The sequence below is a fragment of the Marinobacter zhejiangensis genome, from assembly GCF_900114775.1.
GTDB lineage: Bacteria > Pseudomonadota > Gammaproteobacteria > Pseudomonadales > Oleiphilaceae > Marinobacter > Marinobacter zhejiangensis.
Window position 1 is genome coordinate 173,014 of record NZ_FOUE01000005.1, and the last position, 54,099, is coordinate 227,112.

Annotated in this window: 62 protein-coding genes and 1 other RNA gene (2 of these 63 cut by a window edge); 33 read left to right on the top strand and 30 right to left on the bottom strand. The window is 59.4% G+C overall.

Features of this window, described 5'->3' with window-relative positions:
- Positions 1-543: the 5' portion of a substrate-binding periplasmic protein gene (locus BMZ67_RS15730; RefSeq protein ID WP_092025337.1), read on the bottom strand. 384 nt of this gene lie to the left of the window's left edge; 543 of the gene's 927 nt are visible here — the first part of the coding sequence; it begins with the start codon at positions 541-543; its stop codon lies off the left edge, out of view.
- A 46-nt stretch (positions 544-589) separates the two neighbouring features.
- A complete protein-coding gene (gene pedF, locus BMZ67_RS15735; RefSeq protein WP_092025340.1) occupies positions 590-1,018 on the bottom strand; it encodes a cytochrome c-550 PedF in 429 nt (142 codons plus the stop codon).
- A 371-nt stretch (positions 1,019-1,389) separates the two neighbouring features.
- On the opposite strand from pedF, the gene BMZ67_RS15745 reads away from it, so the two are divergent.
- Positions 1,390-3,246: a methanol/ethanol family PQQ-dependent dehydrogenase gene (locus BMZ67_RS15745; RefSeq protein ID WP_175481948.1), complete on the top strand. Its 1,857-nt coding sequence runs from the start codon at positions 1,390-1,392 to the stop codon at positions 3,244-3,246.
- Between the two features lie 68 nt (positions 3,247-3,314).
- Positions 3,315-3,953 carry a pentapeptide repeat-containing protein gene (locus tag BMZ67_RS15750; protein ID WP_092025346.1) on the top strand — a complete coding sequence of 213 codons (639 nt, stop codon included), beginning with the start codon at positions 3,315-3,317 and terminating at the stop codon, positions 3,951-3,953.
- Between the two features lie 18 nt (positions 3,954-3,971).
- Here BMZ67_RS15750 and BMZ67_RS15755 read toward each other — a convergent pair whose 3' ends face one another.
- Together BMZ67_RS15755 and BMZ67_RS15760 are read right to left on the bottom strand one after the other, a co-directional pair.
- The gene (locus BMZ67_RS15755; RefSeq protein WP_092025349.1) at positions 3,972-4,616 is read right to left on the bottom strand and encodes a response regulator; all 645 of its coding nucleotides are present in this window, start codon (positions 4,614-4,616) and stop codon (positions 3,972-3,974) included.
- 43 nt (positions 4,617-4,659) lie between these two features.
- Entirely contained in the window at positions 4,660-5,865 is a 1,206-nt protein-coding gene (locus BMZ67_RS15760; RefSeq protein WP_092025577.1) for a sensor histidine kinase, read from the bottom strand.
- Positions 5,866-6,020: 155 nt separating this feature from the next.
- Between BMZ67_RS15760 and BMZ67_RS15765 the strand changes: the two genes are divergently transcribed.
- From BMZ67_RS15765 to BMZ67_RS15780, 4 genes are read left to right on the top strand one after another with little or no spacing between them, the layout of a single operon-like run.
- On the top strand, positions 6,021-7,226 hold the full coding sequence (locus BMZ67_RS15765; RefSeq protein WP_425434252.1) for an ABC transporter substrate-binding protein: 1,206 nt from the start codon (positions 6,021-6,023) through the stop codon (positions 7,224-7,226).
- A 52-nt stretch (positions 7,227-7,278) separates the two neighbouring features.
- Positions 7,279-8,247 (top strand): YVTN family beta-propeller repeat protein, encoded by a 969-nt coding sequence (locus BMZ67_RS15770; RefSeq protein ID WP_483869233.1) that lies wholly within the window; start codon positions 7,279-7,281, stop codon positions 8,245-8,247.
- The gene (locus BMZ67_RS15775; RefSeq protein ID WP_092025355.1) at positions 8,244-8,972 is read left to right on the top strand and encodes an ABC transporter ATP-binding protein; all 729 of its coding nucleotides are present in this window, start codon (positions 8,244-8,246) and stop codon (positions 8,970-8,972) included. The genes BMZ67_RS15770 and BMZ67_RS15775 overlap by 4 nt, the downstream gene beginning before the upstream one ends.
- On the top strand, positions 8,969-9,778 hold the full coding sequence (locus BMZ67_RS15780) for an ABC transporter permease (protein WP_092025358.1): 810 nt from the start codon (positions 8,969-8,971) through the stop codon (positions 9,776-9,778). The genes BMZ67_RS15775 and BMZ67_RS15780 overlap by 4 nt, the downstream gene beginning before the upstream one ends.
- On the opposite strand, the gene BMZ67_RS15785 is transcribed toward BMZ67_RS15780, so the two are convergent.
- The 3 genes from BMZ67_RS15785 to BMZ67_RS15795 form a co-directional block, all read right to left on the bottom strand.
- The gene (locus BMZ67_RS15785; protein WP_092025361.1) at positions 9,704-10,402 is read right to left on the bottom strand and encodes an ABC transporter ATP-binding protein; all 699 of its coding nucleotides are present in this window, start codon (positions 10,400-10,402) and stop codon (positions 9,704-9,706) included. The two genes, BMZ67_RS15780 and BMZ67_RS15785, sit on opposite strands and share 75 nt — an antisense overlap.
- Positions 10,395-11,099, bottom strand: a complete 705-nt coding sequence (locus tag BMZ67_RS15790) for an ABC transporter permease (RefSeq protein ID WP_092025583.1) — start codon at positions 11,097-11,099, stop codon at positions 10,395-10,397. The genes BMZ67_RS15785 and BMZ67_RS15790 overlap by 8 nt, the downstream gene beginning before the upstream one ends.
- A gap of 65 nt (positions 11,100-11,164) precedes the next feature.
- Positions 11,165-12,160 (bottom strand): ABC transporter substrate-binding protein, encoded by a 996-nt coding sequence (locus BMZ67_RS15795; protein ID WP_092025364.1) that lies wholly within the window; start codon positions 12,158-12,160, stop codon positions 11,165-11,167.
- Between the two features lie 140 nt (positions 12,161-12,300).
- Here BMZ67_RS15795 and BMZ67_RS15800 point away from each other — a divergent pair, with 140 nt between their 5' ends.
- Both BMZ67_RS15800 and BMZ67_RS15805 read left to right on the top strand, forming a co-directional pair.
- Positions 12,301-12,891 (top strand): rhodanese-like domain-containing protein, encoded by a 591-nt coding sequence (locus BMZ67_RS15800; RefSeq protein ID WP_092025367.1) that lies wholly within the window; start codon positions 12,301-12,303, stop codon positions 12,889-12,891.
- A gap of 106 nt (positions 12,892-12,997) precedes the next feature.
- On the top strand, positions 12,998-13,672 hold the full coding sequence (locus tag BMZ67_RS15805; protein WP_175481953.1) for a response regulator: 675 nt from the start codon (positions 12,998-13,000) through the stop codon (positions 13,670-13,672).
- A gap of 83 nt (positions 13,673-13,755) precedes the next feature.
- Here BMZ67_RS15805 and BMZ67_RS15810 read toward each other — a convergent pair whose 3' ends face one another.
- The 4 genes from BMZ67_RS15810 to BMZ67_RS15825 form a co-directional block, all read right to left on the bottom strand.
- Complete coding sequence (locus tag BMZ67_RS15810) at positions 13,756-16,350, bottom strand: hybrid sensor histidine kinase/response regulator (protein ID WP_092025586.1); 2,595 nt, start codon at positions 16,348-16,350, stop codon at positions 13,756-13,758.
- Positions 16,334-17,503 (bottom strand): nitric oxide-sensing protein NosP, encoded by a 1,170-nt coding sequence (gene nosP / locus BMZ67_RS15815; RefSeq protein WP_425434253.1) that lies wholly within the window; start codon positions 17,501-17,503, stop codon positions 16,334-16,336. The genes BMZ67_RS15810 and nosP overlap by 17 nt, the downstream gene beginning before the upstream one ends.
- 256 nt (positions 17,504-17,759) lie before the next feature.
- A complete protein-coding gene (locus tag BMZ67_RS15820; RefSeq protein ID WP_092025376.1) occupies positions 17,760-18,860 on the bottom strand; it encodes a porin in 1,101 nt (366 codons plus the stop codon).
- A gap of 268 nt (positions 18,861-19,128) precedes the next feature.
- On the bottom strand, positions 19,129-20,580 hold the full coding sequence (locus BMZ67_RS15825; RefSeq protein ID WP_342713593.1) for a WS/DGAT domain-containing protein: 1,452 nt from the start codon (positions 20,578-20,580) through the stop codon (positions 19,129-19,131).
- A gap of 223 nt (positions 20,581-20,803) precedes the next feature.
- Between BMZ67_RS15825 and BMZ67_RS15830 the strand changes: the two genes are divergently transcribed.
- Entirely contained in the window at positions 20,804-21,727 is a 924-nt protein-coding gene (locus tag BMZ67_RS15830) for an alpha/beta hydrolase (protein WP_092025382.1), read from the top strand.
- A gap of 97 nt (positions 21,728-21,824) precedes the next feature.
- Entirely contained in the window at positions 21,825-22,592 is a 768-nt protein-coding gene (locus tag BMZ67_RS15835) for a DUF8198 family protein (RefSeq protein WP_092025385.1), read from the top strand.
- Here the strand turns inward: BMZ67_RS15835 and BMZ67_RS15840 are convergent.
- Positions 22,571-22,852: a polyhydroxyalkanoic acid system family protein gene (locus tag BMZ67_RS15840; RefSeq protein WP_092025388.1), complete on the bottom strand. Its 282-nt coding sequence runs from the start codon at positions 22,850-22,852 to the stop codon at positions 22,571-22,573. The genes BMZ67_RS15835 and BMZ67_RS15840 overlap by 22 nt on opposite strands.
- 113 nt (positions 22,853-22,965) lie before the next feature.
- On the opposite strand from BMZ67_RS15840, the gene ubiE reads away from it, so the two are divergent.
- From ubiE to BMZ67_RS15885, 9 genes are all read left to right on the top strand, one after another.
- Positions 22,966-23,757, top strand: a complete 792-nt coding sequence (gene ubiE, locus BMZ67_RS15845; RefSeq protein WP_092025391.1) for a bifunctional demethylmenaquinone methyltransferase/2-methoxy-6-polyprenyl-1,4-benzoquinol methylase UbiE — start codon at positions 22,966-22,968, stop codon at positions 23,755-23,757.
- Positions 23,757-24,419: a ubiquinone biosynthesis accessory factor UbiJ gene (locus tag BMZ67_RS15850; protein ID WP_092025393.1), complete on the top strand. Its 663-nt coding sequence runs from the start codon at positions 23,757-23,759 to the stop codon at positions 24,417-24,419. Before ubiE ends, BMZ67_RS15850 begins: the two co-directional genes overlap by 1 nt.
- The gene (ubiB, locus tag BMZ67_RS15855; protein WP_092025396.1) at positions 24,416-26,059 is read left to right on the top strand and encodes a ubiquinone biosynthesis regulatory protein kinase UbiB; all 1,644 of its coding nucleotides are present in this window, start codon (positions 24,416-24,418) and stop codon (positions 26,057-26,059) included. Before BMZ67_RS15850 ends, ubiB begins: the two co-directional genes overlap by 4 nt.
- 30 nt (positions 26,060-26,089) lie before the next feature.
- Complete coding sequence (gene hisI / locus BMZ67_RS15860) at positions 26,090-26,518, top strand: phosphoribosyl-AMP cyclohydrolase (RefSeq protein WP_092025400.1); 429 nt, start codon at positions 26,090-26,092, stop codon at positions 26,516-26,518.
- A complete protein-coding gene (locus tag BMZ67_RS15865; RefSeq protein ID WP_092025403.1) occupies positions 26,519-26,848 on the top strand; it encodes a phosphoribosyl-ATP diphosphatase in 330 nt (109 codons plus the stop codon).
- Between the two features lie 87 nt (positions 26,849-26,935).
- A complete protein-coding gene (gene tatA / locus BMZ67_RS15870) occupies positions 26,936-27,172 on the top strand; it encodes a Sec-independent protein translocase subunit TatA (RefSeq protein WP_092025405.1) in 237 nt (78 codons plus the stop codon).
- 11 nt (positions 27,173-27,183) lie between these two features.
- Complete coding sequence (gene tatB / locus BMZ67_RS15875) at positions 27,184-27,621, top strand: Sec-independent protein translocase protein TatB (protein ID WP_092025408.1); 438 nt, start codon at positions 27,184-27,186, stop codon at positions 27,619-27,621.
- Positions 27,618-28,418, top strand: a complete 801-nt coding sequence (gene tatC, locus BMZ67_RS15880) for a twin-arginine translocase subunit TatC (protein ID WP_092025411.1) — start codon at positions 27,618-27,620, stop codon at positions 28,416-28,418. Before tatB ends, tatC begins: the two co-directional genes overlap by 4 nt.
- Positions 28,415-29,137 (top strand): 16S rRNA (uracil(1498)-N(3))-methyltransferase, encoded by a 723-nt coding sequence (locus BMZ67_RS15885; protein WP_092025414.1) that lies wholly within the window; start codon positions 28,415-28,417, stop codon positions 29,135-29,137. The genes tatC and BMZ67_RS15885 overlap by 4 nt, the downstream gene beginning before the upstream one ends.
- Positions 29,138-29,153: 16 nt before the next feature.
- Here BMZ67_RS15885 and BMZ67_RS15890 read toward each other — a convergent pair whose 3' ends face one another.
- Both BMZ67_RS15890 and dsbD read right to left on the bottom strand, forming a co-directional pair.
- A complete protein-coding gene (locus tag BMZ67_RS15890) occupies positions 29,154-30,083 on the bottom strand; it encodes a DUF808 domain-containing protein (RefSeq protein WP_092025417.1) in 930 nt (309 codons plus the stop codon).
- 58 nt (positions 30,084-30,141) lie between these two features.
- The gene (gene dsbD, locus BMZ67_RS15895) at positions 30,142-31,947 is read right to left on the bottom strand and encodes a protein-disulfide reductase DsbD (RefSeq protein ID WP_092025420.1); all 1,806 of its coding nucleotides are present in this window, start codon (positions 31,945-31,947) and stop codon (positions 30,142-30,144) included.
- A 121-nt stretch (positions 31,948-32,068) separates the two neighbouring features.
- Between dsbD and BMZ67_RS15900 the strand changes: the two genes are divergently transcribed.
- The 4 genes from BMZ67_RS15900 (at position 32,069) to BMZ67_RS15915 (ending at position 35,245) form a co-directional block, all read left to right on the top strand.
- On the top strand, positions 32,069-32,587 hold the full coding sequence (locus tag BMZ67_RS15900) for a TlpA family protein disulfide reductase (RefSeq protein ID WP_092025422.1): 519 nt from the start codon (positions 32,069-32,071) through the stop codon (positions 32,585-32,587).
- Positions 32,588-32,638: 51 nt separating this feature from the next.
- Positions 32,639-32,893 (top strand): DUF4266 domain-containing protein, encoded by a 255-nt coding sequence (locus BMZ67_RS15905; protein ID WP_175481949.1) that lies wholly within the window; start codon positions 32,639-32,641, stop codon positions 32,891-32,893.
- Positions 32,884-34,227: a DUF3570 domain-containing protein gene (locus tag BMZ67_RS15910; RefSeq protein ID WP_092025426.1), complete on the top strand. Its 1,344-nt coding sequence runs from the start codon at positions 32,884-32,886 to the stop codon at positions 34,225-34,227. Before BMZ67_RS15905 ends, BMZ67_RS15910 begins: the two co-directional genes overlap by 10 nt.
- Before the next feature lie 64 nt (positions 34,228-34,291).
- A complete protein-coding gene (locus BMZ67_RS15915) occupies positions 34,292-35,245 on the top strand; it encodes an FAD:protein FMN transferase (RefSeq protein WP_092025429.1) in 954 nt (317 codons plus the stop codon).
- A gap of 12 nt (positions 35,246-35,257) precedes the next feature.
- Here the strand turns inward: BMZ67_RS15915 and BMZ67_RS15920 are convergent, their stop codons facing one another.
- From BMZ67_RS15920 to BMZ67_RS15935, 4 genes are read right to left on the bottom strand one after another with little or no spacing between them, the layout of a single operon-like run.
- The gene (locus BMZ67_RS15920) at positions 35,258-36,487 is read right to left on the bottom strand and encodes a UbiH/UbiF/VisC/COQ6 family ubiquinone biosynthesis hydroxylase (RefSeq protein ID WP_092025432.1); all 1,230 of its coding nucleotides are present in this window, start codon (positions 36,485-36,487) and stop codon (positions 35,258-35,260) included.
- A complete protein-coding gene (gene ubiH / locus BMZ67_RS15925) occupies positions 36,480-37,757 on the bottom strand; it encodes a 2-octaprenyl-6-methoxyphenyl hydroxylase (RefSeq protein WP_092025434.1) in 1,278 nt (425 codons plus the stop codon). Before ubiH ends, BMZ67_RS15920 begins: the two co-directional genes overlap by 8 nt.
- Positions 37,758-37,759: 2 nt before the next feature.
- A complete protein-coding gene (pepP, locus tag BMZ67_RS15930; protein ID WP_092025437.1) occupies positions 37,760-39,079 on the bottom strand; it encodes a Xaa-Pro aminopeptidase in 1,320 nt (439 codons plus the stop codon).
- Positions 39,080-39,108: 29 nt separating this feature from the next.
- Positions 39,109-39,699 (bottom strand): UPF0149 family protein, encoded by a 591-nt coding sequence (locus BMZ67_RS15935; protein WP_092025439.1) that lies wholly within the window; start codon positions 39,697-39,699, stop codon positions 39,109-39,111.
- Between the two features lie 164 nt (positions 39,700-39,863).
- Between BMZ67_RS15935 and BMZ67_RS15940 the strand changes: the two genes are divergently transcribed.
- On the top strand, positions 39,864-40,409 hold the full coding sequence (locus tag BMZ67_RS15940) for a ZrgA family zinc uptake protein (protein WP_092025442.1): 546 nt from the start codon (positions 39,864-39,866) through the stop codon (positions 40,407-40,409).
- On the opposite strand, the gene BMZ67_RS15945 is transcribed toward BMZ67_RS15940, so the two are convergent.
- The gene (locus BMZ67_RS15945; protein WP_342713594.1) at positions 40,406-40,909 is read right to left on the bottom strand and encodes a DUF3299 domain-containing protein; all 504 of its coding nucleotides are present in this window, start codon (positions 40,907-40,909) and stop codon (positions 40,406-40,408) included. The two genes, BMZ67_RS15940 and BMZ67_RS15945, sit on opposite strands and share 4 nt — an antisense overlap.
- Positions 40,910-40,968: 59 nt before the next feature.
- On the opposite strand from BMZ67_RS15945, the gene BMZ67_RS15950 reads away from it, so the two are divergent.
- From BMZ67_RS15950 to BMZ67_RS15975, 6 genes are all read left to right on the top strand, one after another.
- Positions 40,969-41,682, top strand: coding sequence for an ATP-binding cassette domain-containing protein (locus BMZ67_RS15950; RefSeq protein WP_092025448.1), 714 nt, complete (start codon positions 40,969-40,971; stop codon positions 41,680-41,682).
- Positions 41,679-42,953 (top strand): ABC transporter permease, encoded by a 1,275-nt coding sequence (locus BMZ67_RS15955; RefSeq protein WP_092025452.1) that lies wholly within the window; start codon positions 41,679-41,681, stop codon positions 42,951-42,953. The genes BMZ67_RS15950 and BMZ67_RS15955 overlap by 4 nt, the downstream gene beginning before the upstream one ends.
- 74 nt (positions 42,954-43,027) lie before the next feature.
- Complete coding sequence (locus BMZ67_RS15960) at positions 43,028-43,234, top strand: TIGR02449 family protein (protein ID WP_092025455.1); 207 nt, start codon at positions 43,028-43,030, stop codon at positions 43,232-43,234.
- Positions 43,234-43,527: a cell division protein ZapA gene (locus tag BMZ67_RS15965; RefSeq protein WP_092025457.1), complete on the top strand. Its 294-nt coding sequence runs from the start codon at positions 43,234-43,236 to the stop codon at positions 43,525-43,527. The genes BMZ67_RS15960 and BMZ67_RS15965 overlap by 1 nt, the downstream gene beginning before the upstream one ends.
- A gap of 54 nt (positions 43,528-43,581) precedes the next feature.
- A non-coding RNA gene (ssrS, locus tag BMZ67_RS15970) (6S RNA) lies at positions 43,582-43,761 on the top strand.
- 6 nt (positions 43,762-43,767) lie between these two features.
- Positions 43,768-44,397: a 5-formyltetrahydrofolate cyclo-ligase gene (locus tag BMZ67_RS15975; RefSeq protein WP_092025459.1), complete on the top strand. Its 630-nt coding sequence runs from the start codon at positions 43,768-43,770 to the stop codon at positions 44,395-44,397.
- A gap of 42 nt (positions 44,398-44,439) precedes the next feature.
- Here the strand turns inward: BMZ67_RS15975 and BMZ67_RS18620 are convergent, their stop codons facing one another.
- A complete protein-coding gene (locus BMZ67_RS18620; RefSeq protein WP_175481950.1) occupies positions 44,440-44,583 on the bottom strand; it encodes a hypothetical protein in 144 nt (47 codons plus the stop codon).
- A 153-nt stretch (positions 44,584-44,736) separates the two neighbouring features.
- Entirely contained in the window at positions 44,737-46,269 is a 1,533-nt protein-coding gene (ilvA, locus tag BMZ67_RS15980) for a threonine ammonia-lyase, biosynthetic (protein ID WP_092025462.1), read from the bottom strand.
- A gap of 173 nt (positions 46,270-46,442) precedes the next feature.
- Here ilvA and rpiA point away from each other — a divergent pair, with 173 nt between their 5' ends.
- The 3 genes from rpiA to ppa all read left to right on the top strand — a co-directional run bounded on the left by rpiA (position 46,443) and on the right by ppa (position 48,986).
- On the top strand, positions 46,443-47,123 hold the full coding sequence (gene rpiA, locus BMZ67_RS15985) for a ribose-5-phosphate isomerase RpiA (RefSeq protein ID WP_092025465.1): 681 nt from the start codon (positions 46,443-46,445) through the stop codon (positions 47,121-47,123).
- 84 nt (positions 47,124-47,207) lie between these two features.
- Positions 47,208-48,347, top strand: a complete 1,140-nt coding sequence (locus tag BMZ67_RS15990) for an acyl-CoA dehydrogenase family protein (protein WP_092025467.1) — start codon at positions 47,208-47,210, stop codon at positions 48,345-48,347.
- Between the two features lie 111 nt (positions 48,348-48,458).
- Positions 48,459-48,986, top strand: coding sequence for an inorganic diphosphatase (gene ppa / locus BMZ67_RS15995; RefSeq protein ID WP_092025470.1), 528 nt, complete (start codon positions 48,459-48,461; stop codon positions 48,984-48,986).
- Positions 48,987-49,091: 105 nt separating this feature from the next.
- Here the strand turns inward: ppa and rplQ are convergent, their stop codons facing one another.
- The 9 genes from rplQ to rpmD form a co-directional block, all read right to left on the bottom strand.
- Positions 49,092-49,490: a 50S ribosomal protein L17 gene (rplQ, locus tag BMZ67_RS16000; RefSeq protein WP_092025472.1), complete on the bottom strand. Its 399-nt coding sequence runs from the start codon at positions 49,488-49,490 to the stop codon at positions 49,092-49,094.
- Between the two features lie 35 nt (positions 49,491-49,525).
- Positions 49,526-50,530 (bottom strand): DNA-directed RNA polymerase subunit alpha, encoded by a 1,005-nt coding sequence (locus tag BMZ67_RS16005; RefSeq protein WP_092025475.1) that lies wholly within the window; start codon positions 50,528-50,530, stop codon positions 49,526-49,528.
- Between the two features lie 35 nt (positions 50,531-50,565).
- The gene (gene rpsD, locus BMZ67_RS16010; RefSeq protein WP_092025478.1) at positions 50,566-51,186 is read right to left on the bottom strand and encodes a 30S ribosomal protein S4; all 621 of its coding nucleotides are present in this window, start codon (positions 51,184-51,186) and stop codon (positions 50,566-50,568) included.
- A gap of 18 nt (positions 51,187-51,204) precedes the next feature.
- Positions 51,205-51,594, bottom strand: coding sequence for a 30S ribosomal protein S11 (rpsK, locus tag BMZ67_RS16015; RefSeq protein ID WP_007153992.1), 390 nt, complete (start codon positions 51,592-51,594; stop codon positions 51,205-51,207).
- 13 nt (positions 51,595-51,607) lie between these two features.
- The gene (rpsM, locus tag BMZ67_RS16020) at positions 51,608-51,964 is read right to left on the bottom strand and encodes a 30S ribosomal protein S13 (RefSeq protein WP_092025481.1); all 357 of its coding nucleotides are present in this window, start codon (positions 51,962-51,964) and stop codon (positions 51,608-51,610) included.
- Between the two features lie 139 nt (positions 51,965-52,103).
- Positions 52,104-52,217, bottom strand: coding sequence for a 50S ribosomal protein L36 (gene rpmJ / locus BMZ67_RS16025; RefSeq protein ID WP_008174902.1), 114 nt, complete (start codon positions 52,215-52,217; stop codon positions 52,104-52,106).
- Positions 52,218-52,247: 30 nt separating this feature from the next.
- Entirely contained in the window at positions 52,248-53,570 is a 1,323-nt protein-coding gene (gene secY / locus BMZ67_RS16030) for a preprotein translocase subunit SecY (RefSeq protein ID WP_092025484.1), read from the bottom strand.
- Between the two features lie 17 nt (positions 53,571-53,587).
- A complete protein-coding gene (gene rplO, locus BMZ67_RS16035) occupies positions 53,588-54,022 on the bottom strand; it encodes a 50S ribosomal protein L15 (RefSeq protein WP_092025487.1) in 435 nt (144 codons plus the stop codon).
- Position 54,023: 1 nt separating this feature from the next.
- Positions 54,024-54,099: the end of a 50S ribosomal protein L30 gene (gene rpmD, locus BMZ67_RS16040; protein WP_092025490.1), read on the bottom strand. Its footprint extends 113 nt past the window's final position; only the last 76 of its 189 coding nucleotides appear in the window; the start codon falls outside the window, past its right edge; the stop codon is at positions 54,024-54,026.

Below are 54,099 nucleotides of genomic sequence, written 5' to 3' on the forward strand. Positions count from 1 at the left end.
ATCGGGAAGGGTATCCACCTGCACGCCGATGTGGTGGTACTGGAACACCGCCATAGTCGGGACAGACTCCAGTTGCGTCGAATCAAACGCAATCTGCCACTGTTCGCGCTGGTAGGGACCAAACATGACCACTTGATCGTTAATGACTTCGCCAGTGGAGTCACGCATGTAGGCGAAGGTTTTGTCGTAGGGTACCCGCAGCATCACATCGGCGATGCGAGTCTTGGCCAGATAGTGGCCCTTCCAGACGTTGTTGCGCAGGTCGTCTTCCAGGGTTTCATCCGGCACAATCCAGTGAACCCGGAACTCGACGCCCATGGCCGCCGCTATCTGGCGCCCCAGCTCCACATCCACCCCCGCCGGCTCATCATCCTGCAGGTAAGAATATGGCGGGAAGTTCTGGTACACACCGACATTCAGGTAGCCGGATTCCAGGATCGCATCGTAGGTGCGATCCGGCGGACCAAGCTGCTCGTTCTGTGCCAGCAGTGGTCCACTGAACAGGACCATAACCAGCAAGAACAGGTAACGGGAATTCCACATAACACGTCCTCCTGGGCCACGGCCCTGACTTTGCCCTAAGGCCGGATTACTCCGGCTGGGGCAGTGACTCAAGGTAGGTGCGGATGGACCAGATAGAAGTCTGGTTCAGACTGTTCTTGAACGACGGCATGCCCCGCTCAGTGCCATTCATCACCCGACCGATGAAATATTCGTCATCCCATTCGCTCAGGAGGCGCAGGTCCGGCGTCAGACCACCGGACATGGCTTCGATACCATGACAGCCAGCACAGTTGCCCGCATACCCACTCTTGCCGACATTGATAGCCTCGGCGTTCAGCTCTCCATGCTCGTTCCCGTCACGGAACGGATTCTCCAGCAGTGCTTCACGCCCCAGATCAGGCAGGGAGCCATTGTCCACCGGTTGCGGTGTCACGTTGCCATGCCCGGAAGCCAGACCGGCTCCACTCACCAGAGCTGCGGCAACCAGGGCCTTGAGTGAAGTTGAAACTGCCATAACGAATACCTCTACTTGAAACTGTCTCTACCGGCAAGGGAAACAAACGGACTTACCAGCGACCTGCATCCAGTCTAAGAATCCCGCCACCGCAACCGAATTCCACTTTGGAGGCTTAGTCGTAGTTCCTTAGTAGTAGCCTCGGAGTCCCCACGCCAAAGCAGCACAACCAACAACCCCGGGCGAATACCTGCAGCAATTCAAGGCGCTGCAGCCACCAAAGGAACTTTTCCCGGTTTTTAGCGGCATTTTCCCGGTTTTCCCGTGCCAATTTCCGTCGCAAGCCGCTCGTCTCAGCACCAATATTCAAGCCGGATCGCGCAACCAATCTGCGCATTTCACAGCAGCAACCCAAACCAAGGGGAAACACAATGAGAACAAACACAGCAACGCGCCCCCTGATCCGGGCGATGGGACTGGCCCTGACCATGACCTCCAGCGCGGCTCTGACAACCAATGCCCTCGCCAGCGAAGTGACTTGGGAGGACATCCTGAACGACGCGGAAACCACCGAAAATGTCCTGATGTACGGCATTGGCCCCAAAGCCCAGCGCTACAGCCCAATGACCACCGTCAACACCACCAACGTCGAGCGCCTGGTGCCCGCCTACTCGTTCTCCTTTGGTGACGAAAAGCAACGCGGCCAGGAATCCCAAGCCCTGGTGCACGACGGCATGGTCTACGTCACCGGCTCATACTCACGCCTGTTTGCACTGGATGCCCGCACCGGGGAAATGGTCTGGGAATACAGCCACCGACTGCCGAGCGATATCCGCCCCTGTTGCGATGTGGTTAACCGGGGCGCCGCCATTTTTGGCAACAAGGTGTTCTTTGGCACCCTGGATGCGGGCATCGTCGCGCTCGACAAAGACACCGGCGAGGTTATCTGGCGAGAGAAGTTTGAGGACCATACCGCCGGCTACACCATGACCGGAGCCCCTACCCTGATCAAAGATCAGGAAACCGGGAAAGTGCTGCTGATCCACGGTTCATCTGGAGACGAGTTTGGCGTGGTCGGCAAGCTCTACGCCCGCGACCCCGACACCGGCGAGGAAATCTGGATGCGGCCGTTTGTCGAAGGTCATTATGGCCGCCTCCATGGCGAGCGCAGTACACCAACCGGTGACCCGGATGCCCCCAGCTGGCCCGACGACCCCAACAGCGAAACCGGCAAGGTTGAGGCCTGGAGTCATGGCGGTGGCGCACCCTGGCAGAGTGCGAGTTTCGACGTCGAGACCAACACCATCATCGTTGGTGCCGGTAACCCGGCCCCCTGGAACACCTGGGAGCGCACGTCCGAAGGCGGTGACCCCCACGACTACGACAACCTCTATACCTCTGGCCAGGTAGCCGTCGATCCCAGTACCGGTGAGGTGAAGTGGTTCTACCAGCACACCCCGAACGATGCCTGGGATTTCTCCGGCAACAACGAGCTGGTGCTGTTCGAATACAGCGAAGACGGTGACACCGTCAAAGCAACCGCCCACGCCGATCGCAACGGTTTCTTCTACGTGGTGGACCGTGAGACCGGTGAGTTCCAGAAAGGCTTCCCGTTCGTAGACGGCATCACCTGGGCTACCGGTATTGACCCCGACACCGGCCGCCCCATGGAGGTTGATGGCCAGCGCCCGCCGGCACCGGAGCCTGGCGAAACCCGTGGCGAGTCCATTGAAGTATCTCCCCCCTTCCTTGGCGGCAAGAACTGGAACCCGATGGCCTACAACCAGGAGACCGGCCTGTTCTACATCCCGGCCAACCACTGGATGGAGGACTACTGGACCGAAGAGGTGACCTACAACCGGGGCGCGGCTTATCTGGGCCAGGGGTTCCGGATCAAGCGTCTGTTCGATGATCACGTCGGCACCTTGCGGGCCATGAATCCGTTGACCGGCGAGATTGTCTGGGAGCACAAAGAAGAGATGCCGCTGTGGGCTGGCGTGCTGACCACCCGGGGCGGCCTGGTCTTCACCGGCACTGGGGATGGCTACTTCAAGGCGTTCCACGCTGAGACCGGCGAAGAACTGTGGTCGTTCCAGACCGGTTCCGGAATCATTTCCTCCCCCATTACGTGGGAAATGGATGGCGAGCAGTACATCGGTGTGGTGTCTGGCTATGGCGGGGCCGTTCCCCTGTGGGGCGGCGACATGGCAGAGCTGACCCGGGTTATCTCCCAAGGCGGTTCATTCTGGGCCTTCAAACTGCCATCGTGGATGGAAGCCAGCCGCTGATCTCCAGCGTCCGACCATGGCCCGGCATAAGCCGGGCCTTTTCCCGTGCAGATGCGAGAACCTCCGTGATGAAATCCATCGTTACCCTGATCCTCGGGCTGACTCTTCCAGCCAGCCACTTGGCTGACGAATTTCCGATAACCATCAATGGTTGCCTGCTGGCACCGGACACCGTATGCCCTGGCGCCGACCTTCGTAACGCCGACCTGAGCAACCTTGATCTCCGCGGGGCCGACCTGAGCCAGGCCGACTTCAGCGGCGCAAACCTGAGCCACACCAACCTGCAGGGCGCCAACCTGAACGGCGCCAGACTTCAGCAAATCACTGGACTCAGGCTCAACCTGACCCGAGCATCTGTGCGCGGCGCCGACTTTCAGCGAGCCAGCCTAAAAGGAATGCAAGGCAGCTACCTGTTCGCCCAGGGCGCGGACTTCAGCGGTTCCGACCTGGCTGGAGCCAACCTGGATTTCAGTCGCTTCTCCGGTGCCCGGCTGGTCAACGCGAACCTGACCGCCGCCAGCATCGAAATTGCCTGGCTGCCGAAAGCGGATCTCAACGGCGCCACACTCATCGGCGCCAACCTGCAGGAAGCCAAGCTCGGGGCCGCCAATCTCGCCAACGCCGATCTGACCAATGCGCGTATCCACTACGCCACGTTTGAGGGGACCTATATGGAGGGCTGCCAGGCCTGCCCGTTCGACTGGTGACCCGGCGGAATCACTGCCTCAGGTACTGGATTGCCCAAAGCGGACAAGACCGGCATCCACCGCCAGATGAACGAGTTCAATGGACGAAGAGACCTGGAGTTTGCTCTTGAGCATCGCCAGGTGATTGGACACGGTCTTGTTGCTGATGCACAGGCGACGGGCGATCCCGGCAATCGCTTCGCCCCGGGTAAACATCAGCAACACTTCCATTTCCCGCTGGGTCATGTCCCGCAAGCGGTGATCCAGCGGACCTTCCTCATTCATCGCCAGCCGGGTGGCGATGGCATGTTCAATGTAGGGCTGTCCCTGGGCCAGCCGTTGCACCGCCCCCACCAACTCTTCCGGCGCGCAGTTCTTGGACACAAACCCCAGCGCACCCACATCCAGCGCCTGACGCACCATCGGCAGCTCGTCGTGCATGGTAAAGAACAAAATCCGCGCCTTGGGCCAACGCTGGCGAAGCCGCCGGGCCACTTCCAACCCCGAGATATCGGGTAACCCCATATCTAGCACCACCACATCCTGCGCACACTCTGCGTAAGTGGTGAGGGCCGCCTGGCCACATTCCGCCTGCGTAACCTCAGCCCCCGGCAACAACCCACTCAGCAAATGGGCAATGCCCTGGCGCACCACCAGGTGGTCATCCACCAGAAGAATTTTCATAGCACACTCCCATCAGGTGAGACATTTGAGGACGACCGATACCTTACAGCGGCACGGTCAGATCAATACGTGTTCCCTGACCAACATCGCTGCGGATTTCCATGGTGGCCCCCAACGTACGGGCTCGCTCCCGCATGGATCGCAACCCCAGCCCGGGGCTGACACTGGCCTGGCAGAAGCCACAGCCATTATCCGTGACCTGCAGACGCAGGCCGTCGTGGCCAGTCATCAGGGTCAGCTTTGCGAGGGTCGCGTTGGCATGCCGCGATACGTTGTTCAACGACTCCTGCAGCCAACGGTACAGATTGGTTTGCGCTTCGCCAGTCAGCTCCGGCAGGTCCTGGTCAACGGACAACTGACAGCGCACGCCGCTCAGCCGCTGCCACCGTTCCACCAGGTGCTGGACCCCACTCACCAGCCCCAGCTGCTCCATCACCAGCGGGTGCAGGTCTTGCAGCAACAACCGGAAATGTCCCTGCACCGTTTCACAATGCTCAGCAAGCAGTCGGGCCTGCGCTATCTGGGACGGGTTCAGGGTCGGGTCGTAGACCCAGCCCTGGGCCAGGGCACGAATACCGGTCAGGTACTGCCCAAGGTCGTCATGGAGGATACGGGCAATGTGGGCCCGCTCGTTGTCCCGCAGTTGCAGCAATTCGTTGAGCAACCGAGACACCGTCTGCTGCTCTGCCTCCAGCGCCGCCGCCATATCGTTGAACCGCTCCACCAGGCGATCCAGCTCACTGATACTCTGTGGTGGAAGGCGAGCCGACAACTGACCATGGGCCAGGGTGTCCATGGCTGTCGCGAGGGTATTCAATGGGGCGGTGCCGCGACGCACCGCCACAAACAGTGCCAGGAAACACAGCCCCATGCCGGTGCCGTAGGCCAGGCTGATCAGCAGAAAGTTTTCCCAAATCTCTTCCACCTCATCGGACGGATCGGCACGCCAGCCATTGATCACCACTGCCGTACCCGGCTCTGCGCCGGTCACAGCCAGGGTGAACAACCCCCGCACGCCGCTTTGCCGGGGAGCTGGCGGTTCGACGGCAGGCCTGAGGTGTCGCAACCCCGCAACAAGACCGCCCGCCAGGGCGCCCGGTGCCGGAATCACCCGGGCAACCTGCTCTGCCGATCGTTGCTCACGGGCAATATCCGCCCGCGCCTGCTGCAGGTAGAACACCGCGCCGACCACATAGATCGTGACAAAGACCGCCAGCAGCACCAGCGCAAGGCGTACATACGCACTCATTGGGGAACTCCGAAAGGTAGCGCTTTCCATGCTAACGACCGTAGGCCTGACCGGAATACTCCTTTAGTACCGCCATAATCGTACTTTCTACATATTCCCGAGTCTGTTGCGGATCTTCTAAGCTCAGGAAAAGAAAATAGAAAAGGCCTTCATTCATGCCATACCCTGTTGACCGGCTGAGCACGCCAGCCCTGCGCCTACTGACCACCTTCGCCCTCGTCATGCTGCCCTGGCTGTCAGCCCAGGCTGCCAATGACGCTCTGGACGTTCGCATCGGCTATATCCAGTGGGTGCCGGACCGGGGCCCGGTGCTGTCCAACGTCATTCCCGAGCCAGAAGATGCTGGCTTGCAGGGCGCGCAACTGGCCATCGCCGACAACAACACCACCGGCCGCTTTCTGAATCAGCATTACCAGCTGGAGTCCGACATTGCCGCCTCCCCGGAAGATGCCCTGGCAGCCATGGACCGCATGCTCGCTGAAGGCCTGACGCTTTTCGTGGTCCGCGCGCCCGCTGACACGCTGTTGGCCCTGACCGAAAAGGCCGGTGACCAGGCCCTGGTGTTCAACGCCGGCGCCCAGGACAACGTACTGCGCCAGCAGGAATGCCCGACGCAGCTACTTCATACCATTCCCAGCTACGCGATGATCACCGACGCCCTGGCCCAGTGGCTCAATCAACGGCGCTGGCGCGATGTGCTGCTGATCACCGGAACCACCGACGAAGACCAGCAGTGGGCTGCCAGCTTCCGCCGTGCAGCCCAGCGTTTTGGCGTGACCATTGTGGCGGATAAGCCCTGGACGTTTGAGGCTGACCTGCGGCGAACCGCTTCCCGTGAACTGCCCCTGTTCACCCAGACCGACGACGAATATGACGCTGTAGTGGTCGCCGATGTGCGCGGCGATTTTGGCGAATATGTGCCCTTTAACACCTGGCTCCCCCGCCCGGTCGTAGGCACCCAGGGCATGACCCCGTTGACCTGGCACCAGGTGGTCGAGAGCTGGGGCGCGGCACAGCTGCATAGCCGTTTCAACGAACAGGCGGAGCGCCACATGAACAGCGAAGACTATGCCGCCTGGGCGGCGGTACGTTCCATTGGCACCGCAGTGACCCAGCTCAGCGACAGTGATGCCAGCGACATTCGTGCCTTCCTGTTCTCTGACAAATTCCAGCTGGCCGCGTTCAAAGGACGCAAGCTCAGCTACCGGGGCTGGAACGGCCAGCTTCGCCAGCCGATCCCGCTGGTCCACCCCCGGGGGCTGGTGGCTACAGCACCGATCGAAGGCTTTATTCACCCGAACACTGAAATGGACACTCTGGGATTCGACGAGCCGGAAAGCACTTGCGACATCCAGCCCTGACCAACCCCAGAGACAGCGATAGACAACGACAACAAGGAGCACGAAGATGAAACTGCCATTTACAACCGCCGCCCTGGCCGCCATGATCGGGCTGTCTGCCCCTGCGGCCGCCAGCCTGGCCTATGTATCGAACGAAAAGGACAACACCATTTCGGTGATCGATACCAACACCCAGGAAGTCATCGATACCATTGACGTTGGCCAGCGCCCCCGCGGCATCCTGCTGTCAAAGGACTTCACCCGGCTGTATATCTGTGCCAGTGACGACGACACCGTACAGGTGATGGACCTGGCCACCCGCCGCATCATCGACACCCTGCCCTCCGGCGAAGACCCAGAGCAGTTCTCCCTTCATCCCAACAACCGCCACCTGTACATCGCCAATGAGGACGATGCCATCGTGACCGTGGTGGACGTTGAAACCAAAGACGTACTCGCGCAGATCGACGTCGGTGTCGAACCGGAAGGCATGGCGGTCAGCCCTGATGGTCGTTGGGCCGTCAACACCAGCGAAACCTCCAGCATGCTGCACTGGATTGACACCACCGACTTTGAGATCAAGCGGAACATGGTTGTCGGCCAGCGTCCCCGCCATGTCGAGTTCAGCCGCGACAGCAAGATCGCCTGGGCATCGGCAGAGATCGGCGGCACCGTTCACATCATCGACGTGGATAACCTCGAAGAGATCAAGCAGCTGACGTTCCAGATTCGCGGAGTTAACCAGGATAAGGTGCAACCGGTGGGCATCGAACTCACCTCCGATGGCCGCTACGCCTTCGTGGCACTGGGGCCCGCCAACCACGTTGCGGTGGTCGATGCACAAACTTACGAGGTACTGGACTACCTGCTGGTGGGCAGCCGGGTCTGGCAGCTGGACCTGAACGCGGATGAAAGCCAGCTCTATACCACTAACGGCGTGTCTGGGGATGTCTCGGTGATTGATGTCGAGTCGCTGAAGGTGCTCAAGTCCATCCCGGTAGGACGCTACCCCTGGGGCGTCGTGATCGACCCGAACTCATGACCCTGGAAGCCAGCAGTGTCAGCTTCCGCTACGGGCGGGAGCCGGTTCTCAGCGACGTCAGCTTTACCCTGACGGAGGGCCGGTTTCACGCCCTGCTCGGACCCAACGGCGCCGGCAAGTCGACCCTGTTCGGCTTGCTGACCCGGCTGCTGGCCCTACAGCAAGGTGATATCCGGCTCGGCGGCGTGTCGCTGAAGAAGCAGCCCGCCGCCGCCATGCGCCAGATCGGGGTGGTTTTCCAACAGAACGCCCTCGATCTGGACCTCACCGTGCAACAGAACCTGATGTACCACGCTGGCCTTCATGGCCTGTCCAGGAAAACGGCGCGCAATCGCTGTGCCCAAGAGCTGGAGCGGTTTAAACTCAGTGCCAGGGCCAAAGACCCGGTACGCCAACTCAATGGCGGCCACCGTCGCCGGGTTGAGATCGCCCGCGCCCTGCTCCACCAGCCTGCCGTCCTGCTTCTGGACGAACCCAGCGTCGGCCTCGACGTTCCCAGCCGGGAGACCCTGAACGCCCACGTCCGCCAACTGTGCCACGACGATGGCCTGACGGTGCTGTGGGCCACTCACCTGATTGAAGAGGTCCAGCCTGACGATCAGATCCTGGTGTTACACCGGGGCCACCTGCTGGCCGACAGCAACGGCCATGAGCTGTGCCAGAACACCGGCACATCATCGCTGGCCGACGCATTCCGGGCCCTGACGGGAGAAGACGTGTCATGAGGCTACGAGATTACTGGTATTGTTTCCTTGCCATCCAGGCTCGGGAATGGCTGCGGTTCTGGCAGCAACGAACACGGTTTGCCAGCGCCCTGGTGCGCCCGCTGCTGTGGCTATTAGTGTTCGCCGCTGGCTTCCGGGCGGTGCTGGGGGTATCGATCATCCCCCCTTACCAGACCTACATTACTTACGAGACCTACATTGCCCCGGGTCTGTGCGCCATGATCATCCTGTTCAACAGCATGCAGGGTGCGCTCTCCATGGTGTATGACCGGGAACTGGGCAGTATGCGGGTGCTGTTGATGAGTCCGCTGCCGCGCCCCTTCCTGCTGGTGACCAAGCTGCTGGCGATGGGGGTGGTATCCGTGGGCCAGGTCTATGTGTTCCTGTTGATCGCTCGCCTGATCGACGTCGAACCACCCGCTCTGGGCTACCTGGCGGTGCTGCCCGCGCTGGCACTGACTGCGCTGATGCTGGGGGCGCTGGGGTTGTTGATCGCAACCTGGATCAAACAGCTGGAAAACTTTGCCGGGGTGATGAATTTCGTGATCTTCCCAATGTTTTTCCTGTCGTCCGCCCTTTATCCGTTGTGGAAAATGCAGGAAGCGAGTCCATGGCTGTATTGGGTCTGCCAGTTCAATCCCTTTACCCATGCGGTCGAAACCATTCGCTTCGCGCTCTACCTGCAGTGGAATACCGAAGCCTTCGCCATAACGGCCATCATAACCGTTGTGCTAAGCGCCCTCGCCACCGCGGGCTTCCGCCCACAGCGGACCCGCATTCTGGGAGTCCGGACCGGCGGCCGTTGAACGGCGGCCGGCAGACTCCCCGCCGCCTTCAACCCGCAACCTGGCGGGCGCACCCTCAAGCCACCAACGCTGCGCCGCCAATGAGGCCGCATCAGCTTCGTCGTGGGTGACACAGACCATCGCCATCGCCGGATTCTGGTCCAGCAGCCCGGTGATCAACGCCTGCAGCTCTCCCGCACGCTCAGCGTCCAGCGAGGCAAAAGGCTCGTCCAGCAACAACAGATCTGGCGCCACCGCCAGACAACGGGCCAAGGCGGCACGGCGAGCCATCCCGAGGGACAGCTGGTCGGGGTAGTGATTGCCATACCCGGTCAGACCCACCTGGCTAAGCAGCCGGGCAGCCTCTTCCCGTTTGGCGCCAACCAAGACCAGGTTCTGGTAAAGGGTGCGCCAGGGCAGCAGCCTGGGCTCCTGGAACAGGTAGCCCACCCGTAAGTCACTGCCTTGCGTGAACGCAGACGGCAAAACCACCGGGTCGAGGCCGGCCAGGATATTCAGCAGCGTGGTTTTGCCCACGCCGGAAGGTCCCAGCAGGCAGACCCGGTCGCCCCGTTCTATGCGAAGGTGGATGGCACCAAGCACCGGCTGCCGGAAGCCCCTGCCGTCAAATGACAGTTCAAGCATGAGTCACCTCCGGATGACGCCAACGATGGGCCCGGCGCTCAAGCGGCTGCAGCACCAGCAGCTCAATCAACTGCACCACCATGATAAAGGCCAGACTGTAAGCGAGGATCGCCGACACATCGAACACCTGAAAAGCCATGTGAAGCTGGAAGCCAATACCGTCGGAGCGACCCAACAGCTCGACCACCAGCACAATTTTCCAGATCAGCGCCAGACCGCCCCGGGCCGACGCCATCAGGTAGGGAAAGAGTTGCGGAAGCCACAGGTCCCATAGCCGCTGCGGCCAGCCAAAGCGATAGACGGTAGCCATCTGCTCCAGTTTTCGATCGAGACTGCGAGCCCCCTCACGAACCGTCACAGCGACATTCGGCACCTTGTTGATCACCACTGCAAGAATGGCGGCGGGCTCAACCAGACCCATCCAGACATACAACAGAATAATGGTGACCAGGGCCGGCAGATTCAGCATCAACACCAGGACCGGGTCCAGCACCGCATTGACCGTGGCCCAGCGCCCCATACAGAAGCCGAGGGCCACGCCCAGCACCATGGCCAGCACGAAACTGAGTATCACCCGGTAAAGGGTAACCCCGAGGTGGTGCCAGAGTTGGCCGGAGCTGGCCTGCTCCACCAGTGTCTGAAGGACCGCCGCAGGGGACGGCAGCAGACTGCTGTCCAGCAAGTGCGACAGCAGCATCCATACAGCCACGAGAACCGGCAAGGCGATCCAGGCCGCCCAGCCTGCCGGACGGGCCTGCGCGGTCACGGACCCTCCCGGTAGAACAGCGACGGCGGCATTATCCGCTCACGGTCGGCCCCGGTCAGCGCAAGCAACTGACGCAGGCTGGCAATACGGCGGTCATCAAGGGGCCCGGGCGTACCGGCAATGAACCCGTTTCGCAGCGCTTGGTAGACCCGGTCATCCGGTGCCCGCATCAGCGCACGCACGCCGTCCCAGGCAGCCGGATCGGCCGCCAGCTCGGCCTTGGCCTGACGGATGGCGCTGGCAAACCGTGCCAGCAGGTCACGGTGCTCAGCACTCCAGTCAGCCCTGAACACATACCCGAGCACCGGCAGGTTCTGTTCCAGCGACAGTTCCGCCAGCAGACTGGCCAGAGGCATCACCGAGCGCCCCGCACCTTCCGCCTGCAGGCGGGCCGCAAAGTGCCAGTAGGTGACCACCGCATCCAGGCGGCCCCGCTTGAGTGCTTCGCTCAGCAACGGCGGCGCACCATACTGAATCTGGTTGCTGGCGGCGAGATCAATACCCTGGTCCGCAGCTACCCGCTGCATCAGGATCCAGCCCTTGCTGTCAGGGCCACCGGCAACGCCAATCCGCTTACCCACCAGATCACCAAAGCCAACGATGTCCGAGTCCGGCGCGACCACCAGCTCGCCGATGCGGGTGGAAAACGGCACGAAGACCAGGTGGGCATCGGATTCATACCGGGACTGCACCCACAGCAGGTCAGCCACCGCACCATCAACCGACGCGCCGGTCAGGGCGAGCCGCGAGGCTGGCAGGTTGGCCACTGGCCGCAATTCGAGCAGAAACCCTTGGTCACGATCCAGCCCCCGGCGCTGCACATGCGCCAGCTCCCAGTGTGCGGTGCCGTACTGGAGCACACTGAGACTCAAGGTGGGCAGCCCCTCCGCAGCGGCGGACGAGGAACAAAGGCCAATCAGTAAGGCAAAGAACAGCCCAACAGAGGTATGCTTGTACGGCAGCAACCGTAAGGAGTAGAAGTATCTGAACATGACTTCACAATACGAACCCGCCCTTACTGCAAGAATTGTACTTTAGTGCATCTTTTTTGCTGCGATGGTCTCATTCAACCGAACTCATCCTTGGCGTGTAATGGCAACATGACACAAAAATAACTAGAGGTACGCGCAATATGATCAGGCACCTGGTCGGCATTGCTTGCCTGTCTGTCGGGCTCTCGGGATTTGCCGATTCATCCCCCTCGCCCCAGTCCGATCCACAAGCGGCCCTGTTTTCGAGCGATGGCTACCGTATCGACCGCTACCGCAGCCCGACCCCGGCCAAGGCCATGGGCGCCCAGACGGTCTCTACCGACGACATGCTGGCGCTGTTGCAGAACGAACCTACGCTGGTGGTCATTGATGTGATCAACCTGGAGTACCGGGCCGATCGCTTCCTGCTCACCGAGCCCCACCAGTCGCTTCCGTCCGCTACCTGGCTGCCCAACACCGGTCGCGGAAACCTTGATAGCCACTGGAACTCTTACCTGATCGACAACGCCCTCAGGCTGACCCATCACAATCGCAACCACCCCGTGGTCGTGCTGTGCAAGTCCGACTGCTGGCTTTCCTGGAATGCGACCAAGCGCCTGTCTGAAGCAGGGTTCACCAAACTGTATTGGTACAAGGATGGTGTCGACAGCTGGGCCAATGCCGGCCTACCGATGCAACCGGCAACCCCGGTCGCCCCCGAATTCCCATCTGACCCTGTAAGCGAGTCCTGAGGTGACCACCATGCTGGATGAGAGCGTAAGCGCCAACGACGCGAAAAAAAGCTATGATGAGGGGGAGTTACCCTCAGATACCAATGAGCAACGGGAAAGCGAGGCCATGGAGTCGTCGTACAAGATTCTGATTGCGGATGACCACCCCCTGTTCCGCGAAGCCATTAGCAATGTCATCGCCTCTGGCTTTGCCGGCAGTGAAATCATTGAAACTGAAGATCTCGACAGCGCCCTGGCCATTACCCAGGAGCAGGACGACCTTGATCTCATCCTGCTCGACCTGAACATGCCGGGCATGCACGGTCTTAATGGCCTGATCTCCCTGCGCAACGAAGCCCCCACCATACCGGTGGTGATCGTTTCAGCGGAAGAAGACAAGCAGATTGTCCTGCAGGCCATCACCTACGGTGCAGTCGGGTTCATCACCAAGTCGTCGCCCCGCGAGCAGATGACCGAAGCCATTACCCAGATTCTCAACGGCAATGTCTACCTGCCTTCGGACATTATCCGCACCGGCAACGAATCCCAGCGTCGCAACCGCCGCGACGACAATCCCATTTCACCGGAACTGCTCAACTCGCTGACCCGCCGTCAGCTGTTGGTACTGGAGCGCATGTCCCGGGGCGAGTCCAACAAGCAGATCGCCTACAACCTCAACATCGCCGAAACCACGGTTAAAGCCCACGTCTCCGCTATTCTTCGCAAACTGGGTGTACACAACCGGGTCCAGGCCATCCTTTCTGCCGGTGATGTCGATTTCAGCCAATACCTGAAACGCTGAACCCCAAGGCGCCCGGCCAGACCGGGACCAGCCCACGGCAAGGACGCCGTAGCCCTTCCCCGCCCAATTGAATAGCCCTACTCTCACTGCAGAATATGGTTCAGCGCCGCCCGGAGTTTCAGCGGCTTCACCGGTTTGTTCATCAGCAGGTAGCCGCGGTCGCGGATGTCCTGTTTCAGTTCGTTGGTGTAGTTGGCGGTAATCATGATCACCGGCACGCGTTCCTGGCGACGGGCATTGATCGCGGCCACCACATCCACCCCGATCTCATCGTTGTCGAGGTGGTAGTCCGCCAGGATCACATCGACCCGGTCGGTTGCGACCTGAACCTGGGCGTCCAGGTCCGCCAGCGACACCGCCGTCAGCACATCACAACCCCAGCCTTGCAACAGGGTTTGCATGCCCTGGCAGATCGCCAGGTCGTTGTCGATGACCCAGATACGGGCGCCATCCATATCCTGGGCCGGCATCGGAAACACCGTTTCTTCCTTGGTCGCGTTGCTATCCAGCCGCCCCAGCGGAACCCGCACACTGAACACCGAGCCACGCCCTTCAATTGAATCCACGGTAATCTCATGCCCCAGGATTCGGGCAATCTTGTCCACGATCGCCAGACCCAGGCCCAACCCTTTGTCGCCAGAGCGGGCGGCCGACTGAACGCGTTTGAATTCCTGGAAGATCTCGGTGAGCTTGTCCTCCGGGATGCCAGGGCCGGTGTCCCATACCTGCAGCAGGACATGGTCACGCTGGCGTCGACATCCCAGCAGGATACGACCACTGCCGGTATAGCGGATGGCGTTGGTGAGAAAGTTCCGAAGAATCCGTGCCAGCAGCTGGGAGTCCGTACGAACCACCGCGGAGGACGGCACAAAATCCAGGCTCAACCCCTCGGCATCCGCCATCTGACGGAATTCACGGGCCAGGTTGTTGAGTAAATCCCGCAGGTCGAATGCAGTGACATCCGCCTTGATCACACCCGCATCGAGTTTGGAGATATCGACCAGGGTACCCAGCAGGTTTTCCACATCGTCCAGGGAGGTACTGACCGAACGCACCAGGTTTTCCGCCTTGGGACCAAACGCATGTTCCTGAAGGGCACTGGTGAACAGTCGGGCAGCATTCAGCGGCTGCAAGAGGTCATGACTGACCGCCGCCAGGAATTTGGTCTTGGACAGGTTCGCCCGTTCGGCTTCCAGTTTGGCGTCCCGCAGGCGGGCTTCCACCGCCGCCCGCTCATTGATTTCCTGCCGCAGCTGGTTATTGAGCCCGGTCAATGCGGAGGTACGCTCCTTAACCCGTCGCTCCAGGTTATCGTAAGCCTGCTCCAGCGCCATTGCGGTGCGGCGACGGTCGGTAATGTCACGAATCATGACGAAGAATCCCACCACGTCGCCACGAACGTCCCGGTTGGGCACGTAGGAGCGCAACATGTAGTGGCGAGACCCGCGAACATCGTCCTCTTCCAACTCGAAGGTGACACTCTCGCCGGCCAACGCCTGGCGCACCTGAGGCATCAGACGGTGGTAAAGCTCCGGCTCATGCACCTGGTCCAGCGGCATATCCAGCAGCGAGGAACGTCCACGACCGTACCAGGCCTCGTAGACCTTGTTGCAGAACTGCACGGTGAGATCCGCCCCCACATAAGCGATCAGCGCTGGCACATGGTCGGTCACCACCCGGATCCAACGCTCACTTTCTTCCAGGGTTTCGGCGTACTGGTAGCGCTCGGTAATGTCGGTGTAGGTATTAACGAAGCCACCGTCCGGCATCGGGTGGGTTTTGACCTCCACCACAGTACCGTCGATGCGCCGGTGAACCTGTTCCAGGTACTGCGAACTGCCTCGACGGGCACTGCCGGGGTGTAACAGAGGCACGGCGGCACCAGCCATCAAGGCCTTGAGATTGCAGTCGGTGGTGATCTGATCCGAGGCCAGCCCGGTCAGATTGAGGAAGCGGTCGTTCCAGATTTCCGGGCGCCCATCGGGATTCACCAACACCACGCCCTGGGACAGATTATCCACCGTCGCCTGCAGCAGCCGCGACTTGTCCGCCAGCGCCTTCTCCCGCCGCGCGGTTTCGCTGTTCTTGACGTCGGTAATGTCGGAATACAGCACCACCAACCCGCCTTCACGGGTCGTGCGCTCCGTCATCTGCACCCAGCGACCGTTTGACAGCTGGAACACCCCGCCTTCAGCCGCCGAACCGTTGTATTCCTCAACAATCAGTCCGGTGGTCACCGCCTTGGCCCGAACCTCATCCACCGACTCCCCAGGCTGGATATCCTCGCCGGTCATTCGCCAGTAGCTGTTGAAACGGCTGTTGCTGAGAACCAAACGCTGGTCCTGGTCGAACAGCACAAAGCCATCGGCGATGCTCTCAATGGCATCCTCCAGGCGCTGGCGAGCGGTCTCTGCCTCATCCCGGGTCCGGTTCAGCGCCTTGTTGCTGACCTTGAGTTCGTCCATGGCCTGGTTGAGGGCGTCGGTGCGCTCACGCACCTGTTCGGCAAGAATGACGGAGTGTTCAAAGGCCGCGTAAGGGTCCGGCTTATGGTCCACACCGGACTCTACCCGCTGGATCAGGGCATCACGAATCTTCCGCAGGCGCTCGTTTTCCGCCTCTAGCTGGGCAATCCGCTGCTGGTAAGCCAGCGCGGAACCCTCAGTGCTGTCCCGCAACGACTTCAGGCTGGCCAATGACCACCCCCGTGAAGGTCTGATTGATGTGCATGCCGTCAAACTGCTCGCCGTAGGAATTGAAGCCAATCACCCGATGCTCGCGCAGGAACCGCGACACCTCCTGGTCGATCCCCGTCAGTTCCGCCTCCAGGCGGCGCAGGAAACAGTCACAGCCGATCGTCACCAGTGGAGGCCCAACCACCTTCTCGGCCTTTTCGAGCTGCTGCCGCAGGCTTTCCTGCAGCGACCCCGGCTCCATCGTGGTCATCACGATGCCGGTTTCAACCGCACAGTAGAAAGTCAGGCTGCCATCTGCGTTCACCCGCTGAACCGAGCGAATGAAGTAGTGGCCGCCGATACGCACCGCCATCGGGTGCAGGGCAAAGGTTTCCCGGCTGAGGTCGGCAACGGCCACGCCAACGGTGCGGGCATAGACCTCAGCCGCCGGCTCCGCGTTCAGTTCATACACGGTACGGCTGTCACTGTCTGAGCGGGTAACAATGAGCTTTTCGCTGCGCGCGGTCATGTGGTGGGTGGAGAACACCCGAAAATCCAGTGGCGTATTCACCAGCAGAACCGTGGCAGCGTTGCTGTAGAACCGGCCCCGGTAGAACACATGGGTGTCATTGAGTCGCTCGTCATCCCCTGCGGAACCGCCGAATTGGGGAATGGTTCCCAGAGCCGCATTCAGGGTGGACAGCACCAGCTCTTCGCGGCTGGACAGACCATCCAGCAGGGTAATGGCAAAGGTGTTGCCACGAATCGGTGCCAGGTCGGCATCACGACAGGTCGCCAGCAGCTCATCAATACAACGCTGGGCGTCCTGCAGGGTAAAATTATCAAGCTGTTGAATCAGGGCGGTATCAATCGCAAAGTAGCGGCGATCAAAACCAATCGCGGTGATGCAGCCACGACCGTACCCCTCCGGCGTGATTTCACCCGCCGAGGTACAGCCACTGACCTGAATACCGGAAAACTCCCGCTCCAGCGCCTGACCAAGACGGGCCAGGTCATACTCGGCGGAGCAGAAGAACAACACACATCCCAGGTCGGGATGTTGCAACTGGCTGGCCAAAGCGGTGGCCGCTACAGCCGGGTCTCGATCACCGGAACTGGCAACACGGACGGCCGGAAAAGTGATCGCTGGCATCATGGACGCAGATTCCGTTTTCAACAGGTCTACTGCCGATTTTACGGGCTCTGCCGACACAGCCAATTCGACTTCAGTACTTTTTATGGGCGCTCCAAATCCGTCGTAACTCATTGATATAAAGCCCCCAGACTTAATAACCCGGTGATACGCAGTGCCATCCTGAGAACCAGAACAGCACTTTAGTCGCAGACCGGTCGTCCAGACCGGCCCGGACCAGGAGCAGGCGCCAGACACCTGACGCCTTAACAAGTAACGCTTAGAACATCACGATGGCACCCAGCGCCAGGGTATCCGCCTCGGCTTGGGTCGCGCCGCTGGAGCGGGCAGTCTGCTCAAACATGTTGTATTCAGCCGCCAGCTTCAGGTTGCTGTTTACGTCATGGAAGAAAGCAACGGAGGTGTTCTCAGTTTCGAAATCCAGGATCTCGGCATCGGTTTCACCGTAAGACACCACCAGACGGTTGGCGCCGAAGGTGTAGGAACCCTGAACCAGGTAACCGTCGGCATCGTCCTCGGTCAGCGCGCCATCGGAGATCAACACCGGGTTGTCGCCCTTGGAGGTAAAGCCGGATGCGGTCAGCGACAGGCCAGCAACCGCAGCACGCAGACCATAGCCAACACCGCTGGAGTCTACGGTGGTGGTGGCGTTTTCAGACGACTGGGAACGACCGTTAACCCAACCAGTCAGGGCAACCCCACCCAGGTCGGCACTGTAAGTCACCTCAGCTTCAAAGCGAGGAGCGGACTGCTCAGACTGGGCGCCCGGCGTGGTGTCCGCTGGCTCCAGGATACCGGCAGCCACTTTCAGGCCACCCATGTCCGGGGAACGGTAAGTGATCTGGGCAGACGGGTTCGGGTAAGGATAGCCAGAGCGGATGTTGCCGAAAGACACCCCTGTTGGCGCACCCGGAGAGCCGAAGCCCATCAGGATTTCGTCCAGGAAGATGTTGGAACGGGCGTACAGACCGAAGTCCTTACCAATCAGCACCTGACCAAAAGAGCCGTCAACGGTGGCGTACAATTGACGTACGTCGATCGCGGTGTCAGTCGGTGACTGCAGGCTGTCGTTGATGGTGGACCAGAACGAAGAACGACCACCCATGGTGAGGTCGCCCACTTCCTTGCTGAAGTTAAACCCGATGGTGTTGGGCAGGAAGCCCATCTTGACGTCGGAACTCTGGGTATCCGCCGCCTTGTCATCACGGTTTACATAGAAAGCGTTGAAATAGCCGTCGACGGAGAACGAGGTACCCTCGTTGTTATATACCTCAACAGCAGCATTTGCGGTCGCGCTGAGACCGGTTGCCGCAACCAGTGCAACAGCCAGCCCTGACTTTCTGAAGTTGTTATTTTTCATACTTCCCCCAAATTGGTTTTGTCCGGGATTCAGCGCCTGCCATTCAGATCAGCAGCACGCCGGGCCTTTAGGAGCCGAACTCCATCATCGAACAGCCCGGAAAACCGGAACATCCACCAAGAGGGCTGGTTTTATGGGTAATTGGGAGGCAGTGGAATCAGGACTTTGGGATTACGACCCGGCCGCGGGCCGCCAGGCATAGCCGGGGCGCCCGTCAGGGTTTCGCGGATAGCGGGGATCAGCAGCAGGGAACAGTCAATAGCACGGATCAGAGCTGGAACCGGTCAAGTTCATCGAGGCAGCGGGAAAGGAAGTCCTCAGGGTCCGGCAGGATGGCTTCATCGGCAACGATGCCGAACTGCACCTGGCCGGCGTAACTGATCACACTGATGCCCAAGCCGATGTTGCCGGCCTGGGGCACCCAGAACATTTGTTCGCGGATGCGGCAACCAGCAAGGAAGCGGTGCTCGCGCAGGCCGGGTACGTTGGAGACCACCGCGCTGGCCTTGCGGTACATCATTCCGGCAACCGTCTGCAGGACACCTTGCGGCAGCAGTGACGCGGTTCCAGCCAGGGCCCAGGAAATACCCGGTTGCCAGCTCTTTTTCAGCCGCCGGGTTTCATGCTTCACCCGGAACAGCCGTTCGAGCGAGGTGTCACCGTCCACCGGCAATGGAACAAACACGGTGCCAAAGAAATTGCCCAGGGCTCCAGCATCCGGGCAGATACCTTCCGGCATTCGATCGCGGATGTTGACCGGGACCGCCGCATGCATGACCGACTCATCCAGCAAATCCCCCTCGGCCTCGAGGCAGCCCCGCACCGCTGCGGCCACGCAACTGAGCAACACATCATTGATGGTGCAGCCCGTGCGTTCCGCCACCGAACGGAAGCGATCTAAGGCCACCGGTTGCGACCAACCGCAGTTACGCCGCCCTAACAGCGGACGTTTCAGCTGCGACGGCGTGTCCTCTTGTTCAATCAGGAACTGACTTAATTCGTTGACCAGGCGCAGCCCCTGGTGGGTGAGGCGCTCCAGTGACGATGTCCCAGCCTTTCCGGAACTGTCGCCATCCGCGCTCCCCGCATTGCTGACCAACGCATCCAGCCAGGCTCCTGCAGAACGTTTCCAACGGCCAAGGTCCGCCTGTTCCCGGGCACCATAGAGTGCCGGCGCCTGCTGGGGCGAACTCGGGCAGGTCTGTTCGAAGATACCAAGCAGGGACAGCCCATCGGCATAGCAATGGTGAATTCGCAGCAGTAAGGCCGAGCCACCGTCTGCGTCCGGCACCAGCCAGAACTTCCACCGTGGCCGGTAATCCGGCAGGGGGTGGTTCAGCCGGGCCGACACCCACTGGCGCAATGCAGACTCAGAAAAAGCCCCCGGTACGATCTCCAGATGGTGATCCAGGGTGAAGGTCGGATCCGGTTCCCACCACCAGCCCGGTGGTCGCTGGACCGGCATAAAGCGAAAGCGCTCCCAGGCCAGCCAGTAGTGCTCAAGGAAGTCCCGCAACCGCCCGGGCGTGAGGTCGTCCACCCGCATCATGACGGTAATGGTCATGGGGTTCTCGGGGCGCTCCAGCGCCAGCCAGGCCGAATCAGCAGGCAATAGAAGATGCGATTCTTCGTGACTCAACGACTGGCAACTCCGGTAGTTGTTGTTAGATGGGAACCCGGCATTGTGCCAGACAACCGGAAAGGGCTCCAACACTCTCATGGTTGCCGCTTTGTTACAAAAAATTACATTTGAGCCACGGTCCACCTCTATACTCGAAATCAAGGATGTATAAAGGTTTAGGGGAGCTCAATTGGCTCTCGACGAACAAAAAATCGGTAATCTGCGCCAATACGTCCACTGTGAGTTAGCGATAAAACAGCCGTATCTGCTTACAACACCACAATGAAAAACGTGCAGAAACACTTGCTGTAGGGGAACGGTTATGAAAGCGAGCCACGTTCGCAAACTGATTAAACCGATCGAAAGCGCGTATTCGGAGATGTTTTCCGGCCGTGTTTACCGGGTCGGTAAAGGCGCAGTATCGGTACGAAACCACAGCGGCAAAGCCGAACAAACCGTCATCGGCGTTCACGGGTTCCTGGAAAATCATTGCTACTTCACCCAGGCCTACGAAGCACCCAGCACCGAACTCATCCTGCTCACCTGTAGCAACTACCATATTCCGGTCAATGGGGTAACGCCCGAAACACCCGATTGGGAAGTCCCCATCAAGTTCCTCGAAGCCACCATCGAATACGACGCCTGTATTCTGGTGCAGGCGCTGAGCAACCTGCCTTCCACCGACAACATCCGTATCCATGGCCACTCCCGTGGTGGAGCGGTCATTCTGGAAGCGGTGCGTCAGCGACCAGAACTGTTTGAGAACGTTGAGGTGGTTCTGGAAGCACCGGTGTTGCCCCAAGGCAAACTTCACGCCCTGGTGACAACCCTGCTGGAGCCTGTCAGTCACGGCATGTGGCCCTGGCTGATCCGCCTGATCAACACCGCGCCCTCATCCGCCTATGGCCAGACGTTCTTTGGCAAGATGAATCCCCGCAAGAAGGTGTTGCTGAGCAAGCTGTTCTCAGCCACCAAGGACCACCTGACCATTGTCCGCAATATTGAAGACATCATGGAATGGATGGCGCGAACCGACACCAGCGTGTACAGCCATGTGCGTCACGGCACCTTCCTGATCCCCCAGGTTGACCGTATCCTCGACCGCACGGCGATGCTCAACAGTGCCCGCCAGAGCCCGACAACGATGCGCATCATCGAAACCGAGGCCCCCAGCCACTTCATCACCCTCGACAGCGACCAGTGGGTTCCCGGGTTTGAAACGCTGCCGGCCGCGGCCCAGTTCTAACCCCTGACAGACCCAGCTGCTCTCCGGTACACTGGGTAAGCGCCAGGAGCCTCAGGACGAGGCTCCAACCGATGCCCTACCGGAGACCTCCCGTTACATGTACCGCGATCGTCTGATCCAGACCCCCGTCCATAGCGAAAACGCCCGACGTCTCCAGCAACAACTTCTGGCTTACCACGACTTCCGCCAAGGCATGGCCCAGCATCCCCAGAACCCTGCGCTGGCAGTCCTGGGTGACTGGCAGGCTGAGCGACTTAAGAGCACCCATCAGGACCTCTACCAACAACCGGATTACCACCAGGGCCTGCACTTCCTGCTGACCGACCTGTATGCACCCGCCAGCCTCAACCAACGGGACGACAGCATCGACCGGGTGTTTCCGAAGATGGTGAAGTGGCTGCCGGATCACCTGCTGGCAACCCTTGCCGGCCTGGTGGAACTGAACCTGGTCACCCAGACCCTGGACCTGGGTCTGGTCGAAACCCTGGCTCGCCTGAGCTACCCGGTCGACGACTTGCAGGCGTGGCAGTACTGTGAGGCTTACCGTCTGGCTGACCAACATCAGCAACGCCGGCGGCAGATTGAGCTGATTGCCGAGGTCGGGGGACAACTGGATCGTTACGTTCGCAACCGGACTCTGGGGTGGCTGCTATCGATGAGCCGGTCCGCAGCGGACATGGCTGGTCTGGGAGATCTGCACGACTTCCTGCATCGTGGCTACAGCGCCTTTCACGCGATGGAGAACGTCGAGCAGTTGATCACACAACTGGTAACCCGGGAAAACCAGGTGCTGGAACAGATTCTTGCCGCTGCCCCAGCCCCATTTGAACTGAATGCCGAGCCTCAACCCTGCTTGGTGAGCTGATCAAGCTGGCTCTGAATCTCCTGCTCGATCCGTGATTTGAATGGACGCAGCAGCAGCCCCAGTTCGAGGTGCACGTGAATTTCGCCGGGATTGAAGTTTAGAAACCCCTTCACACCACTGCGCTTGAATCGCAGTACGTCCCCTTCCCACTGATAGTTCACGTCGAACTCCCTGGACAGATCCTTGGCCAGGGTTTCCGCTGCCTGACGGGCATGGTCTTGATCAAGCGCGTGCGTATGTCGGACTTCAATAACGGACATGGAGGTAGTTACTCTCTAAAAATTGGGATTTTGATAGTTTAAGGGGGCAAGAAACTTGTAGCCACCCCCCTAACCGTTAGAATACGGGGTTCAGATTCTGACAGGACCTTGCCATGAGCCAACACCAGCCGTCTTCAAACCAGGAAAACACCGGCACCACTCCGGACGACAGCACCCACTTTGGGTACCGGACTGTTGAAAGATCCCAGAAGGCGGGCCAGGTTGCCGAGGTGTTCCATTCGGTGGCAGGCAAGTACGACCTGATGAACGATCTCATGTCCATGGGCATTCACCGTCTTTGGAAGCGCTTCACCATTGAACTGAGCGGTGTGCGCCCCGGCCAGCGGGTACTGGACATCGCCGGTGGCACTGGCGACCTCACCATGAAATTTTCAGACCTGGTGGGTCCCCAGGGGCAGGTTGTCCTGGCGGATATCAACGCTTCAATGTTGCAGGTCGGACGCAGCCGTCTGACAGACCGGGGCTACGCCGGCAACATCGAATACGTCCAGGCCGACGCCGAGCACCTGCCGTTCCCGGACAACCATTTCAATGCTGTCAGCATCGCCTTCGGGCTCCGCAACGTCACCGACAAAGACCAGGCCCTCCGTGACATGGCGCGGGTACTGAAGCCCGGCGGTAAGCTGATGGTGCTGGAATTTTCCAAGCCCACCAACCCACTGTTGAGCAAGGTCTACGACTCCTACTCGTTCAACGCCCTACCGTTGATGGGCCAGCTGATTGCCGGGGATTCCGCCAGCTACCAGTACTTGGCCGAGTCCATCCGTATGCATCCGGATCAGGATACCCTCAAGGGCATGATGGAGAACGCCGGCCTGGTGAACTGCAAATACCACAACATGACGGGGGGCATCGTTGCCCTGCACGTGGGAATCAAGCCCTGATGTTAGCGGGACCAACGCTGCGGGCCGCGTTCACCGGAGCCATTGAAACCGCCCTCAACCAGGCCCTGGCCTTGGACCCGGGCGGCCGTGATGCCTTGCTGAAATCACTGGCGGCGACCGTGCAGTTCCGAATCACCGCGCCCCTGCCGATCACGCTGACACTGCAGGCGGTAGGCGAACAGGTCCGGGTTGGCAGTGAAACCGCCGAAGCCCCCGCACTGGACATCGCCGGGCGTCCCCTGGCCTTTGCCTCCCTGGCGCTGGGCGACGACCAGGTATTCCAGCAGGAGCGGCTGCAGGTGACCGGCGACATGGGACTGGCACACCAGTTCCAGCGTGCTGTTGGCCAATTGAACCCAGATTGGGAAGCCGCCCTGGCTCAACACATCGGCGATGTCCCGGCCCACTTTCTCGGTCGTCGCTTGCGTAACGCCGTGGCTTGGAGCCGTCAGGCCTCCGCGTCACTCAATGCCAATATCGAAGAATACATCCACGAGGAAAGCGGCACCCTCCCTGGCCGGCGAGAGCTGGAGGCCACCTTCTCGGATATTGATGAACTCAGCCTGCGTACTGAGCGGCTGAGCGCCCGTCTGGAACAACTGGAAGCCAAGGTACTTGGCCCAGCGCCCGCACCGGACCCATCCACACCGGAGTCACAGTGACACGCCTGCAACGCCTGTTTCGCATTGCCTGGGTGTTCTGCCGTTATCGGCTGGACACCTTTTTGCCGTTGGCAGAACTCCCGCCTGCCCTGAGGCTGTTCTTCCTGCTCGCCCCCTGGCACCTGTTTCCCATGCCGAAGCTCAGCCGCGGCGACCGTTTGCGACTGGCTCTGGAGCAGCTGGGCCCGGTTTTCGTCAAGTTTGGCCAGATCCTCTCAACCCGCCGGGATCTGCTGCCGGACGACATGGCCGAGTCGCTCCGCCAGCTTCAGGATCGGGTCCCCCCCTTCCCCGGCGACCAGGCCCAGGCACTGATTGAACGGTCCCTCGGCGCGCCGGTCAGTGAGTGCTTCGCAGAATTCAGCCAACAGCCGATGGCCTCCGCATCGGTAGCCCAGGTACACGCCGCAACCCTGCACAGCGGTCAGCAGGTGGTGGTCAAGGTCGTCCGCCCAGGCATCGAAAAGGTCATCCGTCAGGATCTCGCCCTGATGTACCTGATGGCCGGTTTGCTGGAGCGCTACTGGTCCGAAGGACCACGCCTTCACCCGGTCGAGGTGGTTGCGGACTACGACGCCACCATCCACGACGAACTCGACCTGCAACGGGAGGCTGCCAATGCCAGCCAACTGCGGCGAAATTTCGAGGGCTCCAGCCTGATCTACATCCCCACCATCGACTGGACCTTTACCCGCAAGAACGTGCTGGTCATGGAGCGTATCCACGGCATTCCCGTCGCCGACGTCGAGGCCTTGCAGGCGGCGGGGGTAAACCTCAAGGTACTGGCGGAAAAAGGCGTCGAGATTTTCTTCACCCAGGTGTTCCGCGACAGCTTCTTCCACGCAGACATGCACCCGGGCAATATTTTCGTGGACGCCAGCAATCCCCAGGATCCGAAATACATTGCCATCGACTTTGGCATTGTCGGCACCCTGGCACCGGACGACCAGAGCTACCTGGCCCGCAACCTGCTCGCGTTCTTCCGCCGGGACTACCGCCAGGTCGCCCAATTGCACATTCAGTCTGGCTGGGTTCCCCCCGAAACCCGGGTCAACGAATTTGAGGCCGCGATCCGCACCGTTTGTGAGCCTATTTTCGAGCGCCCCTTGAAAGACATCTCGTTCGGCCACTTCCTGCTGCGGCTGTTCCAGACCGCCCGCCGGTTCAACATGGAGGTTCAGCCACAATTGGTGTTGCTGCAGAAAACCCTGCTGAACGTCGAAGGCCTGGGCCGCCAGCTGTACCCGGACCTGGACCTGTGGAGTACTGCCCAACCGTTCCTGGAAAGCTGGATGCGTAAGCGCATTGGCCCCAGTGGACTGGTCAAAAGCCTGCAATCTCACCTGCCGGCCTGGCTTGAGCAGTCACCCGAGATGCCGCAGCTGGTACATGATGCCCTGCTGCAGATTCGCAGTGGCAACCCGACAAGGCGCGACAATAGCGATACACTGGCTTTGATTGAAGCTGCCCAGAGCCACCAGGACCGCCGCTGGCGCCGAATTTTGCTCGCTACCGTTCTGGTCGCCGTGGCCGTTATCGGCCTGGAACACGACCTGGTGGAAGTCGCCCGTGAGCTGCCGCCCTACGGTTGGGGTCTGCTGGCCGCAGCCGCCTGGCTGGTGGCCCGAGGTAGCCGCTAGGCGGCAAGTAAACGACAGGAATTCATAGAAATGAAAGAAACTTTACCTAATGTCGACAGCCCGGAGTGGGTGAACGCCATCAAGTTCAATGACGATGGCCTGGTCCCTGCCATCGCCCAGGACGCCACAACCGGTGACATCCTGATGATGGCCTGGATGAACCCCGAAGCGCTCACCCTGACTGCACAGGAAGGGGTCGCCATATACTGGTCCCGTTCCCGGGGTAAGCTGTGGCGCAAAGGTGAGTCCTCCGGACACCAGCAACGGGTTGCTGAAATCCGCTTTGACTGTGATGCCGACGTGATTCTGCTGAAGGTGGAACAGCAAGGTGGCATCGCCTGTCATACCGGTCGTCGCAGCTGCTTTTACCGCAAGCTGGTGGATGGCGAATGGGTGACGGTTGACCCGGTGATCAAGGACCCCGACGCCATTTATGGCAAGCCAGAGGGAGAATCATGAATGAGTGACGTACTGGCTAAACTGGCACAAGTGCTCGAAGCCCGCAAACAGGCGGATCCGGACAGTTCTTATGTCGCCAGCCTCCACGCCAAGGGTCTGAACAAGATCCTTGAGAAAGTGGGCGAGGAATGCACCGAAACCCTGCTGGCCGCCAAAGATGCGGAAACCAGCGGCGACACCAGTGACGTGATCTACGAAACCGCAGACCTGTGGTTTCACAGCCTGGTCATGTTGTCGCGGCTCGGGTTGGGACCGGAAGACGTGCTGAACGAACTGGCCCGCCGGTTCGACCTGTCCGGGCTGGAAGAAAAGGCTAACCGGGAAGGGTAACCTGCCAAAGGCAAATGCATTTTCAGTTACCCCCACCACTAGCGTACAATCAATCGATATAGTGAGTTAAAACACGAGGGCCCCAATATGGGTATCAGTATCTGGCAATTACTCATCGTACTCGGCATCGTCGTCTTGTTGTTCGGAACCAAGAAACTGCGCAACATCGGTTCTGATCTCGGAGGTGCTATCCGGGGCTTCAAGAAATCGATGAACGACGATGAAGCACCCTCCAACGACCCCAAAGCGGTTGAGGAGAAGTCTGACGCTCAGGTTTACCAAACCAGCGCCGAAGACAAGACTGAACAGAAGCCCCATAGCTGAGCCTGGGCTGAATGTTCGACATCGGCTTCCTTGAACTGCTGATTTGCGGCGTTATTGCCCTGCTTGTGCTGGGGCCAGAGCGCCTGCCTTCGGCTGCCCGCACCGCGGGCCGCTGGGTCGGCAATGCCCGCCGCCTGATGAATCAGTTCTCGACCGAGCTGGACCGACAGATCAAAGCCGAGGAGCTGCGCGAGCAGCTCCGTAAAGCAGGTGATGTTGGTCTGGACGATGTCGAGAAGACCGTCCGTGATGCCCTGGACGAAGCCAAGAAGTACGAACACCTGGTGGTCTCAGACCCGAGCCGGCAGTCCCCCAGACCAGCACCGGCAACGCCCGGCATCCGTAAGGACACCACCGCCCAGTCAACCCCACCGTCTACAGACCAGCCCACTGATTCCGAGTCAGCACAAGCCAACGACAAGGACAGCCCACCGGAAACCCGTTCATGAGTTCGACGCCCGCCGGCCAGATACCCCCGGATCACACAGAAGCGCAGGAAATGACCCTGATTGAGCACCTGCTGGAACTGCGTAACCGGCTGCTCAGGATCGTATTGGCGGTGGTTATCTGCTTCGCGGCCATCTACCCGTTTGCCAATGACCTGTACCTGCTGGTCTCTGAGCCTCTGCGCGAGCTGCTGCCAGTCGGTCAGACCATGATTGCCACTGACATTACCTCCCCCTTTTTCGCGCCGCTGAAGCTTGCGCTGGTGCTGTCGGTGTTTGCCGCCATCCCATACATTCTCTACCAGATCTGGAGCTTTATCGCCCCAGGCCTGTACGCTCATGAAAAACGCCTGGCGTTCCCCCTGCTGGCGTCTTCAGTGGTGCTGTTCTACCTCGGTGCGGCCTTCGCCTATTTCGTGGTCTTCCCCCTGGTGTTTGGCTTCTTCACCTCTATTGGCCCGGAGGGGGTCGTGGAGCTCCCCGACATCAGCAGCTACCTGAACTTTGTGCTGAAGATGTTCTTCGCCTTCGGGGTCGCGTTTGAAATCCCCATTGCCACCATCCTGCTGATTCTCACCGGCGCGACCACTCCGGCAGACCTTGCCGCCAAGCGGCCTTATATTGTGGTGGTCTGCTTTATCGTGGGCATGCTGCTGACCCCTCCCGACGTCATTTCCCAGACCCTGCTGGCGTTGCCGATGTGGCTGCTGTTTGAGGTGGGGATCATTTTTGGCCGGCTCGCCCAGCGCCCGACCAATACGGACGATACCGCCGAACATCCGAACAGTTCCGCCGAATGAACCTTGCCCTGCTAAGCGACGACGACTTTGTCAGCGCCGATTGCGTTCGCCTGACCGGACGCCGACTACGCCATCTAACCGATGTCCTGAAGGCGAAGGTCGGTGATGACATTACCGTTGGCAGACTCAACGGTGACATCGGCACCGGGCGCCTGACACGGCTGACCGCAGACATCGCCGAGCTGACAGTGACCCTCGACCAGAAGCCTCCACTGCCACTGCCGCTGACGCTCGTCCTTGCCATGCCACGCCCAAAGATGTTTCGGCGGGTACTGCAAACAGTGGCTGCCCTCGGGGTCAAGGACATCTGGATCATCAACGCCTATAAGGTCGAAAAGAGTTTCTGGCAAACCCCCTGGCTGACCGACGACGCCTTGCGGGAGAACCTGACCCTCGGTCTGGAACAGGCCAGGGATACACGGATGCCGACAATCCAGATACGTCAACGCTTCAAGCCGTTTGTTGAAGACGAACTTCCGCAGATTCTTCAGACACGTCCGGGAATCGTCGCCCACCCGGGCACCGAGCGCCCGTGCCCGACCCACATCAATGCCCCAGCCACGCTGTGCATCGGTCCGGAAGGCGGCTTTATTCCCTACGAAGTGGACAAACTGGTGGAGGCCGGTTGCCAGGCAGTACACCTGGGCAACCGGATATTGCGTGTGGAAACTGCGGTGCCCGTACTGATTGGCCGTCTCTACGACAGCTGCAACCACTGAGCAGAACTTGGCTAGATCAGCTGCGGACGGCCTTCCAACCGCGGCTGGCCAGGGTCACTATCGCCACCGCCACAGCACCAACCACAATCCCAAAGACACCGTTGGCCAGAGTCGGCGTCAACATGGCGACAAGACCGGTCATGTCGTGGGCCAGCCCTTCAATGAAGTGGTGTACCGCCGGAATGCCGTGGGCGACAATGCCACCACCCACCAGGAACATGGCCGCAGTGCCCAGAATGGAAAGCCCCTTCATCAGGTAGGGGGCCAGCCATAGAATACCGCGCCCGCTGGCACGTACGGCATTGGCCCAGCCACCGTCCCCACTCCGCTGGCTCAGGTAGAGACCGCCATCGTCCAGCTTGACGATACCTGCGACCAATCCGTAGACCCCGACGGTAATCAGCAAGGCCACCACACTCAGCACCAGAAACTGCATACCAATCGGCTCCTGGGTCACCGTGCCCAGGGTAATGGCGATGATCTCTGCCGACAGGATGAAATCGGTGCGGATGGCACCCCGGATCTTGTCCCGTTCCAGCTCCTTGAAGTCTATGTCAGGATCCTGCAATGCCTTGTGCAGTTCTTCCTTGTGCTCTTTGTCTTCCTGGGCGTGCAGCCATTTGTGCAGAAGCTTTTCGAACCCTTCAAAACACAGGAAAGCGCCGCCGAGCATCAGCAGCGGCGTGACCAGCCAGGGCACAAAGAAACTGATGGCCAGTGCCGCCGGAACCAAAATGACTTTATTGAGAAGAGACCCTTTGGCCACCGCCCACACCACCGGGATCTCCCGGGCCGGGCTGACACCGGTGACCTGCTGGGCGTTAAGTGCGAGGTCATCACCAAGTACGCCGGCGGTTTTCTTGGTGGCGACCTTGGTCATGACCGAGACATCGTCCAGAATTGTGGCGATGTCATCAATCAGAGCGATAAGACTGCTTCCTGCCATATAACTGACTTCCTGAAGTTAAGGTTCGGAGCGCCGAGTGTATCCGAAACCCCAGACTTCAGGAACCCAACCGGGCCAGCCCTCCAACCACCGCGCCCAGGCTCGACTCACCCAGCAACCGCTGGGTCGGAAGCTCCCGGCTGTCGCGTTCACCGCCAAAGAACAGCACCGCGGGAGGCCCCGGCACCTGCCATTGCTCGAGCCGGTCTTTCTGGGCGGCCGAAAACGCCGTGACATCAAGTTTGACGAAGCGAACCCGCTGCGCCCAGGCCCGCACATCCGGAGTATCAAACACTTCTTCCTCCATGACCTTACAGCTGATGCACCAGTCGGCATAAACGTCGACCATGACCGGCTGGCCGGAGTTAAGCGAAGAGTTAAGCACGCCATTGAGGACGCCAACATCATCAATCACTTCAAACAGCTCGGGCGCGGGCGCGCCGCCCACCTCGGTCGCATCAGCAACGCCGAAGCCAGCCAGAGGCTGCCATAACGACCCGTCTCCACGGGCAGCGCCCAGCACCAGCAGCAGCCCCCACACCGACAGCAGGACCCCCAGGGTTTTTCTGGACCCCGCCCACCCTGCGGCGTTCGCCTCCAGCGCGCCAACCTGAATACCACACCACAGCAACAGTGCCCCCCAAAGCACCAGCATCGCCGTATTGGGCAGTATTCGGTCCAGCAGGCCAAGGGCAACCACCAGCAAACCAACGCCAAACAGCTGCTTGACCCGTTCCATCCACATGCCCGCCCGCGGCAGGATCCGCGCGCCGGTGGTGCCAATCGCAATCAACGGCACCCCCATCCCCAGGGCCATGGCAAACAGCGCCCCGCCACCGATCACGGCATCCCCCGTGGTGGAAATATACAGCAGCGCCCCTGCCAGGGGCGCCGAGACACAGGGCGACACCACCAGAGCAGAAATCAGCCCCATTAACGCCACGCCTAACCACTGCCCCCCCTTGGACTTCTGCCCCAAGCGATCCAGCCGGTCCCGCAGTGCCGCCGGAAGCTGCAATTCATAGAGTCCAAACATAGCCAACGCCAGCAAGACGAACAACGCCACAAAGATCACAATCACCCAGGGTTGCTGCATCGCAGCCTGGAGGTTGGCTCGGGCGCCAAGGTAACCGACAGTAATCCCCAGGGCGGTATAGGTAGCCGCCATGCCCAGAACGTAGGCAACCGAGAGCGAGAACCCCCGCGCCGCCGACGACGGCTGGTTCTGCCCGACAATAATGCTGGAAAGAATAGGCACCATGGGCAGCACGCAGGGAGTAAAGGTCAGGCCCAGACCCAGCAGGAAAAATGTGCCCAGGATCATTGCCAACCCGGCTTCATTCAGCAGGCTCGCCAGCCCTTCGGCCTCACTGGTCTCGGCCCCAGCGGCCACGACCGACGACACCGCCGGCACGGGCACTGCGGCCGCCTTAACGCTGTTCCCGGATACTGACACCGGGGCCGGCACTGGCACCTGCGTGGTTCGGGTCTGGGGCGGGTAACACAGCCCCGCCTCCGCACACCCCTGGTATCGGTATGTCACCTCTGAGACACCGTCCAGTGAGAGCGGCCCTTGCCAACCGGCAACATCGTGGAACACTGCCTGCTCGCCGAACCAGGGGTCCTGTTTGATCTCCGGCTCGGTCACAAAGGCACCGTCAACCACTGCATCACCGGCGACGACAACCGAAATCCTCGACTCGTAAAGGTAATACCCCGGAGCGATGGCCCATTCTATGGCGAGTACTTCACCGTCGTAGCTGACCGAAGGGCTGAACGCTTCGTCAACCGGAAGAAATACCGGCTCCTCCGCAGCAACCAACCCGGGCAACCCGATCAACACAACAAAAAGAAGAACGGCCATCCAATACCCCCCTCAAAACCACAAGTAGATCAATGATCCACTCAGTATCGATGGCGAGGCTTAAGACTTCCTTAAGTTTGCCTTAATACACTGGCCCAAGATTCCAAAAGGAGCTGTACCTATGGCTGGTTCTGCCACACATACCGACACAAACAAGGCGCTTCTGGTCGCGACGTTTATCGGCGCCGCCCTGTTCAGCACCGCCTCGCTCGCCGAGCAGGAACTCGCGCCACAACTCGAACTGGCGACTGATAGCGGCCAGGTCAATCTCAGCGACCTAAGAGGAAAAGTTGTCCTGCTGGACTTCTGGGCCTCCTGGTGCGGCCCCTGCCGCCAGTCGTTTCCCTGGATGAACGACATGCAGAGCAAGTACCAGGCCCAGGGACTGGAAGTCGTTGCAATCAACCTTGACCAAGACGCCGAAGCGGCCGCGGACTTCCTCCGCGAAATCCCGGCTGACTTTACCGTGGCTTACGATCCAGACGGTGTTTCTCCGCAAGCCTACGGCGTTATGGGCATGCCGAGCGCCTACCTGATCGACCGGGAAGGCCGTATCCACAGCCAGCATATTGGCTTCCATAACGACCGAAAAGATAACTACGAAGCAGACATTCAACGTCTGCTTGAGGCAACCCCGTAGCGAACCGACCAGGCACCGATACCGTGCCCACCCACTCAGAAGGAAGTTGTTATGCCCGATAACACCTGGACGCCCGCCCGCCTGCTCAGGCTTGCGGGAACCGCATTGGTGATGGCCTCGGCCCTTGCAGCCACTGGCTGCAGCAACCTTGGGGTCAAGCCCTGGGAGCGGGACCTGCTGGCCGATCCTGATATGCAGCTCACGGTCTCCGGCGTCGACGCCGGCCTGGATGATCACATCTACTTCAGTAAAGAAGCCACCAGCGGTGGGCGCGGATTTGGCGGAGGAGGCTGCGGATGCAACTGAACAATACTGGAAAGCCGGTCGGGCGCGCCCTCGCGGCCGCCACCTGTGCCCTGCTCGGTGTGCAGGCGACCAACACCCAGGCCAAAGGCAATCCGGGCGAGTGGGATGTGGAAACTGCCCTGCTGGTCTATGCCGAGAGCGACAGCCGGGTCAATGCGATTGAACCGGTCATCAGTGCCACCCGTAACTTCGACGGCGAACGCCAGCTAAACCTCAAACTGGTCGCCGACACCCTTACCGGCGCGTCACCGTCCGGAGCGACCCCCAGTGACCTGCCGCAAACCTTTACCAGCCCTTCCGGCAGCGGAAGCTACAGCATAGCCCCGGGTGAAGCTCCGCTGGATGACACCTTCAAGGATACTCGGGTCGCCCTGTCTGCGGCGTGGAGTGCCCCAATTAACCGGGACTACGCCTACAGCGTGGGCGGGTATGCCTCGAGGGAGTACGATTACTTCTCCACCGCGCTGAACGGTAGCCTGTCGCGTTACCTCAACAACAAGAACACCACCCTGACCGGCGGACTCTCCCTGGGCATGGACCTGATCGACCCGGTGGGCGGGGCTCCCGTCGGCCTTTCCCGGATGCCGTTGCGTGACGGCAAGACCGAGGCTGAATTCGACCAGGAGTTCACCGCCACCCGCGAGAGCGACGACAGCAAGGCTCTGGTCGACGCGCTGTTTGGGGTGACGCAGGTCATCAACCGGCAAACCCTGATGCAATTCAACTATGCCGTTAGCTATTCCAGCGGTTACCTGACCGACCCGTACAAACTGCTCAGCGTTATCGACGATGCCAGCGGCGCCAACTACGGGGGCAACCTGATCGGTGCCGATGGCAACCCGGTATACCTCTATGAAAACCGGCCTGACAGCCGCCTGAAACACGCGCTGTATTGGCAAACCAAGTACATGCTGACCAATGGCGACGTTGTCGACGGTTCCTACCGTTTCATGATCGACGACTGGGGCATCAGCTCCCACACTGTCGATCTGAAGTATCGCTGGCGCCTGGCAAACAGCTATCTGGAACCCCATTTCCGTTACTACATGCAGTCAGAGGCGGATTTTTACAAACGCTACCTGACAGCAACCGAGTACAACAATGGTGCTCCAGCCCTGACCGAAGCCAGTGCCGACTATCGGCTGGGTGAACTGACCGGGCTGACCCTTGGCGCCAAATGGGGCTACCGTTTTGACGAAGACCGGGAGTTGGCGATCCGTGCCGAATACATGATACAGAGCAACGATGGCGACGAAGGCTTTGGCCAACTGACCAACCACGACCTGTATCCGGACACCGATGCCATGTGGGTACAACTCAGCTATAGTTTCTGACATTGCCCGTACCGTATTGGGGGCTGGCGCCGGTCGCAACCCGCGCCAGCCCCCTGAGGATGTCATGACCGTTATCACCATTGCCCCCACCGACAACCCAGCCAACCACCCCCTTCCCCAGCTTTCCGGCAGCGACCGGCAATGGCAGGGCCACTTTGAAGCCATGGCAAGCCCCTGCGAAATCCTGATGGACGGTATCGACCGGGCCCAGGCCAAACAGGCCCTGGCCTATGCCGCCAAGGAAACCTGGCGGTTGGAATACAAGCTCTCACGCTACGTCCCTGGCAACCCGGTCGACCAGATTAACCACAGCCATGGCGACGCCATAACTGTGGATGATGAAATCGCCCTGATGCTGGATTACGCGGGCCAGTGCTACGAGCTCAGTGACGGCCGCTTCGATATCACCTCAGGCATCCTGCGCAGGGCCTGGTGTTTTGATGGCAGCGACCGGCTACCGGACCATGACAGCGTGACCACGCTTCTCCAGCAGATTGGTTGGGAGCAGGTGCTCTGGCAGCGGCCGCAGCTGACGTTGCCGGAGGGAATGGAGCTTGATTTCGGTGGCATCGGGAAGGAATATGCGGTGGACCGGGTCTTGCTCGACCTCAAGCACCAGCTTACTGACGGCTGCGCGGTGCTGGTCAACTTCGGTGGAGACCTGGCTTGCAGTGGTCCGCGTAAAAACGGGCACCCCTGGACCGTGGGCGTCGAGGATCACCGCCGAACCCATGAAGCCAGCCAGACCCTGTCACTGCGGGGAGGAGCCCTGGCAACCAGCGGCGATAGCCGGCGTTTCCTGCTGAAAGACGGGATTCGCTATGGCCACATCCTCGACCCGCGCACCGGCTGGCCCGTCCCCAACGCGCCTCACAGCGTTACAGTGGCCGCGCCGACGTGCACCCTGGCCGGTATGCTGGCCACCTTCGCCATGCTCCATGGCGATGATGCCGAAGCCTTCCTGGACGACCAGGACGTGCAGTACTGGGTCCAGCGTTCAGCGCCGCCAGCAGGCTGACGGCATGGCCCATCAGGGCAGCAACCCCATCGCCTGGGCGGCAATGCGGTGCTTCAGCGGCTCGGCGCGATCAAGCCAGCGCATACCGGCATTACGGATCCAGCGCAACGGCAGCTCGTCACGGGCAAACAACTGCTTGAAGCCTTCCATCGCCGCCATCATGGCCAGGTTATCGCCCTTGCGCCGACGCTGGTAACGAGCCAGCACCAAGGGGTCATTGACCGCCACTTCCATGCCGCGCGCCCGCTCCAACTCTTCCAGTAACGCCCTGACGTCGGCATAGCCCAGGTTAACGCCCTGGCCGGCCAGGGGGTGAATTGTGTGGGCCGCATCGCCCACCAGTGCCAGACCATCGGCGATGTACTCCTTGGCATGACGCTGGCGTAGCGGGAATGCCCAGCGGCGGGAAACCGCCTTGAGCCCGCCCAACTGGCGTTCAATCGCCGCTTCCAGTTCGGCGCTGAAATCGGCATCGGACAGCGCCATCAACCGGCGAGCCTCATCGGTGTCCTGTGACCAGACAATGGAGCAGAAATGCCCACCCTCTCCGTCGATACTCCCTTGCAGCGGCAGGAAGGCCAGTGGGCCGGTGGGTGAGAACCGTTGCCAGGCGGTGTAGTCGTGAGACTGTTCCGTCTGTACGGTACAGACAATCGCCTGCTGATCATAATCCCACTCCCGCGTGGGCAAACCGGCCCACTGCCGAACCCGCGATTGAGCGCCATCCGCAGCCACCACCAGTCGGGCAACCAGTTTCCGCCCGTCAGCAAAGGTCAGAGTACGCTCACCATCGGCACCCGTCATTCCGGTCACCGCAACACCGGAAAACACGGTGACCGAACTGTCTGCCAGCGCCAGAAACAGCGCCCGCACCAATACCCGATTCTCGACAATAGCCCCCAGCTCAGCCACGCCCATGCTGGCCGCATCGAAATAGATGCGACCGGTACCATCGGCGTCCCAAACAGTCATCCCGGAATAAGGGCAATGGCGCTGGCGCGCAACGTTTGGCCAGGCCCCCAGGTCCGCCAGCAAACGCTGGCTGGCCGCGGAAATCGCACTGACCCGCGGTTCGAAATCATCAACGGTTGTGGCCGATCCCGGCTCCGCAAGCAATGGCTCGAGTTCAGCGGCCTCGATCAGCGCCACCTGCCAGCCCTGCTGAGATAACCCGAGTGCCAGGGCACTGCCAGTCATGCCACCACCCACCACAACCACATCAAACTGAAGGGGTTCAGTCATCCATTACCTCCTGCGTAACAGCGCCAAACCGCGGCCGGCGTCCACCAAGCCCCATCGCGCTGCGGGCAAACCAGCGCTTGGCACCGGGAAGCAGGTCCAGACCAACCAACCCGGCGTCTCGGGCCAGCTTCATAGCGGGGATATCCAGACCGAAAATCTGGATCAGGGAGTCAGAAAACCTGACCGTGCTCTGGCAATCCCGGCGGTGGTTTTCCTGATAATGTCGCAGTATCTGCAAACTCCCCAGGTGTTCACCGCGGACCTGCGCCTGCTGCAGCTGTTCCACCAGCGCCATGATTCCCCGCAACGCCAGGTTAAAGCCCTGGCCCGCCACCGGGTGCAGGGTATGTGCGGCATTCCCGATCAGGGCAATGCCGGGACGTACCACCTCGTTAACGGTCGTCAGGGTCAGTGGGTAGTGGTGGCATTGGCCAATCCGGGTGAACCTTCCAAGCCGCCAGCCAAAGCGCTGCTGCAATTGCTGGCAGCGTTCCTCATCCGTCACGGCGAGGATGCGTTCCAGGGCATCGTCCGTCAGGGTCCAGACCAGGGCGCTGTCGTGGCCAGCCCGGTCACCACTGCCATGGGGGAGCAGAGCCATTGGCCCGGCATCGGTGAATCGTTCGTAGGCAGTAAAACCATGGTCACAAGAGGTAGACACGTTGGCAATCAGGGCATGTTGCCCGTAGCTGGAACTGTCCACCCGGAACCCCAGTTGTTCACGCAGCCCGGAGCGGCCGCCATCGGCAATCACCACACACTGGGCCTGAAGCTCGGTGACGTGTTCGCCGGACGCAACCTGTACGGCAACCCCGCGAACGTTATTGGTGACGCCCCGAACCTGCGCCGGCGCCCGCCAGGTCACCTGGGGGCATGCCACCAGCGCTGACATCAGGCACAGGCCCAGCCAGCGGTTGTCGACAACATAACCCAGCGCGTCCTGGTCATGGTCGCTGGCGGCCAACCGGGTGGCGCCAAACCGGCCCCGGTCAGATACGTGGATATGGCGAATCGGCGTGGCATGGCGGGCCAGGGCACCCCATAGATCCAGTTCCTCGAACATCAGCCGGGAGCCCCAGGCCAGCGCCGTGGAACGAGCATCGTAACTGGGTTGGTAGGTGTCCGCCGACGCGTCCGGCGTTAACGGGAATGCCTCCACGACGGTAATCCGAAGCGCCGGAATCGCCCGCGTCAGCGCCAGTGCCAGGGTCGCGCCAGCCAGCCCACCCCCGGCAATTACAATATCGGTATCCAGTTGCTTGCGTGTCACGATCAGCTTGCCATCAGCGCTTCAATGCCATCGACGGTTTTCGGAACGCCGTCAGTCAGTACCTGGCAACCGTCCCGGGTAACGACCACGTCATCCTCGATACGGATGCCAATCCCCCGCCAGCGAGGGTCCACATCGGTGTTGCCGGGTGCGACATACAGGCCGGGCTCAACTGTCAGCACCATGCCCGGCTCAAGTTCCCGCCAAGCATCCCCCACCTTGTAGTCACCAACATCATGCACATCGAGCCCCAACCAGTGGCCGGTCCGGTGCATAAAGAATGGCTTGTAGGCCTCTTTCTCCAACACCTCCTCCAGGCTGCCCGCCAGCAGCCCCAGATCAATCAGGCCTCGACACAGCACCTCAAGAGCGGCCTCGTGGGGGTGATTCCAGTGATTGCCAGGCCGTACCGCGTCAATCGCCGCATACTGGGCCGCTAGCACTACTTCATAGAGGGCCTTCTGGTCCTCACTGAACTTGCCACTGACCGGGAAGGTACGGGTGATGTCGGAGGCATAGCACTCCAGCTCGCAGCCCGCGTCGATCAACACCAAGTCACCGTCTTTCAGTTCATCGCGGTTCTCGATGTAGTGCAGGATGCATCCGTTAGCCCCGGCCCCCACGATGGAGGGGTAGGCCGTTGAACGGGCACCGTGGTCCATGAAGGTGTGAACCAGCTCCGCTTCGAGGTTGTACTCGAACTCCCCGGCCCGGGCTCGCTTCATGGCCCGGCAATGAGCCTCGGCACTGATCTCTCCGGCTTTGGCCATGACTTTGATTTCGTTGGCACTTTTGTAGAGCCGGAGGTCATGGAGGTGGTGTTCCAGGGACACAAATTCACCCGGAGGCTGGGCGCCAGAGCGCACCTTGCTGCCGATGGTTTTCACCCAATCCATAACCTGAGCATCGAAACTGTGGTCCTTACCCAGGGGGTAGTAAACCCGGCTGCGACCTTCGATCATGCCCGGCAGGATGTCGTCAATATCGGCAATGGGGAAAGCATCATCCATCCCGTAGCGCTCGATCGCGCCTTCCGGCCCTGCCAGGAACCCATCCCACAGTTCCTTTGCCGGGTCACGTTCCTTGCAAAACATCACCGACTCGCCGTGCTCCCGCCCGGGAATCACCACCAGAACCGCCTCTGGCTCATCAAACCCAGTCAGGTAGTGAAAGTCGCTGTCCTGGCGGAAGGGGTGCAGCACATCCCGGTTACGGACCCGCTCCGGTGCAGCCGGAACAATGGCGATGCTATCCGGTGCCATCCGCTCCATCAGTTTCTTGCGGCGTTCAGCAAACTCTTTGACGGGGATAATTGATGCCATAAAGAAGGGTTCCACCGGTTATACAGGAGTTAATGCAATGTCTTCGATTCACGGGGTTCAGGGGCATTGTATTCGGTAAATACCGCCAATGCCCCCAAACGCACGTATTCGGTGATCTCGGTCAACTGCTGCTCACTTTCGTCGCTGTCGTCCTCGGCCTCGGAGACCTGACTGATGGCCACCAGATCCTCGATCAGCTCGCGGATTTCCTCCGGCGCAGAACCGAGGGAGGCACCAGCAACCAGTGCCATACCTTCCAGGAAGCCACGAATCCAGGCTGACAAAGCTTGCAGGCGCTGATCCAGGGAGTAGTCGTCATCGGGCAGTAGCGGCTGGAAGCTCATATCCGCCGCCTGGAGCCCGGCTAGGGTATCCGCGTAGGCTTGGCCGATAAACGCCACCAGCGTCTCAGACTCCTCGGTTGCGGTTTCAGGCAAACCCATATGCTCACAGACCAGCACCTGCCAGTCCCGGCTTTCGAGGCGGTTACCCGCGGCCAGACGACCGCACAGGGCACCATGAAGTTCAGATGGGTGGCTAAAGGCCTTATGCTCGGTGAACACATTGGCCCACTGTTCAAATCCGTCTTGTTGACGGTGACTCGCGTCAGAATCAGACATACCGCTCGGGATTCCTGTCGTGAATGGGTCAGCCCCCTATCCTAGCACTCACTGTGTCCGAAGGCATCGACACGATAGCCGCGAGCAGGCAACCAGGCGCACCTTGACCTCGCAGGGGCAAAGCCGATATAAACGTTATAACATAACGATTTCGAGGACGAATAATGCGTTTAAGCCGCCCATCACCGCTTTACTACATTCTCCCCCTTGCCACACTACCGGCATTCGCAGCGGACAACCCGGCCGCCCACCAACACGGCCACGCCACACTTCAGGTGGTCATGGAAGGCCCAACCCTGTCCGTGCTGCTGGACTCGCCGGCTCACAACCTGTTGGGTTTCGAACACCGGCCAGTTACCGCTGATGAACATCACCAGCTTAACCAGGCCACGGAGTGGCTAACAACGACGCCCCTGCTCACAGGCAACGGCATCGTTTGCGAGGTCCAGTCAGCGGACGTTGCAACGGGGCTGAACGAAGACGATCACGAACACTCGGAACACCACTCAGCCTCCGACCTCGGGCACTTCGACGTTGAGGTCACCCAACAAATCAGCTGCAACGACCAGCCCGATGATGGGGTCTGGACCTCCCCCCTGACCGAGCAGTTCGAGCACATGCAGCAGCTTGATGTGGAGTGGATCAGCCCTCAGGGCCAAGGCGCCAGTCGGTTAACTTCACGTGATCGTAGTTTCCGGGTGACACCCTAGTTAGAGTACAACTCGATCGAATCAGCCTGGATGACATAGGCAGCGGTCCCTATGTCGTGCTCAACCCGCTGGATCTCGATCGTTCCACTGACCCAGACCGGCTCGTACAACGCATCAATACGAAAACCGGACGGATAGGTGACATGGATGATTTGATTGGGAGGTGGTGGTGGCACGTGGATACAGGCGCCGTAGTAAGGCACCAGGAAAAACTCCAGAATGGCCATATCCTGAGTGGTTTTGAGGGGCACAATAAAGCCCGCGATTTTTCCGCTGACACCGGACATTTCCGGCACGACCCGGCCAGTCATGATTTCATCCGGCAGGGTCACCGCCTCATCGCCGTCATGGCCAATTTCGGGCAGGCTCTCCAGCAACGCCAGATCACTGGCGGGCATCAGTTCAAGCCAGTCGATTTCCGTCAGTTCAGCAAAGGCCGGCGTTACCAGCATCAGCCAGAGCAGGAACCCGCTCAAGGGTCTGATTTTTTTAACTTTCACAATAAGAGCCCTCGTAAGACAATGCCACGGCATCATACACCAGCGCCTGGAACCGCGATATGAGTAGAGCCCCAACATTTCACGGCATCCATCGACCGGAGTCCGGTTATGCCATTATCAGCCGTAACCTTGGATTTCGCTGGCCCGCGCAGGCTTCAGCGCTAACCTTTCCGGATATCCGACTGCCCCAGGGCGAGAGTCTCTTCCTTCGCGGCCCCAGCGGCAGCGGAAAAAGCACACTGCTCAGTCTCCTCAGTGGCCTTTCGTCATTGCAGGCCGGCGAGTTTCACATTCTGGGGCAAGCGGCCAGCATCCTTTCCAGGCGCCAACGGGACCGGCTGCGCGCAGATCATATGGGCGTCATCTTCCAGCAACTGAATCTGGTTCCCTATCTGAACACACTGCAAAACACCTTGCTGCCCTGCACCTTGTCCAAAACAAGGCGCAACCAGGCACACCCGAGCCCTGCCGACGAAGCCAGGGAACTGCTCACAGCGCTGGCCATCCCTGAATCCCACTGGCAGTTGCCCATCACCCGCCTGAGTCTTGGCCAGCAGCAGCGGGTAGCGGCCGCCAGGGCACTGATGGGCAACCCTGCCCTGATCCTGGCTGATGAGCCGACATCAGCGCTCGACGCCACTAACCGGGACCGCTTTGTCGACCTGTTATTGACCCAGGCCCGCAAACGCCAGGCCTCCGTGTTACTGGTCAGCCATGACGAAGCCCTAGCTCCCTGCTTCGACCACGAACTCAGCCTGGAAGAACTCCCATGAACCTGAGCGCCGCCTTGCGACTGTCTTCCGCCAGCCTCTGGCACCGCCGTGGCATCCTGGCCCTGGTAACCATCACCCTGACCCTCAGTGTCATGCTGCTTCTGGGCATCCAGTACCTGCGCACGGAGGTCCGGCAGTCGTTCACCAACACCATCGCCAACACCGACCTGATTGTGGGTGCCCGCAGCGGCCAGCTGAACCTTCTGCTGTACTCGGTGTTTCATCTTGGCGATGCCACCAACAACATTCGTTGGAGCAGCTATCAGTCACTGAAACAAGACCCGCTGGTGGCCTGGACCGTGCCCCTGTCCCTCGGAGACAGCTATCAGGGCTACCGCGTCGTGGGCACCGACGACAATTTCCTCGCTTATGTTCAGTTCGGCAATGGCCAGTCACTGGAACTGGCTGCCGGTCAATGGTTTACCCAACTGTTTGATGTGGTACTCGGTGCAGAGGTCGCCCGCGCCATGGCCCACCAACCCGGGGACGACATCGTGCTGGCCCACGGCGGCGGTCGCGTCAGTTTCGTCAACCACAACCAGACCCCTTTTCGGGTTAGCGGCGTCCTGGCGGCGACAGGAACCCCCATTGACCGCGCGGTGTATGTCAGCCTGCCAGGCCTTGAGGCCATCCACGTCGGCTGGGAAGCGGGGGTGCCCTTGCCGGGACGAACTCCCTCCGCCGCCCAGCTCGAAACCATGAACCTTGCCCCAGACTCCCTGACGGCAACACTGGTCGGACTCAAGAACCGCATGATGACGTTTCGGCTGCAGCGTCAGCTTAACCAGTCGCCGGAGGAACCTCTGACCGCCATTCTTCCCGGTGTGGCCCTCAGTGAGTTATGGCGACTGCTAGGACAATTTGAGAAGACGCTGCTCGGAATTACCGGTTTTGTTGTGGTCACTAGCCTGATTGGGCTGGCCACCGTGCTGCTGACGCTCCAGGTCCATCGCAAGCAGGAAGTCGCGATACTGCGGGCGGCGGGAGCTTCACCCTCGCTGATCGCCTCGCTTTACTTGCTGGAGTGCCTGCTACTCGCTTTGCTGGCCAGCGGCTGCGCCCTGGTCATCATCTATGCCTCGATTGCCGCCAGCAGCGACTGGCTGCTACAGCAATTCGGCCTCGCCATCGGGGTTCGCCCCCTCGATACCACCGAGTGGAGCATACTGGCAGGCGTTCCTGCTGCGGCCCTGCTGGTGGGAATTTTGCCCGCGCTAAGGGCCTGGTGGCGCAGTCGCGAAACTCAATTCGGGACAACGTCCACTGAATAACATCCCTGTAAATTGACCGGGTTACAGTCCACACATATAGTTATCCATTCACTGTTAACGTAACTGGACGTACCATGGAACAGTCCGAACTGCAGGCATTGGCGGACAAGCTGGACAGACTGATTGAACGCTGTAAAAAACTGGAGCGTGATAATGCAGCCATGCGCGAGCTGCAGGATGACTGGCAACGGGAGCGTGCCCAGTTAATCCAGAAGAACGATCTTGCCAAGAACAAGATTGAAGCCATGATTGGACGCCTCCGGGCTCTGGAGCAGCACTGATGCCGGAACAGCCAACGACGCTTGAGGTTAAAATCCTCGATAAGGAATACCTGGTTGCCTGTCCGGCCAATCAGCAGAAAGCACTCATGGATGCGGCCAGCCATCTGGACAAGAAAATGCGGGAGATCCGTACCAGTGGCAAGGTGTTTGGCACCGAACGCATTGCCGTGATGGCGGCGCTGAACATTACCCATGACATGCTTCATCAGGACACCATGTCCGACGCCGCCTCGGATCTCCTCAAAACCATGAGCGACAAGCTCGGTGCCGCACTCGGCGACGCCGACAGTTAACGCAACACGGAATCGGGTTTGCATTCCCCCCCGGTGATCGCTCTATAATAGGCCAACTTCCTGGGTTGTTCGCCGGTCGGATACGTCCTCGAGCCGATGCGCAATACCCAGGTGGCCACTCTAGGGCATTGTGAGCATGTCCCCCGCGGGGGAAAGCCTAATCTGCCACAGCGGCCACCAACCTTGAACCTTGGGTTCAAGGGCCACATCCGATAACGGCAACCTGGGAAGCTTTTTTTAATGCCTACGCCGCTCACCTCCCCGTTTGACCCACACCCCGAACAATCTTCACGCAGCGACATCCGCAAGACACTCAGGCGCCGCCGTCAGTCCCTGACACCCGCTCAGCAAACCCAAGCCGCGGAAAAGGTTGCCAAACACCTGCTGGCACATCCGTCGCTCTATCGAGCCCGCCACATAGCCATCTACCTGGCCAATGACGGTGAAATTGATCCTGCGACCTATGTCAGTGCTGCCCGCCGCCGGGGCATCCACTTCTACCTGCCGGTGCTGCACCCCTTTCGCAGTGGCCACATGACCTTTGTGCCCTTTAATGAAGCAACCCGCCTCAAACGCAACCGTTTCGGCATCCCGGAGCCGCTTTTTAACGGTAACCGGTATCGTCCGGCCTGGGCGCTTGATGCGGTACTGTTTCCATTGGTGGGGTTCGACCTGGAAGGCGGGCGCCTGGGCATGGGTGGAGGGTTCTATGACCGCACATTCGCGTTTGTGCGCCAAACGCCACGACTGGCGCCCAAGCTCCTTGGCCTGGCCCACGAAGTACAGCGCGTAACGCGCTTGCCAATTGAGCCCTGGGACATCCCCCTACAAGGCATCGTTACCGAGCAGCGACGTTACGATCTGGCCTGACGTGCCGGGTAAATCTGGCAAGGTACGGAAAAGAAAAAGGGTTTAGCGAAGAAGGGGGGCCGGAATCGGCTCATTGCTAGCACGGCGATCATTTTCCGACGCCTGAAGCGAGGTAAATCCGGTAACAGCAAGACCGATCGCAAAAATCAGAACAATGGCCCGAATAATGTCAGGCTTGCGATGCATGATGCGTGCTCTCCGGTTGATTCACCAGCCAATCTATTTTAAATCAATTGGCTAGTTAGCTTATTGAACAATCAGCTGGAAGGTTATCACGCATCTTGCAATTTACAATTTATGACAGATTACAATTTGTTAACGAGACCAAAAAACGCCAGGCTAGCTGGCGCTATTTCCTGCTCCCAAGAACAAACGATAGGCATCATTATCGGTAACATCCTTATAACGGAAGCCGACCTTGTCCAGCATCGCATGAAATGCCGCCAGGTCCTTCTCCTCTACCTGGGCCGCCATGAGAACCCGACTATAGGCAGCGCCGTGGTTGCGATAATGGAACATCGATATGTTCCAGCGCGTTCCCAGTGACATCAGGAACTTGAGCAGCGCCCCCGGGCGCTCGGGAAACTCAAACTGGAACACCCGCTCGTTACCCACGCCCGGAGCATGGCCACCGACCATATAGCGGATGTGCTGTTTCGCCAAATCACTGTCGGTCAGGTCAACCACCCCATACCCGCTCTCCCGCAACTCCTGAACCAGTTCCTCACGACCCAGACCACCATGCTGGATCTGGATGCCGACAAAAATCCGGGCTTCGGAAACATCACCGTAGCGGTAGTTGAATTCCGTAATGCTGCGTTTATGCAGCGCATTGATGAATGTCTTGAAGGCGCCCGGCTGCTCGGGAATGGTGACAGCAAGAATGGCTTCACGCTTTTCACCAATCTCCGTGCGCTCGGAGATGTAGCGAAGACGGTCGAAGTTCATGTTCGCGCCGCTGAGCACGCCCACCAGATTTTCCCCTTCAATTTGCTCCCGCTCGATGTACTTCTTGATTCCCGCCACCGAGAGCGCGCCAGCGGGCTCGGCAATGGAGCGGGTGTCGTCGAAAACATCCTTGATCGCCGCACAGATCTCATCGGTTGACACCGTGATGACTTCGTCAACCAAGTCTTTACAGATCTCCCAGGGGTGCTCGCCAATCTGCTTGACCGCCACCCCGTCAGCGAAGATCCCCACCTCATTCAGCACCACTCGCTCACCAGCGGCCATCGCCGCCTGCAAACAGTTGGAATCTTCCGGCTCCACCCCAATTACCCGAATTTCGGGACGCAGGTACTTGATGTAGGCCGCCATTCCGGCCACCAGGCCACCGCCGCCCACCGGGATGAACACCGCGTGCAGGGGCTGGGTAAACTGCCACATCAGCTCCATAGCCACCGTGCCCTGACCGGCAATCACGTCCGGATCGTCAAACGGGTGCAGGTAGGTCAGCCCCTGCTTTTCGACCAGCTCGGCGGCGTGGGCAGCCGCTTCATCGTAAGCATCCCCTTTGAGGACGACTTTGGCGCCATGGCTGCGTACCGAGCGCACCTTGATATCCGGCGTGGTCTGAGGCATGACGATAACGGCCTTGATCCCTAGCTTCTTCGCGGCCAACGCGACGCCCTGAGCATGATTCCCGGCCGAGGCACAAATGACACCACGGGACTTCTGCTCCTCCGACAGTTGAGCAATCCGGTTGTACGCGCCCCGCAGCTTGAATGAGAACACCGGCTGCAGGTCTTCACGCTTCAGCATAATCTGGTTATCGAACCGCTTGGACAGGTTACGGGCTTCCGTCAGTGGCGTTTCGATGGCCACGTCATAGACACGGGCATCCAGGATTTTCTTGATGTAGCGTTGCAACATAATTTGGGTTCCATTGCGGGGCTGCCAACCTCAGCGAGACAAGCCGGCCTGGCCGAGAAAAACTCACAGTGTAGAAAGTTTGGCGGGGTGTCGTCTATAACCGGAACGGGGGGATCGATATAATAGCCCAACATTATTGTCTTCCCTGACCGAATTCTGCCCCGGAGCCCGACATGAACCAGGATCAACTCAAACAGGCCGTCGCCAAAGCCGCTTTGGACTACATTCGCCCGCGCCTCTCCAGCGACAGCATCATTGGCGTCGGCACCGGCAGTACCGCCAACTTTTTTATCGATATGCTGGCTGACATCAAAACCGAGTTCGAAGGCACGGTGGCAAGCTCTGAGGCGACGGCACAGCGGCTCAAGGGCCACGGCATCCCGGTATACGATCTCAACAGCGCAGGTACCCTTGAGTTCTACGTTGATGGCGCCGACGAAGCCAATGAGCGCCTGGAACTGATCAAAGGTGGCGGTGCTGCCCTGACCCGGGAAAAAATCGTTGCGGCGGTCGCCAAGACGTTCATCTGCATCGCCGACGAATCAAAAATGGTTGGGGTGCTCGGCAACTTCCCACTGCCTGTGGAAGTTATCCCCATGGCCCGAAGCCATGTCGGACGGGAGATCGTGAAACTGGGAGGTGACCCGGTCTATCGTGAAGGTGTCACCACCGATAATGGCAACATCATCATCGACGTCCACAACCTCGACATCTCCCGCCCGATTCATATTGAGGAAGCGTTGAACCAGATTGTTGGCGTTGTCACCAACGGCCTGTTTGCTCGCCGCCCGGCAGACCTGCTGCTGCTCGGAACAGCCAGCGGCGTACAGAGCATTCCCCGCCCTGGAAATTGACCCCAAAAAACAAACCAAGCGCTTGCTTGGCACAAAAAACTTCGCCAAACTGCCCTCTGGACCACCTACAGAGGGCAGCTTGTCGTGACCAACTATTTCAATGAAACCCACGAACACGTCCGTCAAACCGTTCGCAAGTTCATCAACACTCACGTCCGACCCCATATCAACGACTGGGAGGAAGCCGGCGAGTTCCCCAAGGACATTTACCGGCTCGCCGGTGAAGCGGGCCTCCTGGGTATCGGCTTCCCAGAGGCACTTGGCGGCAGCGGGACCGGCGACACCTTCCTCAAGGTCGCAGTTTCAGAAGAGCTGATGCGATCCACCTCCGGTGGGTTCGTCGCCAGCCTAGGCTCCCTCGACATTGGCCTGCCACCCGTCGCGAAGTGGGCCCAGCCCGCCATTCGTGACGGGATCGTCCCCCAAGTCCTAAAAGGGGAAAAGATCTCGGCTCTGGCCATCACCGAGCCCAACGGTGGCTCCGATGTCGCCGCAATCAAGACACGAGCCGTGCGGGACGGCGACCACTACATTGTGAACGGTAGCAAGACCTTCATCACCAGCGGGCATCGTGCTGATTACTATACCGTGGCCGTTCGCACTGGCGGAGAGGGTCACGGAGGCATCAGCCTACTGTTGATCGACCGCAACACACCCGGGTTCACCCGGGGACAGAAGCTTAAAAAAATGGGCTGGTGGGCCAGCGATACCGCCGAGCTGTTCTTTGAAGATTGCCGAGTTCCGGTGGAAAACCTGATTGGAGCGGAAAATGCCGGGTTCATCGCGATCATGAGCAACTTCCTTCAGGAGCGGCTGATGTTGACCATCATGGCGTATATGACCGCCCAGATGGCCCTGGAGGAAAGCCTGAACTACTCCCATCAGCGAGAAGCCTTTGGGCGTCCCATTGACAGGTTCCAGGTAACGCGCCACAAGCTGGTCGATATGGCGACCCGGATCGACGTGGCCCGGGAGTATGCCTATCGCTGCGCCGCGCTGATGCAGGCCGGAAAGAATCCCATCAAAGAAGTAGCGATGGCCAAGAACTTCGCAGTCGAAGTCTGCGAATTCGTCACCCGTGAAGCGGTACAACTCCATGGGGGTATGGGCTACATGCGGGAGTCGGTGGTTGAGCGCCTGTACCGAGACGCCAAGATCTTGTCCATCGGCGGTGGGACCGATGAGATCATGAAGGAACTCATTGCGAAGCAGATGAAACTATAGCCCCAAGGCCCCTAATGCCTACGATGGTTTAGTTTCGATATATACCGGATACACGTATAATTGCGCCACTTTTAACCCGCTGTTAAACGGACATCCACGCAAGGATCCATTATGAACTTTGATCACATCCCCGCCGGCAAGAATCCGCCCGAAGATATCTATGTAGCCATTGAAATTCCGGCTAACAGCTCTCCGGTCAAATATGAACTGGACAAGGACATGGGCGCCCTGTTGGTCGACCGTTTCATGGCCGCCCCCATGTTCTACCCGGCCAACTACGGCTTTATTCCTCACACCCTGGCCGACGATGGCGACCCTCTGGATGTCCTGGTTGTAACACCCTACCCAGTGCAGGCGGGCTCGGTTATCCGCTGCCGCCCGGTCGGCATCCTCAACATGGAAGATGAGGCCGGTGGAGACGCCAAACTGGTTGCCGTTCCTCACGACAAGCTGACCAAGTCCTACTCCAACGTTCAGGATATCGAGGACCTGCCCCAGCTGCTCCGTGACCAGATTCAGCACTTCTTCGAAAACTACAAAACCCTGGAATCCGGCAAGTGGGTTAAAGTCCAGGGCTGGGACAACGCTGCTGCGGCACGCAAGGCGATTGAAGACTCTGTAGCTGCCTACAAAGGCTAACACCGCCTTTTCCTGTGCCAACGCTAGCCGTTGGCCAGGCAAATCCCAGGCACAAAAAAGCCGGTAACCAAGGTTACCGGCTTTTTTTTGGACTGCTAAAGGAGCTTACTCCTCGTCGCCGTCCACTTCCTCGGCTTCGATATCCAGAGGACGGCCGACCAGCTCAACAAATGCCATAGGAGCATTGTCGCCAGCACGGAAACCGCACTTCAGGATGCGCAGGTAACCACCCGGGCGCTCGGAATAACGGGGACCCAGCTCTTCAAACAGCTTGGCTACCGCAGCATCGTTACGCAGGCGAGAGAACGCCAGACGACGATTTGCTACCGAATCATTTTTAGAAAGCGTGATCAACGGCTCAGCTACCCGGCGAAGTTCTTTCGCTTTCGGGAGCGTCGTTTTGATCAGCTCGTGCTCAACCAGTGACGCGGCCATGTTACGGAACATGGCTTTGCGATGCGCACTGGTCCTGTTGAACTTACGACCACTCTTACGATGACGCATTGCTCTGATTCCTTCTTAAACTACCAATTCGGCGATTAACCGCCCAGAACCCGGTCGTCGCCACGAAGGCTCGCCGGCGGCCAGTTATCAAGACGCATACCCAAAGACAGACCGCGAGAAGCGAGCACGTCTTTGATTTCGGTCAGCGACTTTTTACCCAGGTTAGGCGTCTTCAGCAGTTCGACTTCCGTCCGCTGAATGAGATCGCCGATGTAGTAAATGTTCTCTGCCTTCAAGCAGTTAGCTGAACGCACCGTCAATTCCAGATCATCAACCGGACGCAACAGAATCGGATCAATTTCTTCCTCTTCTTCTACGCGCTCAGGCTCTTTCTCATGATCGAAATCTACGAATACCGCCAGTTGCTGCTGGAGGATGGTCGCGGCCCGGCGAATTGCTTCTTCCGGATCGATAGTACCATTGGTCTCCAGATCAATAACCAGCTTGTCCAAGTCCGTACGCTGCTCAACACGGGCACTTTCGACCGCATAGGCAACCCGACGGACCGGGCTGTACGTCGCGTCCAACTGCAGGCGCCCGATTGCACGTGTCTCGTCTTCGTCCAGACCGCGTTGATCAGCTGCCTCGTAACCGCGGCCGCGAACCACCTTCAGACGCATGTTCATTTCACCGTTGTTGCTCAGGTGGCAAATGACATGGTCAGGGTTCGCGATCTCAACATTATGATCCAGTTTGATATCGCCAGCAGTGACAATGCCCGGACCTTTCTTGCTGAGCGTGAGCTCAACTTCGTCACGGTCGGCCATCTTGACTGCGACACCTTTGAGATTTAGAAGAATCTCAATGACATCTTCCTGGACACCTTCGATTGCGCTGTACTCATGCAGAACACCGTCGATCTGCGCTTCGGTAATCGCGCAACCCGGCATTGAGGACAAAAGTATCCGGCGCAGAGCACTACCCAAGGTATGACCAAAACCCCTTTCCAGCGGCTCCAGAGTCACCTTGGCACGAGTGCTGCTCGATTCCTTTACGTCAATGGTACGAGGTGTCAATAACTCATGTACTGAACGCTGCATAGACGCCCCTATCTGCTCTCGTTGCTAACCGGGCCTTACTTAGAGTAAAGCTCGACGATGAGGTTCTCGTTGATGTCGGCCGGCAATTCAGTACGCTCAGGTACTGATTTGTAAACGCCTGACATCTTGCTGGCGTCGACCTCTACCCAGCCCACTGGCGCACGGGAAGATGCCAGATCCAGAGCGCCTTTAACGCGCAGCTGATTCTTGGCCTTTTCGCGAACGCTCACAACGTCACCCGGCTTGACCTGGTAGGACGGAATGTTCACTACCTTGTCGTTGACCAGAATGGCTTTGTGAGAAACGAGCTGACGGGATTCTGCACGGGTAGAACCAAAGCCCATGCGATAAACCACGTTATCCAGACGACCTTCCAGAAGTTGCAGCAGGTTTTCACCGGTTGCACCCTTCAGGCGGGCAGCCTCAGCGTAGTAGTTGCGGAATTGCTTCTCCAGAACGCCGTAAATACGACGAACCTTCTGCTTTTCACGCAACTGAACACCGTACTCGGACAGGCGGCCACGACGAGCGCCATGCATACCTGGAGGAGTTTCGATGTTGCACTTGGAGTCGAGTGCGCGAGCACCGCTCTTCAGAAAAAGATCTGTCCCTTCACGACGAGACAGCTTGCACTTCGGGCCTATATAACGAGCCATTTTTCACTGTCTCCTGTGTTAGACGCGGCGCTTTTTGGGCGGACGACAACCGTTGTGTGGAATCGGCGTCACATCAGTGATGTTTGTGATCTTGTAGCCACACGCGTTCAGCGCGCGAACTGCAGATTCACGTCCGGGCCCAGGACCCTTAACCTCTACATCCAGGTTTTTAAGGCCGTATTCAGCAGCCGCGTTACCGGCTCTTTCAGCTGCTACCTGCGCAGCAAAAGGTGTACTCTTACGTGACCCGCGGAAACCAGAGCCACCGGAGGTAGCCCAGGACAGGACATTGCCCTGACGATCAGAAATGGTCACGATGGTGTTGTTGAAGGACGCGTGGATGTGCGCGACGCCATCAACAACCGTCTTTTTCACCTTTTTACGGGTACGTGTACCTGGCTTTGCCATGATTGCCTACCTGTTACTTACGAATAGGTTTGCGAGGACCTTTACGGGTGCGAGCGTTGGTCTTGGTGCGCTGGCCACGGACAGGAAGCCCATGACGGTGACGCAGACCACGGAAGCAGCCGAGATCCTTCAAACGCTTAATGTTCATCTGAACTTCACGACGCAGATCGCCTTCAACGGTTTCCTTGCCCACTTCGGTACGAAGTGCTTCAAGTTGCTCGTCGGTAAGGTCTTTGACCTTGACGTCCGGCTTAACACCGGTTGCGTCGCAAAGCTTTTGGGCTGTTGTCCGACCGACTCCAAAGATGTAAGTCAGTGAGATAACAGCATGTTTGTTGTCGGGTATATTGACACCGGCTATACGTGCCATCCAAATTACTCCGCGTTCAAAGCTTTGCTGTGTGAATTTTCCGCCACAAAAAGGGCGCGAAATAATAGCGCCTGACCATAAAAAGATCAAGCGCTATCATTCCATCACCCTTTGCGTCGTCAGTTTCGATTCTTTCGAATCAACCCTGGCGCTGCTTGTGACGAGGTTCCGAGCAGATGACTCGAACTGAGCCATTGCGACGAATTACTTTGCAGTTACGGCAAATTTTCTTTACCGAAGCGCGTACTTTCATTGTCGACTCCAGTTATCAACGGGAACGGCATTAGCCGTTCCGACCATAGCCCTTGAGGTTGGATTTCTTCATCAGTGATTCATACTGATGTGACATCAGGTGAGACTGAACCTGAGCCATAAAGTCCATCACAACGACTACAACAATCAACAGCGAAGTCCCACCCAGATAGAACGGGATATTACCCCATACCATCAGGAACTGAGGGAACAGCGACACCGCTGTGATGTACATTGCACCGAACAGTGTGAGACGGGTCAGCACACCATCGATGTATTTGGCGGTCTGGTCTCCAGGACGAATCCCTGGAATAAACGCACCGGAACGTTTCAGGTTATCCGCAACTTCCTTCGGGTTATACATCAACGCCGTATAGAAGAAGCAGAAGAACACGACGGCGGCAGCGAACAGGATGATATAGAGAGGCTGGCTCGGTGCCAAGGCCTGTGAGATATCACCCAGCCATTCCATACCCTCGCCCTGACCGAACCATTGCCCCAGCGACGCCGGGAACAACAGGATGGATGAGGCAAAAATGGGAGGAATAACCCCCGCCATGTTCACCTTGAGGGGCAAGTGACTGGACTGCTGCGCGAACACCCGACGGCCCTGCTGGCGTTTGGCGTAGTTGATCGTCAAGCGACGCTGACCACGCTCCATGAACACCACAAAACCGACAACAGCGATGGCAAATACGCCGATTGCCAATACAACCAGCAAACTCATCTCGCCGTTGCGAGCCTGCTCAAGTGTCTGACCTATGGCTCCTGGAAGACCAGCGACGATACCAGCGAAGATCAGCAGCGAAATGCCATTGCCCACGCCACGCTCGGTGATCTGCTCTCCCAGCCACATCATGAACACGGCGCCACTCACGAAGGAAACAACCGCCACAAAGTGGAAGCTGAAGCTATCGTTGAAGGTGACGCCCTGAGATGCGAGGCCAACCGAAATACCCAAGCCCTGGACCAACGCCAACAACACGGTGCCGTAGCGGGTGTATTGGCTGATCTTACGCCGTCCAGCTTCCCCTTCCTTCTTCAGCTGCTCAAGCTGCGGGCTAACCGCAGTCATGAGCTGCATGATGATCGAAGCGGAGATGTACGGCATGATCCCCAGTGCGAAGATACTCATTCGCTCAAGTGCACCACCGGAAAACATGTTGAACAGGCTCAGGATGGTTCCCTGATTCTGATCAAACAGTGCCGCCAGCCGGTCTGGGTTGATTCCCGGCACCGGGATATGGGCACCGATCCGGTACACCAGAAGTGCCAGAAATACGAACCAAAGCCGCGATCGCAGCTCTGCAAGTCCTTTTCCCGCGCCGGCAGGCAATGATGCTGTCTTGGCCATTTAGTCCTCGACTCGCCTTAGTCTTCGACTTTTCCGCCCGCGGCAGTAATTGCCTCACGAGCGCCTTTGGTCACTTTCAGACCCTTGACGGTCACCGGACGGCTCAGTTCGCCGGACAGGATAACCTTCGCTTCGCGAATTTCTTCACGAATGATGTCGGCCTTTTTCAGTGCCGCCAGGTCAACCACGTCGCCTTCGACCTTCGCCAGTTCGTTCAGGCGAATCTCAGCAACGTAACGCTGCTGACGGGAAGTGAAACCAAACTTCGGCAGACGACGGGCCAAAGGCTGCTGACCACCCTCGAATCCAGGAGCAACACTGCCGCCGGAACGGGATTTCAGACCTTTGTGACCACGACCACCGGTTTTTCCGAGACCGCTACCGATACCGCGACCGACGCGCTTGGCGTCTGGGCGTGAACCGGGTTCCGGACTAAGTTCGTTCAAACGCATCTTAGTTCTCCTCCACCCGAACCAGGTAGTTCACCTTGTTGATCATGCCACGAACGGAAGGGGTATCTTCCACTTCA

What these genes read in the sequence shown, in the direction of transcription:
- BMZ67_RS15750 (WP_092025346.1), top strand. Translation starts at nt 3,315, where the DNA reads ATGAAATCCATCGTTACCCTGATCCTCGGGCTGACTCTTCCAGCCAGC.
- BMZ67_RS15915 (WP_092025429.1), top strand. Translation starts at nt 34,292, where the DNA reads ATGACCGTTATCACCATTGCCCCCACCGACAACCCAGCCAACCACCCC.
- BMZ67_RS15780 (WP_092025358.1), top strand. Translation starts at nt 8,969, where the DNA reads ATGAGGCTACGAGATTACTGGTATTGTTTCCTTGCCATCCAGGCTCGG.
- rplO (WP_092025487.1), bottom strand. Translation starts at nt 54,022, where the DNA reads ATGCGTTTGAACGAACTTAGTCCGGAACCCGGTTCACGCCCAGACGCC.
- BMZ67_RS15820 (WP_092025376.1), bottom strand. Translation starts at nt 18,860, where the DNA reads ATGAAAAATAACAACTTCAGAAAGTCAGGGCTGGCTGTTGCACTGGTT.
- ubiE (WP_092025391.1), top strand. Translation starts at nt 22,966, where the DNA reads ATGAGCCAACACCAGCCGTCTTCAAACCAGGAAAACACCGGCACCACT.
- secY (WP_092025484.1), bottom strand. Translation starts at nt 53,570, where the DNA reads ATGGCCAAGACAGCATCATTGCCTGCCGGCGCGGGAAAAGGACTTGCA.
- BMZ67_RS15765 (WP_425434252.1), top strand. Translation starts at nt 6,021, where the DNA reads ATGCCATACCCTGTTGACCGGCTGAGCACGCCAGCCCTGCGCCTACTG.
- BMZ67_RS15935 (WP_092025439.1), bottom strand. Translation starts at nt 39,699, where the DNA reads ATGTCTGATTCTGACGCGAGTCACCGTCAACAAGACGGATTTGAACAG.
- tatB (WP_092025408.1), top strand. Translation starts at nt 27,184, where the DNA reads ATGTTCGACATCGGCTTCCTTGAACTGCTGATTTGCGGCGTTATTGCC.
- ppa (WP_092025470.1), top strand. Translation starts at nt 48,459, where the DNA reads ATGAACTTTGATCACATCCCCGCCGGCAAGAATCCGCCCGAAGATATC.
- BMZ67_RS15960 (WP_092025455.1), top strand. Translation starts at nt 43,028, where the DNA reads ATGGAACAGTCCGAACTGCAGGCATTGGCGGACAAGCTGGACAGACTG.
- rpmJ (WP_008174902.1), bottom strand. Translation starts at nt 52,217, where the DNA reads ATGAAAGTACGCGCTTCGGTAAAGAAAATTTGCCGTAACTGCAAAGTA.
- BMZ67_RS15805 (WP_175481953.1), top strand. Translation starts at nt 12,998, where the DNA reads ATGGAGTCGTCGTACAAGATTCTGATTGCGGATGACCACCCCCTGTTC.
- rpsK (WP_007153992.1), bottom strand. Translation starts at nt 51,594, where the DNA reads ATGGCAAAGCCAGGTACACGTACCCGTAAAAAGGTGAAAAAGACGGTT.
- BMZ67_RS15975 (WP_092025459.1), top strand. Translation starts at nt 43,768, where the DNA reads ATGCCTACGCCGCTCACCTCCCCGTTTGACCCACACCCCGAACAATCT.
- BMZ67_RS15920 (WP_092025432.1), bottom strand. Translation starts at nt 36,487, where the DNA reads ATGACTGAACCCCTTCAGTTTGATGTGGTTGTGGTGGGTGGTGGCATG.
- BMZ67_RS18620 (WP_175481950.1), bottom strand. Translation starts at nt 44,583, where the DNA reads ATGCATCGCAAGCCTGACATTATTCGGGCCATTGTTCTGATTTTTGCG.
- BMZ67_RS15775 (WP_092025355.1), top strand. Translation starts at nt 8,244, where the DNA reads ATGACCCTGGAAGCCAGCAGTGTCAGCTTCCGCTACGGGCGGGAGCCG.
- tatC (WP_092025411.1), top strand. Translation starts at nt 27,618, where the DNA reads ATGAGTTCGACGCCCGCCGGCCAGATACCCCCGGATCACACAGAAGCG.
- BMZ67_RS15790 (WP_092025583.1), bottom strand. Translation starts at nt 11,099, where the DNA reads ATGCTGCTGTCGCACTTGCTGGACAGCAGTCTGCTGCCGTCCCCTGCG.
- BMZ67_RS15800 (WP_092025367.1), top strand. Translation starts at nt 12,301, where the DNA reads ATGATCAGGCACCTGGTCGGCATTGCTTGCCTGTCTGTCGGGCTCTCG.
- BMZ67_RS15745 (WP_175481948.1), top strand. Translation starts at nt 1,390, where the DNA reads ATGAGAACAAACACAGCAACGCGCCCCCTGATCCGGGCGATGGGACTG.
- BMZ67_RS15830 (WP_092025382.1), top strand. Translation starts at nt 20,804, where the DNA reads ATGAAAGCGAGCCACGTTCGCAAACTGATTAAACCGATCGAAAGCGCG.
- BMZ67_RS15850 (WP_092025393.1), top strand. Translation starts at nt 23,757, where the DNA reads ATGTTAGCGGGACCAACGCTGCGGGCCGCGTTCACCGGAGCCATTGAA.
- ilvA (WP_092025462.1), bottom strand. Translation starts at nt 46,269, where the DNA reads ATGTTGCAACGCTACATCAAGAAAATCCTGGATGCCCGTGTCTATGAC.
- rpiA (WP_092025465.1), top strand. Translation starts at nt 46,443, where the DNA reads ATGAACCAGGATCAACTCAAACAGGCCGTCGCCAAAGCCGCTTTGGAC.
- rplQ (WP_092025472.1), bottom strand. Translation starts at nt 49,490, where the DNA reads ATGCGTCATCGTAAGAGTGGTCGTAAGTTCAACAGGACCAGTGCGCAT.
- pepP (WP_092025437.1), bottom strand. Translation starts at nt 39,079, where the DNA reads ATGGCATCAATTATCCCCGTCAAAGAGTTTGCTGAACGCCGCAAGAAA.
- pedF (WP_092025340.1), bottom strand. Translation starts at nt 1,018, where the DNA reads ATGGCAGTTTCAACTTCACTCAAGGCCCTGGTTGCCGCAGCTCTGGTG.
- BMZ67_RS15950 (WP_092025448.1), top strand. Translation starts at nt 40,969, where the DNA reads ATGAGTAGAGCCCCAACATTTCACGGCATCCATCGACCGGAGTCCGGT.
- BMZ67_RS15825 (WP_342713593.1), bottom strand. Translation starts at nt 20,580, where the DNA reads ATGAGAGTGTTGGAGCCCTTTCCGGTTGTCTGGCACAATGCCGGGTTC.
- BMZ67_RS15755 (WP_092025349.1), bottom strand. Translation starts at nt 4,616, where the DNA reads ATGAAAATTCTTCTGGTGGATGACCACCTGGTGGTGCGCCAGGGCATT.
- BMZ67_RS15760 (WP_092025577.1), bottom strand. Translation starts at nt 5,865, where the DNA reads ATGAGTGCGTATGTACGCCTTGCGCTGGTGCTGCTGGCGGTCTTTGTC.
- BMZ67_RS15965 (WP_092025457.1), top strand. Translation starts at nt 43,234, where the DNA reads ATGCCGGAACAGCCAACGACGCTTGAGGTTAAAATCCTCGATAAGGAA.
- nosP (WP_425434253.1), bottom strand. Translation starts at nt 17,503, where the DNA reads ATGATGCCAGCGATCACTTTTCCGGCCGTCCGTGTTGCCAGTTCCGGT.
- BMZ67_RS15835 (WP_092025385.1), top strand. Translation starts at nt 21,825, where the DNA reads ATGTACCGCGATCGTCTGATCCAGACCCCCGTCCATAGCGAAAACGCC.
- BMZ67_RS15910 (WP_092025426.1), top strand. Translation starts at nt 32,884, where the DNA reads ATGCAACTGAACAATACTGGAAAGCCGGTCGGGCGCGCCCTCGCGGCC.
- dsbD (WP_092025420.1), bottom strand. Translation starts at nt 31,947, where the DNA reads ATGGCCGTTCTTCTTTTTGTTGTGTTGATCGGGTTGCCCGGGTTGGTT.
- BMZ67_RS15955 (WP_092025452.1), top strand. Translation starts at nt 41,679, where the DNA reads ATGAACCTGAGCGCCGCCTTGCGACTGTCTTCCGCCAGCCTCTGGCAC.
- BMZ67_RS15940 (WP_092025442.1), top strand. Translation starts at nt 39,864, where the DNA reads ATGCGTTTAAGCCGCCCATCACCGCTTTACTACATTCTCCCCCTTGCC.
- BMZ67_RS15900 (WP_092025422.1), top strand. Translation starts at nt 32,069, where the DNA reads ATGGCTGGTTCTGCCACACATACCGACACAAACAAGGCGCTTCTGGTC.
- BMZ67_RS15885 (WP_092025414.1), top strand. Translation starts at nt 28,415, where the DNA reads ATGAACCTTGCCCTGCTAAGCGACGACGACTTTGTCAGCGCCGATTGC.
- BMZ67_RS16005 (WP_092025475.1), bottom strand. Translation starts at nt 50,530, where the DNA reads ATGCAGCGTTCAGTACATGAGTTATTGACACCTCGTACCATTGACGTA.
- BMZ67_RS15905 (WP_175481949.1), top strand. Translation starts at nt 32,639, where the DNA reads ATGCCCGATAACACCTGGACGCCCGCCCGCCTGCTCAGGCTTGCGGGA.
- BMZ67_RS15840 (WP_092025388.1), bottom strand. Translation starts at nt 22,852, where the DNA reads ATGTCCGTTATTGAAGTCCGACATACGCACGCGCTTGATCAAGACCAT.
- rpsM (WP_092025481.1), bottom strand. Translation starts at nt 51,964, where the DNA reads ATGGCACGTATAGCCGGTGTCAATATACCCGACAACAAACATGCTGTT.
- rpsD (WP_092025478.1), bottom strand. Translation starts at nt 51,186, where the DNA reads ATGGCTCGTTATATAGGCCCGAAGTGCAAGCTGTCTCGTCGTGAAGGG.
- hisI (WP_092025400.1), top strand. Translation starts at nt 26,090, where the DNA reads ATGAAAGAAACTTTACCTAATGTCGACAGCCCGGAGTGGGTGAACGCC.
- BMZ67_RS15795 (WP_092025364.1), bottom strand. Translation starts at nt 12,160, where the DNA reads ATGTTCAGATACTTCTACTCCTTACGGTTGCTGCCGTACAAGCATACC.
- BMZ67_RS15865 (WP_092025403.1), top strand. Translation starts at nt 26,519, where the DNA reads ATGAGTGACGTACTGGCTAAACTGGCACAAGTGCTCGAAGCCCGCAAA.
- BMZ67_RS15785 (WP_092025361.1), bottom strand. Translation starts at nt 10,402, where the DNA reads ATGCTTGAACTGTCATTTGACGGCAGGGGCTTCCGGCAGCCGGTGCTT.
- BMZ67_RS15890 (WP_092025417.1), bottom strand. Translation starts at nt 30,083, where the DNA reads ATGGCAGGAAGCAGTCTTATCGCTCTGATTGATGACATCGCCACAATT.
- tatA (WP_092025405.1), top strand. Translation starts at nt 26,936, where the DNA reads ATGGGTATCAGTATCTGGCAATTACTCATCGTACTCGGCATCGTCGTC.